This window comes from Streptomyces sp. NPDC056160 (assembly GCF_042268205.1).
In the GTDB taxonomy this organism is placed as follows: Bacteria; Actinomycetota; Actinomycetes; order Streptomycetales; family Streptomycetaceae; genus Streptomyces.
Map to the genome: position 1 here is coordinate 1 of NZ_JBHJUW010000035.1, position 57497 is coordinate 57497.

Sequence of the window (57497 nt, forward strand, 5' to 3'; positions counted from 1 at the left end):
GCCCTGAGTGGCGCCGCTCAGGGCCACCCCGCGATCACTCCGCGTCCTGCTCCCCCTCCGTCGGCTTCGCCGCCGCGTCGATGGCCGCGAGCGACTTCCGCACCTGGTTGCGGTCGGTGGTGTACCAGAAGTCCGGCAGCGATGCCTTCAGGTAGCCGCCGTAGCGTGCCGTCGCCAGTCGCGGATCCAGTACGGCGACCACGCCCCGGTCTGCGGAGGCACGGACGAGACGGCCGGCGCCCTGGGCCATCAGGAGCGCCGCATGGGTCGCGGCGACGGCCATGAAGCCGTTGCCCCCGGCGTCCTCGACCGCCTTCTGGCGGGCGCTCATCAACGGGTCGTCCGGGCGCGGGAACGGGATCTTGTCCATGACGACCAGCTGACAGCTGGCGCCGGGTACGTCGACGCCCTGCCAGAGCGAGAGCGTGCCGAACAGACACGTCTTCGGATCGGCGGCGAAGTTCTTGATCAGCTCGCCCAGCGTCTCCTCGCCCTGGAGCAGGATCGGGAACTCCGGGACGCGCGAGCGCAGCTCCTCCGCCGCCAGCTGGGCGGCCCGCATGGAAGAGAACAGGCCCAGGGTCCGGCCGCCGGCCGCCTGGATCAGCTCCGTCAGCTCGTCGAGCATGTCCCCGCGGTCGCCGTCCCGCGCGGGGCGCGCCAGGTGCTTGGCGACGTAGAGGATCCCCTGCTTGCGGTAGTCGAACGGCGACCCGACGTCCACGCCCTTCCACTGCGGTACGTCCTCGCCCTCCGTGCCCTCCGGAGCGAGGCCGAGTGAGGCGCCGACGCCGTTGAAGTCACCGCCGAGCTTCAGGGTCGCGGAGGTGAGCACGACGGAGCGGTCCGTGAAGAGCTTCTCCCGCAGCAGGCCCGACACGGACATGGGGGCGACGCGCAGGGAGGCGCCGAAGCGGTAGTGGCGCTCGTACCAGACCACGTCCCACTCGGAGCCGTTGGTGATGCGCTCCGCCACGTCGTGCACGTTCTCCACGGAGGCGAGTGCCTGCTTGCGGACCGCGTCCTCGTCCTGGACCGACTTGTCCCGGGTCGCGCCGATCGCCGAGATGACGTTGCGGGAGGCGTCCCGCAACGCCAGCAGTGCGTAGCCGAGGTCCTCCGGGACCTCCTCCAGACGGCCGGGCAGGGCCAGCTCCATCAGCCGCTCGAAGCCTTCGGCCGCGGTCTGCAACTGATCGGCGGCCTTCTCGTTGACGAGCTTCGCGGCGCGGCGCACGGCGCGGTTGACCTGCCCCGGGGTCAGCTCGCCGGTGGCCACGCCGGTCACCCGGGAGACCAGTTCGTGCGCCTCGTCGACGATCAGCACCTCGTGCTGCGGGAGGACCGGCGCGCCCTCGATGGCGTCGATCGCGAGCAGCGCGTGGTTGGTGACGACGACCTCGGCGAGCTTGGCGCGCTCGCGGGCCATCTCGGCGAAGCACTCCGCCCCGTAAGCGCACTTCGAGGCGCCCAGGCATTCCCGGGAAGAGACCGACACCTGCGCCCAGGCCCGGTCCGACACACCCGGCGTGAGGTCGTCGCGGTCCCCGGTCTCGGTCTCGTCCGACCAGTCACGCAGCCGCAGCAGGTCCTGGCCCAGTCTGCTGCTGGGCGCGGCCGCCTCGAACTGGTCGAACAGGCCCTCCTCCTCGTCCTGCGGGACACCCTCGTGCAGACGGTGCAGGCACAGGTAGTTCGACCGGCCCTTGAGCATGGCGAACTCCGGGCGGCGGCGCAGCAGCGGATGCAGGGCGTCGACCGTGCGCGGCAGGTCCCGCTCGACCAGCTGGCGCTGGAGGGCCAGGGTGGCCGTGGCCACCACGACCCGCTCTCCGTGCGCGAGTGCCGGCACCAGGTACCCGAGGGACTTTCCGGTACCGGTGCCGGCCTGGACCAGCAGGTGCGAGCTGTCGTCGATCGCGTCGGCGACGGCTTGGGCCATGGTCACCTGGCCGGGGCGCTCCGTACCGCCGACGGCAGCGACGGCGGCATGCAGGAGTTCGGGGAGTGAGGGCTTCGTCATAGCGCGACCACCCTACGGCGCCGGACTGACAAACGAGTGCCGGAGGCCGGGACCGGCGGCGGAGCACCGATGCGGTGCCGCTGCGGTCCGGCACCGAGTCGGGCCCTACCCGGTCCGGTGCGCCGCGACGGAACCACCTCGGGGCGGAGTGGGCCCCCGACCGACCCGGCCGGTGCGCTGAACGTGGCCAGGACGTGTCCGGCCGTCACCGCGGCCTGCCCGCAGCGCGGTCCCGAAGCATGAGGGCGGCCCGCTTGCCGGGCAGGTCGATCTCGGCGGAGAACCGGAAACCAGCGGTCAGGAAAGCGGAGACGCAGGGCGCGTTCCGGACGTCGGGTTCCGCGACGACGCGGGAACAGCCGGGGCGCTCGGCGAGGACCAGATCGGTCACGGCTCTCAGCAGGGTGCTGCCGATACCGCGGCCACGGTCGGCGGCACTGCCGAGGAGAAGGTGGACGCCGGTGTCGTGCGGCCGTGCGCAGTAGTGCCGTGCCAGGGGATCGAGGTCGGCCCGGTAGATCTCCCAGTAGCTCATCGGCGTGCCGTCCAGCACCCCGAGGCAGGGAACGCTGCGCCCGTCCCCGTCCAGCTGCGCGCGCAGGTGCTCCTCTGTCACGCTCCGTGGCCCGGCCAGGTGCCAGAACTCGGCGACCGCGGGCTCGTTCATCCAGCGGCTGATGACCTGTAGGTCAGGCTCGATCCGTACGGTGACCAGTTGGAAGGTGCCGACGGGTGTGAGGGTGGGTCCCCAGTCTCCGGCGCCGTCGAGGAGGCCGGCCCGTCTGGTGGCGGACGCGCCAACAGCGTCGGTGGCGGGGCGGGCCGGTCCCGGATCCGCGAGGAGCGCTACGAAGTCGTCGGGCAGGCGCAGGTCGAGCGTGTCCTCCCCGTCACCGCCCGCCTCGGCAGGCCGGGTCCCGGCGACGGCACCGGGCGTGCCCACTCCGGTGTCGAAGAGGGTCACCGTGGGGCTCGGCTCCGTACCGGCGGCGGAGGGGGTGGCGGAGGCGCGGCTGGGGGCGGCGCCGGCGGCGGTGGGAATCATGGGCGCTCCTCTCGGAGGGCGGAGGTGAAGGCTCGGAAGTGGTGGCGAGGGCGCGGACGTGGGGGCAAAGGCTCGGAAGTGAGAGCGAAGGCTCTGGAGTGAGGGTGAAGGCTCTGGAGTGAGGGTGAAGGCTCGGGAGTGAGGGTGAAGGCTCGGGAGTGAGGGTGAAGGCTCGGGAGTGGTGGCGAAGGAGGCGAGGGGGCGGGGCCTCGGCGGGGACGGGTACGGGGAGGTGATGACCGGAGCCGGTGGTCGGGGCCGGGGGCGTTCAGGTGTGGAGGGGGTTGGTGACGGTGACGTAGACGGACTGGGTGTCGACCGGGCCGACGAGTTCGTCCAGGCCGTGCAGCCGGGTCAGCAGGTTGGCCTTGCAGCGCAGGACCGGCGAGTCCAGCAGCCGGGCGGGCAGGGAGGAGCGCATGCGCCGCGGACCGGCGGCGGCCTCGGCGAGGAAGTGGCGGAAGGCGGCCAGGAGCAGGCGTTCGTCGGCGATGCGCTGTGAGCCGAAGGCGCCGATGAGGCCGAACACGTTGTTGAGGGCGAGGTAGTAGACGAAGCGGTCGTCCGTGACCTCGTCGGAGACGAAGGTGTCGCTCCGTGCGCCGATGCCGGGCAACCGCGCGTCGAGTTCCGCACGGCGGGAGGCTCGGAAGTAGTAGCCCTGGTTGTCGCGGTAGCGGCCGCCCGCGGGCCAGCCGTCGGGACCGAGCAGGACCAGCGTGTTCTGCTGGTGCGCTTCGAGGGCGATCCCCGCCTCGCCGTCCAGCCACAGCACCGGGCGGATCACCTGTTCGAGATAGCGCAGGAACCACTCGGCGGCTACGGCTCCCCGCGGCCGTCCGGTGCGGGCGGCGAGCCGCGCGATGACCTCGGCGAGGCGGGACCGGGTGGCCTGGCTGTCGGCCGGCTGGGGCCGGCTCCCTGCCGGTGGCGGGCACGGCCCGCTCCAGGGGTACGGCCGGGGGGCGACGAGGCCGGCGACGCAGGACACGTCGTCCGACGGGCCGAACGGGTTGTGACGGATCACCACATCCAGTCCGGGCACGGGAGCCCCGTCCTGGCCGTCGACCGCCAGCCAGGCCGGGTCGCGCACGATGTCGAAGCCGGGGTGGGCGGCCCGCCACTGCTGGGAGAGACCGCTGCGCAGCAGGCGGTGGACCTCGACGCCACGGTGCAGCTCCTTACGCAGGTTCTCCCGACGGGAGTTGGTGATGCGCAGGGCCAGGGACAGTTTGAGCATGGCGGGCGCGCCGCTGCGGTGGACGGTTCGCACGGAAGAGGTGGGATGCCAGGCCGGGCCGTGCGGCCCGAGGTCGCGCAGCAGTCCCGCGTCGAGGAGTGCCACCACTTCGGGACGATGCAGTACCTCGCGCAACTGCCAAGGGTGCAGGGGCAGAAGGGCATGTCCGTCGGGGCCCCGCAGCTCTGGTCCGGCGAGCCGTGCGGTGACGCGGTCGGCGGGCACGGGGCGCCCGGCCTCCGTCCAGGCCGAGTCGGTGGCGAGTACGGAAGGCGCCACCGCCATCCAGTGCAAGGGGAAGGAGCCTCGCGACTCGGGCGAGTAGTGCGGGACTTCGGCTTCCGAGAAGCCCTCCCGGCTCTTGGGCGACGGATGCAACGGATGTCCGAAGAGAAGGGACTGTTCAGCGGAGAGGAACCGATCAGGTCCGTCACAGGGGCGCTCGCGGCGGTCGGTGAGGAAGAGAACGGTACGCCGGACGGAGTCGGCGACGCGGGCTACCAGATCGGTCGCTTCGGCCTGGTGCGCCGTACGGGCGCGAGCCGTCGGCGATTGCGGTGACAGGGGTGCGGCGGCGGGGGGGACGGCTTCCCGGGCGAGGAGCGCGGCGACCGTGACGGCGTCGGCCGGTGCGGCGGTCTCGGGCGCGTGGGCAAGGCGCGGCGGCCCGAAGCGGTGCCAGCCGGTCGGGGACCAGTGGTGGACCGGCACGAGGAGCGCGGTGCCACTTGCGGGGAGAGGGATGCGGAGGACGCCGCCGTTTCGGAGGACGCCGCCATGAGGGTCGGGGACGTCGGTCTCGCGAACCCAGCAGCGCAGCAGGTTCTCGACGCCTGCGGCATGGGCGGCTGTGGACGGGTCGGGGTGCACAAGTGGGTCGGCCTGGAGGGGGCGATCCGAACGGGTTGCCACCTGAGGTGGCTGGTGGGGGGAGGGGCCGCTCGGCTGGGGAGGGATCGTCGCGGACGCCTCGGTGGTTTCGCTTGCCTCGGTCGTTTCGCTGGCATCGGTCGCATCGGTGGCCCGGGTCGCCTCTGCCGCCTCGCTTGTCACGTTGGTCTCGCTGGTCTCATTCGTCCCACGCGTCTCGTAAGTCTCGTAGGTCTCGTCCGTGTCGGGAGGAGGTACGGAGTGACCGCGGTGGGTGGGCGTGGTGTTCAAGGCGGTTCCTCGGGGTCGGGGCCGGGACTCGTCCGCTTCGTCCGCTTCGGCCGCGTCTTCTTGGGTGCACGGGGCTTCTTGGGTGCACGGGGCTTCTTGGGTGCACGGGGCTTCTTGGGTGCACGGGGCTTCTTGGGTGCACGGGGCTTCTGGGCTGCTCGGGGTTTCTGGGCTGCTCGGGCTCCTGGCGTGCCCGCCTCGGCGGCCGAAGCGGGTGCGGGCGTGTGGCCCGCTTCCCTCGATCGGTTCGCCGGCTGCTGCCGGGGGCTGCCGTCGGTCGCTAGCCGGCTCCGTCGGGGCAGCCCGTCGGCGGCAGTTGCCGTCCGGGCAGCCGGGACCGCCCTCCCCCTCGTCCGGTGTCGCTCCGGGCCACCGTTTCGACCGCGTCGGCCAACCTGTCGAGCACGGCCGCCGACTGCTCGTCGGTGAGGGTCAGCGGGGGCAGGAGGCGTACGACACTCGCGTGACGTCCGCCGAGTTCGACGATGAGGCCCCGGCGCAGGCACTCTCTTTGCACGGCCGCGGCGATCTCGGGCGCGGCGGGCGGCGGGCGCCGCCCGTGGTCGGCCGACAGCGCGATGGGCCGTGCGGTGCCGTCGCCCGGCGCGGACGCTTCCCCCGGGCCAGTGGTTTCGGCGCCCATACCGCTGCCCCCTTCTGGCACCGCGCCCGCGCCTGTGTCCGCGTTCGCCTCCGCCCCTGCCCCTGCCGCCGTGCCCGCGCCCGCCCCCGCCTCCGGATCGACCAGTTCGAGGCCGAGCATCAGTCCGCGGCCGCGGACGTCCCCGACACACGGGTGCTGACTGGAAAGTTCGCGGAGGCGGGAGAGCATGCGGGCGCCGAGGGTCGCGGCGCGTTCGGCGAGGCGGTTCTCGCGGACGTACGCCAGGGTGGCTGTGCCCGCGGCCATGGCGAGCTGGTTGCCGCGGAAGGTTCCCGCGTGGGCGCCCGGTGGCCACACGTCGAGGTCGTCGCGGTACACGACGACGGCCAGCGGCAGGCTGCCACCGATGGCCTTCGAGAGCACCATCACATCCGGTGTCACCCCGCTGTGGTCCACCGCCCAGAAGGCGCCGGTGCGGCCGACTCCGGTCTGGACCTCGTCGGCGATCAAGGGGACGGACCTCTCCTCGGTGAGCTGCCGGATGCGGCGCATCCAGGCATCCGGCGCGGGGAGCACGCCGCCCTCGCCCTGCACGGGTTCGAGGATCATCCCGGCGGGCAGTGGCACTCCGGACTTGGGGTCGTCCAGCACGGATTCCGCCCAGCGGGACGCGAGTTCGGCCCCGCGGGGGCCGCCGACGCCGAAGGGGCAGCGGTAGTCCTGCGGGTAGGGCAGCCGGGTGACCCGTACGTCCGGGGCGTGCCCGGACGCGGCGAGCGCGCCGTCGGTCATCCCGTGGTACGCACCGGCGAAGGCCATGATGCCGGTGCGGCCGGTGGCGGCGCGGACCAGCTTGAAGGCGGCCTCCACGGCGTCCGTCCCCGCCGGGCCGCAGAACTGCACGCGGGCCCGCTCGCCCAGCCCGGGCGGCAGGGTGCGGAACAGCTCGGTGACGAAGGCGTCCTTGACGGGAGTGGCCAGGTCGAGGGCGAGCAGGGGCGCGCCGGAGTCGAGGACGCCGCGGACGGCTTCCAGGACGACGGGGTGGTTGTGTCCCAGGGCGAGGGTGCCCGCGCCCGAGAGGCAGTCCAGGTAGCGGCGGCCGTCCGCTCCTTCGATGGTGAGTCCGCGCGCCCTGACCGGCACGATCGGCAGGGCACGCGCATAGGTGCGCGCCGCCGACTCGCGCGCGGACTGGCGCCGCAGGATCCCGTCGTGCAGGAGGCGCGCGTCTCCCGACGCGCACCCCTCGTGCGCGGCCTCAACAGACTCCGTCACCGCTGCGGCTCCCTGTCCTCCGGTGTCCCAAGGCGTCGGCCTCCGTCCCGAGGGCGGGCCGACCTCCAGGCCCCACTGGCGCATGGCATCGCTCGCCTGCGGTCTCCTCGGCCGCGTGGCGTCGATGCCGCGGCGCCGGAGAGGCCCAACACCCGTCGTGCTCCCGAGCGTTGGCGACGGTGTCGTCGGCGGTGCGGCGCGGCGGTCGAGGGCGCGTGGGTCTGGTCATGGACAGCGGGGACCCCACCGCTATAACCGCGGATGATCCGTACGGTTACGGGTGGGCGCGAGCTGGTTCGCGGGGGCCTGACTCGGCAGCGTCATGGGCCCCGGTGGCACTGGAGGCACATGAACCCCAGTGCCACTGGCAGGACACGGGCACCAGTGGCCCTGGAAGGACATGGGCACCGGCAGGAGCGAACCACCTGGCCGGGCCAGTCACTCCCCGTGCCGGGTCAGGGACTTCGCCGCGTCAGCTCAAGGACGCCCCCGACTCGACGACGATCCCGTAGAGGTCCCCGACGGTGGCCAGGGCGGCGTGGTGGATCTGGCGCGCGCCCAGCCGGGTGCCCGCCGCTGCGAGCGGGCGCGTGGCGCACGCGTCGGCGACCACCGTGGCCCGGTTGCCCCGCAGGAACGCGCCTTCCACGGTGAACAGCACGCACATGTGCGTCATGAACCCGATGACGACGACGTCCTTGTGGCCGGCGGCGTCGACGTGCTCGCCCAGTTCGGTGTCGACGAACGCGTTCGGCACCTTCTTCACGACGACGGGCTCACCCTCGGCCGGCGCCACGCTCGGGTGGATCCGGCCGATCTCCGCCCTGATGTCGTACGGGGTGCCTTCGCCGCCGTCGTTGACGACGTGGATGACGTGCGCGCCGGCCTGCCGGGCCCGGGCCAGCAGGGCGGCGGCGGAGTCGAGCGCGGCCTGCCAGCCCTCCAGTTCCATCACGCCGCCGACGTAGGTGTTCTGGTAGTCGACGAGGATCAGGGTGGAGTCGGCGAGCGACGGCGGTGTCTCGTCGAAGCCGTTGAGTTCACGCAGGGTCGTCGTCGTGGTCATGGAAATACCCCTCAGCAGATGCACCGAGCTGTCACTCGGATCCGTCGTGCGGAGCCCGCCCGTGCGGGGGCCGGCCGCCGTACGAACGTACGAGCCACCACCGCGTGTCGGCAATGTCGCCTAACATGCAGATCCAGACATCAGGGCCTGGTCTCGGGTCCGGGCCCCGGGGCGCCACCCCAGGGCCCAGCCTCGTACCGGGCCTCACTCGCAGCGGCTGGGCGGAGATCCCTTGAGCGTCGTGGAACGACTCGTCGTCATCGTTCTCTTCGAAGGCGTCGACCTGCTCGACGTGACCGGCCCGCCCGAGGTCTTCTCGCTTGTGCGGCGGGAGATGCCGGGACCGACGGGCTACCGGGTGGTCCTCGCCGCGGAGACCATGGGCCCCGTCACGACCTCCGCCGGGGTGCGCGTGCTGCCCGACACCACCTTCGACGAGGTTGCGGGCAGCGGTATCGACACCCTGCTGGTGCCCGGCTCGGTCGAGACGGACGGCGACGGCGGGTACGGCGTACGGGCCCGCACCGATCCGGCGGTGGTCGAGCGGGTGAAGACGCTCGCCCGCCGGGCGCGGAGAATCACCTCCGTCTGTGTCGGGGCGCACCTCCTGGCCGCCGCCGGCCTCCTCGACGGCAAGCGCGCCACCACCCACTGGTCGACCGCGCGGCAACTGGCCGACGAGCACCCGGCGGTGGAGGTCGACGCCGATCCGATCTTCATCCGGGAGGGTGACACCTGGACCGGCGCGGGGATCAGCGCCTGCCTCGACCTGTCGCTCGCCCTCGTCGCCGACGACTTCGGCGAGACGATCGCGCTCCGCGTGGCCCGGCAGCTGGTGATGTACCTGAAGCGGCCGAGCGGGCAGAGCCAGTTCAGCGTTCCCCTGGAACCCGTCTCCCGGACGCGGCGCGTCGAGGAGCTCCGCCACCACATCCTGCACCACCTCGACGGCCCCCTCACCGTGGCGGACCTGGCCGAGCACGCCCATCTCAGCGAGCGGCAGCTCACCCGTGTCTTCAAGGCCGAACTGGGCATGACTCCCAGCGCCTACGTGGAAGCGGCCCGTGTGGAAGTGGCGCGTGGCCGGCTGGAGTCCACCGACGCGACCCTCGAACGCATCGTGACGGTGTGCGGGTTCGGGACGACGGACACGCTCGTGCGGGCGTTCCGCCGCAGGCTCGGTACGACGCCCACCGACTACCGGCGGCGTTTCCGCTCCCCGCTGGCTGAAGCGACGCCCAACCGGTAGATCCGCGGATGGTTGGCCAGGTCAGGCGGCTTGTATCCGAACCGTTGCCGTTCCGTGGGCAGTCGCCCACAGCGACCGCATAGTGTGTGGTGCCGTTCCGCCGCCGTGGTCCACGCCCGCATCCCGTCCGGGATCGGGGCGGGGCGCGGCGGTATCAGCAAGTCCGTTCACAGCAGGGGGAGTCGAAACATGCGACCCATACGCCCGTCCGTCACCGCTCGCGGGGGAGGGCGTGCCCGGCGCACGGCCTCCCCGGTGCTGGCCGCCGTCGCTCTGGTCTCGACCCTGGCGCTCACCGCCACCGGCTGCAACTCGGACGACACCGGCGCGGCGGGCATGCCCTCCGCCTCCACGGCCGCCGGCGACTCGGGCGCCACGGGCGACGGCAAGATCAAGATCCCGGACGACATCCGCAAGAAGCTCAAAGAGCACGGGATCGACGTCGACAAGTGGAAGAACGGCGCCTGGAAGAACTGGAACAAGGACGACTGGCTGCGCGAGGCGAACGACTTCGTCAACCCGATCATCCAGGGGCTGTGGAACCCGGACCGGATGCGCCGGGCCAACGACCCGGACAAGGGCGTGGACACCAACGACATCTCCGGTGACCAGGGTGTCACGGACCCGACGCCGGCGCCCGTGAAGGCGCTGAAGGTGGCGCCGCCCTACCACGCCAACGCGGCGACGGCGGGCAAGGTCTTCTTCGACTCCCCCGAGGGCACGATGGTCTGCTCGGCGACGGTCGTCGAGGACCCGGCCCACCCCGGCAAGTCCAACCTGGTGTGGACGGCGGGGCACTGCGTGCACGCCGGCAAGAAGGGCGGCTGGTACCGCAACATCGCCTTCGTCCCGTCGTACAACGACGCGGGCCGGAGCACCGCCCAGTTGCAGGGCGCGGCCCGGGAGCAGGTCGCTCCGTACGGCGTGTGGTGGGGCGACTGGGCGCAGACCTCCGACCAGTGGATCGAGCAGGGCGGTGCGACCGGCGGGCAGGGGGCGAGCTACGACTTCGCCGTCATCCACGTGACGCCGGAGAAGGGCGGGAACGGCAAGTCCCTGGAGGAGACCGTCGGTTCGGCCCTCCCGGTGAACTTCGACGCCCCGGCCGTACCGAAGGTGCAGAACATCACGGCGACCGGCTACCCGGCCGCGCCGCCCTACGACGGGCAGGCGCTGTACCAGTGCCAGGACAAGCCGGGACGGCTGTCGGTCACGGCCTCCGACCCGACGATGTACCGCATCGGCTGCACCATGACCGGCGGCTCCTCCGGCGGCGGCTGGGTCGAGAAGGGCGCGGACGGCAAGCCCGCACTGGTCTCCAACACCTCGATCGGCCCGGTGACGGCCGGTTGGCTGGCCGGTCCGCGGCTGGGCACGGTGGCCAAGGGCGTCTACGCCTCGGTCAGCAAGAAGTTCGCCGGGCGGTGAGCGAGCCCCGAACCAGCCGGTGAACTGGACGGCTGCGGTGGGGTGTCCGACAAGAACCTTCACCACCCCACCGCCGTTCGTACTCGGCGCCCCGGGCATAGTGGGGTGTCGTCCGCCGGTGGTCCCGCACGGAACCGGCCCATGGCAACCCTGACAAGCTCATGACATGCGGCCGGGCGTCTCAGCTCGGGCAAGCACTCCCGCCCGGCCACGCGCTGAAGCACGGAGACAGGACACGCAGACACACCACGCAGACCTGACACGCAGACACACCACGCGGACCTGACACGCAGAGACACAACGCGGACCTGACACACAGGCGCAACACGCGGACCTGACACACAGGCGCCACACGCAGACGTAACGCGCACAACAGAACACGAACCAACGGGGGTTCATCGCACCATGCGTTCCACACCTACGTCCTCCGCGCCCCGGCGCACGCGACGGGGCACCGCCCTCGCCGCCACCGGGCTCGTCGCGGCTCTGACGCTCACCGCCACCGCCTGCAACGACTCGGGCAAGGACGACGCGAGCGGCAAGCCGGGCGTCGGCGCCTCGAAGGCCGCGGACAGCGGCGACGGCAAGGTCCGGGTCCCGGCCGATCTCGCGAACAAGCTCGAGGAACACGGGATCGACGTCGATCAGTGGCGCGACGGCGGCTGGAAGAACTGGGACAAGGACAAGTGGCTCAGCGCGGCCAAGGACTTCGTCAACCCGGTGATCAAGGGGCTCTGGAAACCCGACCGGATGAAATCCGCCAAGGAGGCCAACAAGACGGTCTCCACCAAGGACGCTGCCGCGGACCAGGGGGTCGGCGACCCGGCGCCGCCGCCCGTGCAGGCCCAGGCAGAGCAGACCCCGTACCACCAGCACGCGGCCCCGGTCGGCAAGGTCTTCTTCGACTCGCCCCAGGGTTCGATGGTCTGCTCCGGCACGGTCGTCAAGGACGTCAACCACCCGGGCAGGTCGAACCTGGTGTGGACGGCGGGGCACTGCGTGCACGCCGGACAGGGCGGCGGCTGGTACCGCAACATCGCGTTCGTCCCGGCCTACAACGACCTCGGCCGGTCCGCGTCGGAGCTGGGCGACGCCGGCCCTACGCAGGTCGCTCCCTACGGCGCCTGGTGGGCGGACTGGGCCTCCACCTCGGGCCAGTGGATCCAGGGCGGCTCGGAGACGGGCGGCGCGGGCGCCGCGTACGACTACGCCGTGCTGCACGTGAAGCCGGAGGCCGGTGCGAAGTCGCTGGAGGAGACGGTCGGGGCGGCACTGGACGTGGACTTCTCCGCACCGCAGGCGCCCCAGGTCGCCACGATGGGTGCGTGGGGGTACCCGGCCGCACCGCCGTACAACGGTCTGAAGATGTTCCGGTGTCTGGACCGGCCGGGCCGGCTGTCGCTCAGCCCGTCCCTGCCGACGATGTACCGCATCGGGTGCACCATGACCGGCGGCTCCTCCGGCGGCGGCTGGTTCCGCGTGGCCGGCGGGAAGACCGTGCTGGTCTCCAACACCTCCATCGGCCCGTCCGACAACACCTGGCTGGCCGGCCCGCAGCTGGGCAGGGGCGCCGAGTCCCTGTACGAGAACATGAGCCGGACCTACGGCGGCCGCTGACCTGGGCACCACGCCGAGGTGACACGGGCCCGCCTCCTTCGCGCGAAGGGGGCGGGCCCGTGTGCTCACCCGGTGGCGGACGGCGAGCGGGTCAGAGCGCGGGAACCGGCGTGTACGGTGCCAGATCCGCGGCCAGTTCCTCGTGCACCAGAGCCTTGAGCAGGGTGCCCTCCGCGGTGTGCTCCTCGGAGATCACCTCGCCCTCGGTGTGGGCACGGGCGACCAGCTTGCCGTGCGTGTAGGGCACGAGCGCCTCGATCTCCAGGGCGGGCCGGGGCAGCTCACTGTCGATCAAGGCGAGCAGTTCGGCGATGCCCCGGCCGGTACGGGCCGAGACGGCGATCGAGTGCTTCTCCATGCGCAGGAGCCGCTGCAGCACCAGCGGGTCGGCCGCGTCCGCCTTGTTCACCACGACGATCTCGGGCACGTCGGTGGCGCCGACGTCCCTGATCACCTCGCGCACGGCGGCCAGCTGCTCCTCGGGGTCGGGGTGCGAGCCGTCCACCACGTGCAGGATCAGGTCGGAGTCACCGACCTCCTCCATGGTGGAGCGGAACGCCTCGACCAGGTGGTGCGGCAGGTGCCGGACGAAGCCGACCGTGTCGGCCAGCGTGTACAGCCGCCCGCTCGGCGTCTCGGCCCGGCGGACGGTCGGGTCCAGGGTCGCGAACAGCGCGTTCTCGACCAGGACGCCCGCGCCGGTGAGGCGGTTGAGCAGGGAGGACTTGCCGGCGTTGGTGTAGCCCGCGATGGCGACGGACGGCACCTTGTGGCGGCGCCGCTCCTGGCGCTTGATCTCACGGCCCGTCTTCATGGCCGCGATCTCCCGGCGCATCTTGGCCATCTTCTCGCGGATCCGCCGCCGGTCCGTCTCGATCTTGGTCTCACCGGGACCGCGGGTGGCGAGACCGCCGCCCTTGCCGCCGCCCATCTGCCGGGACAGCGACTGACCCCAGCCGCGCAGCCGTGGCAGCATGTACTGCATCTGCGCGAGCGCGACCTGCGCCTTGCCCTCCCGGGACTTGGCGTGCTGGGCGAAGATGTCCAGGATTAGGGCCGTGCGGTCGATGACCTTGACCTTGACGACGTCCTCGAGGTGGATCAGCTGCCCAGGGCTCAGCTCACCGTCGCAGATGACGGTGTCCGCGCCCGATTCCAGGACGATGTCACGCAGCTCGCCGGCCTTGCCGGAGCCGATGTAGGTGGCCGCGTCGGGCTTGTCGCGGCGCTGGATCACGCCGTCGAGCACGACCGCGCCGGCGGTCTCCGCGAGGGCGGCCAGCTCGGCCAGGGAGTTGTCCGCGTCGTGCACGGTCCCCGACGTCCAGACGCCGACGAGCACCACCCGCTCCAGGCGGAGCTGCCGGTACTCGACCTCGGTGACGTCCTCGAGCTCGGTGGACAGGCCCGCGACACGGCGCAGGGCCGCGCGCTCGGAGCGGTCGAACTGGTCGCCGTCCCGCTCTCCGTCGATCTCGTGGCTCCAGGCGACGTCCTCTTCCATCAGGGCATCGGCCCGAAGACCTTCGGGATAGGTGTGCGCGAGGCGCTTGGTGGCCTGGGAAGAGGAAGAAGAGGAGGTCATTGGGTCCTTACGTCGTTGGGAATCCGTGGTGCGGCCGACGGAGTCGCGGCGAGAACCGACGTACTTCGACAGCCGTTCCGTCACTTCTCACAACGCTCGGGAGCCCCGGGAGATTCCCGTGCGCCGTGCCGTGCCGACTTGATGATGGTCGCACGGCACGGCCCGTCTCGTCACGGCGTTATTCCCGGGCGCCGCCCCCTTTCCGCATGCCCTCACCGCTTCCTCCGACGGGTGCCTCTCACTGCCTCCTCCGTGCCACCGCCTGCCGCACGGTCCCGCCCTGCGCGGCCTTCTCGTCGCCCGCCTTCTTGCCGGCCACCTTCTTCGGCGCGGCCTTCGGGGGCGGCGCCTGCGTCCAGTCCGGGTGGCCGGGCATGGGCGGCGTCTTGACGCCGTAGAGCCAGGCCTTGAAGAAGCCGCTGAGGTCACGTCCGGCGACGGCGGAGGCCAGGCGTTCGAAGTCCGCCGTGTTCGCCGTGGAGTCCCGGTGGACGCGCACCCAGGCGCGCTCCAGGCGCTCGAAGGCCGGCCTGCCGATCTCCTGGCGCAGGGCGTACAGGACGAGGGCGGCGCCGTCGTAGACGTTCGCGCGGAAGATGCCGATCTTCTGACCGGCCTTGGGCGGCTTGGGGAGCGCGGGCGGCCCCCCGGCCTCGCGCCAGCGGTCGGAGGCCCCGTAGGCGGCCTTCATGCGGGTCTCCATCGACTTGTGCGCCTTCTCGTCGGCGTACAGGGCCTCGTACCAGGTCGCGTGTCCCTCGTTGAGCCACAGGTCGGACCAGCTGCGCGGACTGACGCTGTCGCCGAACCACTGGTGCGACAGTTCGTGCACCATGACCGACTCCACGTACCACTTCGGCCAGGCGGGGTCGGTGAACAGCTCTCTCTCGAAGAGCGAGAGGGTCTGTGTCTCCAGTTCGAAGCCGGTGCTGGCCGACGCCATGAGCAGGCCGTACGTCTCGAACGGATAGCGTCCGACCTTGTTCTCCATCCAGGCGATCTGGCCGGGCGTCCTGGCCAGCCACGGTTCCAGCGCCTTGCGGTCCTCGGTGGGGACGACGTCCCGCAGGGGCAGGCCGTGCGGACCGGTGCGGTGCAGCACGGTGGAACGGCCGATGGAGACCTGCGCCAGCTCGGTGGCCATGGGGTGCCGGGTGCGGTACGTCCAGGTGGTCGACCGGCCCGCCCTGGCGACTGTGCCGGGCAGGCCGTTGGCGACGGCCGTGTATCCCTCGGGGACGGTGACGTGGAAGGTGAACATCGCCTTGTCGGAGGGGTGGTCGTTGCACGGGAACACGAGGTGGGCGACGTCGGCCTGGTTGGCCATGGCGAGGCCGTCCGTGGTGCGCACCCAGCCGCCGTCCCGGCCCTTCTCGGACACCGGGTCGCTGGTGTGGTGCACCGTGATGCGCATCCGGCTGTGCTCGGGCAGCGGGACCCGCGGGGTGACCACCAGGTCCTCCCCCGCGGTGGCGAACGTGGCCGGCAGGCCGTCGACCTCCACGGAGTCGACCTTGCCGTGTGCGAAGTCGAGGTTGACGCGTTCCAGGTCGTGGGTCACCCGGGCGTCGATGGTGGTGACGGCCCGCAGCGGCTTGCTGTTGTCCCCGGGGTAGGTGAAGGCGAGGTCGTACGACGTCACGTCGTACCCGGGGTTGCCCAGGTCGGGGAAGAGCCGGTCGCCCAGGCCGAGCGCGGTGGGCGGGGCGCTCGCGGCGAGGAGGCAGACGGAGGCGGCGGACGCGGCGGACGCGAGGAGGGTCGCCTTGAGGGTCCCGGGACGGCGCGGGACGCGGGGACGGGGGGTGCGCGGCATGCACCACGGCTATCAGCGCGCGGTGCCGCCACGGCGGCGACGCGCGCCCGTCCCACCCGAACGGGGCCTTCGGGAGTACGCACGGCGCTGCGCCGTGCGCGGAAGCTTCCCGGAGCGCGCGAGCTTGCCCGGGGCGCGCGAAGGAGTGCGCGCGCGTGGTGTGCGCCGGCTCAGTTGCCCGGCGGCTGCGGCTGGGCGCGGCTCACGTCGTAGACGCCCGGGACATTGCGCATCGCCCGCATGAGGGAGGGCAGACGCGCCGCGTCGGGGAGGTGCAGGGTGTACGTGTGGTGGACGCGCTGCTGGGTCGGCGGGGCCACGGTGGCCGAGACGATCTCGACGCCCTCCAGGGCGATGGCCTCGGTCAGGTCGGCGAGCAGGTGGGGGCGGCCGAACGATTCGGCGAGCAGGGTGACGCGGCACGCGGCGGTGTCTCCCCATCGCACGTCGATCTCCGCACGCCCCGCGCTCTTCATCCGCGCGACCGTCGCGCACTCGACGCGGTGCACGGTCACCGCGCCCCCGCGAACGGCGAAGGCGGTGATCTCGTCGGGCGGTACGGGCGTACAGCAGCCGGCGAGCCGTACGGTGACGCGGGGCCGGTCGGCGACGACCACGGTCGCCGTGCCGGCGCGGCCGTCCGGTGCGGGTGACACGGCCCCGTCGGCGCCGCCGATCCCGTCGGCACCCTCGACCAGGTGGCCCCCATCGGCCCTATCGGCCCTATCGGCCCCATGAGGCTCAACGGATCCGTGCGACCCGTGCGACCCGTCCGACCCGTGCGACCCGTGCGACCCGTGTGGCCCGTGCGACCCGTGTGGCCGGTGCGGCCCGTCCGGACTGTCGGATCCGTTCGACCCGGCGGACCGATCGAAGCCCGCCGCGATGTCCGCCGCGCCGCCGGGGACCTCCTCGCGGGTCTCCGGCGGGTCCTCGGCCGGGGCGGGGTGGGCCGCCAGCCAGCGCTGGATGGCGATGCGGGCGACGGGGGTGTGGGCGTGCTCGAGCCACTCCCTGGACGGCTCGGAGGCGGGGTCCTGGCCCATCAGGAGCTGAACGGTGTCGCCGTCCTGGAGGACGGTGCTCAGCCTGGCCAGGCGTCCGTTGACCCGGGCACCGATGCACGCGTGTGCGTCCTCGCCGTACTGCGCGTAGGCGGCGTCCACGCAACTGGCGCCGGCGGGGAGGCCGAGTGTGCCGCCGTCTGGGCGGAAGACGGTGATCTCGCGGTCCTGGGCGAGATCCTCGCGCAGTGTGGACCAGAAGGTGTCCGGGTCGGGTGCCGCCTGCTGCCAGTCGAGCAGCCGGGAGAGCCAGCCGGGCCGGGTCGGGTCGACGCGCTCGCCGTCGGCCGCCGACGCGTCCTCGGCGGGCTGCGCGTAGGGCGCGTAGGGGTTGCCGAGCGCGACGACGCCGGCCTCGGCGGTCTTGTGCATCTGGTGGGTGCGGATGAGGACTTCGACGACCTGGCCGTCCGTGGCCGTGCCCTCGGGCGTGTCCGTGCGGGACGGCGGGAGGGCCACCGCGGTGTGCAGCGACTGGTACAGGTTGAACTTGGGTACGGCGATGAAGTCCTTGAACTCGGCGACGACCGGCGTCATGCAGGTGTGCAGTTCACCGAGGACGGCATAGCAGTCGGCGTCCTCGTTCACCAGCACGAGCACCCGTCCGAAGTCGCAGCCGCGCAGCCGGCCGCGTTTGCGGGCCACGCGGTGCAGGGAGACGAAATGGCGCGGCCTGACCAGGACTTCGGCGGAGATACCGGCCTCGCGCAGTACGCCGCGGACCTGTTCGGCGACCTCGGTGAGCGGGTCGTGCGGACGGCTCGCGTTCTCCGCGATCAGTTCGCGGGTGTGTTCGTACTCCTCCGGGTGGAGGATGGCGAAGACCAGATCCTCCAGTTCGGTCTTGAGCGCCTGCACGCCGAGCCGTTCGGCCAGCGGGATGAGTACGTCCCTGGTCACCTTGGCGATGCGGGCCTGTTTCTCGGGGCGCATGACGCCGAGAGTGCGCATGTTGTGCAGTCGGTCGGCGAGCTTGATCGACATCACACGGACGTCGTTGCCGGTGGCGACGAGCATCTTGCGGAAGGTCTCGGGTTCGGCGGCGGCGCCGTAGTCGACCTTCTCCAGTTTGGTGACGCCGTCGACGAGGTAGCGGACCTCCGCGCCGAACTCCTCGCCGACCTGGTCCAGCGTGACGTCGGTGTCCTCGACCGTGTCGTGCAGCAGGGACGCCGTCAATGTGGTGGTCTCGGCGCCGAGTTCCGCGAGGATGAGGGTGACGGCGAGCGGATGGGTGATGTAGGGCTCGCCGCTCTTGCGCATCTGGCCGCGGTGTGAGGACTCGGCCAGGAGGTAGGCGCGGCGCAGCGGTTCGAGGTCGGCGTCGGGGAAGTGGGCGCGGTGTGCCTCGACGACGTGCCCGATGGCGTCGGGGAGGCGGTCGCGGGCGGTGGGGCCGAGCAGCGCGGCCCGGCCCAGACGGCGCAGGTCGATCCGCGGGCGGGCCCGCCTCCGGGGCGCCGACGGCGCCACCGGGCCCGGGGCCGCAGGGTTTGTGGCATCCGCACTCATGGGCACCTCCGGCTGCGTGGACCGGCGGACGGGGTGCCCCAGGGCGTACGCGGCTCAGGGGTTGGCGTCGGATCCCCCGTCCGGGCCGGTGCTTGATGCTACCGAGCCCAGCACACTCCGCCGACCGCCTCTCGGAGAGCGTGAAACGGATCACCCATTCGAGCGACGGCCCCGGAGGTTTACGGTTTTCGGTCAGGGGTCAGGCGGGGCTCCGTGGATTCCCGCCACCACCTGGGCCGTCGGCCTGGATCATGACCGGCCACGGGACGTCCGGGCCTGTGATGTCCCGGGCAGGTCCGAGGTCAGACAGCCGCTGTTTCCAGCCACTCCGCGTCGATCTCGCCCTCGGCGACGATCACCGCCGGACCGGTCATCTCGATCTCGCCGTCCGGCCGCTCGGTGATGACCAGGGTGCCGCCGAGCACGTCGACCCGGTACGTCACCGGGGTGCCGTTGGCGGTCGGGTCGGCGCCCTCGCGGCGGGCCGCCGCCACTGCGACGGCACAGGCGCCGGTGCCGCACGACCGGGTCTCGCCGGAACCTCGCTCGTGCACCCGCATCGCCACGTGGCGGGGGGCTCTGTCGACCACGAACTCGACGTTCACACCGTCCGGGTAGGCGGCGGCCGGGCGGAACGGGGGCGGGGAGAGCAGGTCCCCCGCGTCCGCCGGGTCGTCGACGAAGGCGACCGCGTGGGGGTTCCCCATGTTGACGTTGCGGGCGGGCCAGGAGCGCTCGCCGGCGCTCACCGTGACGTCGCTCTCGGGGAGCCGGGCCCTGCCCATGCCCACCGCGATGTCACCGTCCTTGGCGATGTGCACCGTCTTCACGCCCCCCCGCGCGTGGCGATGGCGAGATCGCCCTCCGCCGCGTGCCCGGCGTGCTGGAGGTAGCGCGCGAACACGCGTACGCCGTTGCCGCACATCTCCGCGACCGAGCCGTCGCCGTTGCGGTAGTCCATGAACCACTCCGCCTCGGCCGCCATCTCCCGGGCCTCCGGGTGCGCGGCGGCGCGCACGACGTGCAGCACGCCGTCGCCGCCGATGCCCGCGCGGCGGTCGCACAGGGCGGCGACGGCGGCCGGGGACAGCTCCACGGCGCTCTCCGGGCCGGGGACGATCACGAAGTCGTTCTCCGTGCCGTGCCCCTTGAGGAAGGCGATACGGGTGCTCATGCCTCGATCGTACGGGGTGGGTACGACATCACCCCGCTCACGGCCACGGCCGGGGCCTCGCGCGCAGGACCGGCGCCCGCGTGCGCACGCTGCTCAGGTGCGGGGGGCTGCCAAGGTGCGCGCGCCGCCAGGTGCGGGCATCGTCGGCGTGGGGGCCCGTCGGCGTACGGGCCGCGCTCAGCGGAGCCCGGCGACCCGCCAGACCGCCAGGACGACGACCACGGCGACCAGCAGGACGTAGGCGCCGATCAGGCGCCAGTCGGGCCGCCGGCCGGTCCCTCGCGGCGGCAGTCCCGGCCAGGTGTATCCGACGCGACGGGCGGCCATCGTGCCCCAGCCGGCCGCGCAGGAGCAGATCAGCAGCCCCAGCATGGCGATCATCGCTCCGCTGTCGCCGTCGAAGGCCAGCGGGAAGGCGAACATCAGGGAGCCGACGGCGGCCAGGCCCACGATGGGGGCGAGCTGCCAGATACGCAGCCGCCGCTGCGGACGCAGCTCGACCTCGACCTCGGGCCCGGCGAACATCTCCTCGGGCTCCGGGCCGTCGGCGGTGACGCCGCCCTGGGTCTCGTCGGGGCCGTCGGGACTCAGTGAGTCGTCGTCCGGCTCCGGGGCGGCGCGCTCCACGGTGATGCGCTCGGTGCCTTGTGCGGTGTCGCGAGGGCCGGCCTCCATCGCCACGCGCCCTCCCAACTAGGACTCATTCGTCGATCGAAGCTCGATGATGGCACGGCGCCGGAGGCCTGGATGACGGCCTGGGCTTCCCGATGCCATCACGTGATCAGGCTGTAACCGGTCGTTCGACCAACGCCAGCGCCAGGTCGGGAAGTTCCCGGAGGTCCGTGGCGCCCCCGCTCAGCCAGTGCACGCGCGGGTCGCGCCGGAACCAGGAGTCCTGGCGGCGCGCGAAGCGTTTGGTGGCACGCACCGTCTCCGCGCGCGCCTCCTCCTGTGTGCATTCGCCCGCGAGCGCCGCGAGGACCTGCTGGTAGCCGAGTGCGCGGGAGGCCGTGCGCCCGGCGCGCAAGCCGTGCGCCTCCAGCGCGCGCACCTCCTCCACGAGCCCGGCGTCCCACATCCGGTCGACCCGGCGCGCGATGCGCTCGTCCAGTTCGGGGCGCGCCACGTCGACGCCGATCTGCACGGTGTCGTAGACGGAGTCGTGGCCCGGGAGGTTCGCCGTGAAGGGCTGGCCGGTGATCTCGATGACCTCCAGCGCGCGGACGATACGGCGGCCGTTGCCGGGCAGGATGGCCCGGGCGGCCTCCGGGTCGGCGGCGGCGAGGCGCGCGTGCAGCGCCCCGGAGCCGCGCAGCGTCAGCTCCTCCTCCAGCCGGGCCCGCACCTCGGGGTCGGTACCGGGGAACTGGAGGTTGTCGACGGCGCCGCGGACGTACAGCCCGGAGCCGCCGACCAGGATCGGCCAGCGCCCCTCGGCGAGCAATGCGTCGATGCGTTCCCGGGCGAGCCGCTGGTACTCGGCGACGGAGGCCGTGACGGTCACGTCCCAGACGTCCAGGAGGTGGTGCGGGACACCGCCGCGCTCCTCGGGCGTCAGCTTGGCGGTGCCGATGTCCATCCCGCGGTAGAGCTGCATGGAGTCGGCGTTGACGACCTCACCGCCGAGGCGTTGGGCCAGGAAGACGCCGAGATCGGACTTTCCGGCCGCGGTGGGGCCGACGACGGCGATGACTCGGGGGGCGGGGGGTGCGCTGCTCACCGCACCAGTCTCGCAAACCTCCGGCGGACGCCTCGAAGGAGTTACGTGACGGCGCACGCGCGGGGTCGTTGCCCGTTGCGAGGTTCCCGCGGCCGGACGCCGGCGGGCGGATGCCGACGGGCGGTGGTACGCGCACCGCGTACAGACGCACCGGGCCACGCGGGATGCCGCCCGCACGAGTAACGTATGGAGTTGATATGGGCGTTTTTGCGCGACTTTTTCGGAGGTCGAAGGCCACTGAGGAGGCGTCGGTCGCCGAGGAACCGGCCGACACGGCGAAGGCCGGTTCCGGGACGGACGGCGGTGCCGCGGACGGCGATGACCCCAACGGCAACGGCCCGGAGAGCGACGTCACGGACGGCGGTGTCGCCGACGACGCGGCGGACGCGGCGAAGGACGCGGTGAACGCCGCGGGGCCGGACGCCGGCGGAGACAGTGCCGTGAGTGCCGGCACCGTGGTCGAGGGGGCCGGGAGTGCTGGTGCCGGGGGTGTGGAGATCCCCGAGCAGCAGTCCGCCGACGAGGCGGCCGAGCACGGAGCCGGCGAAGGCGCCCGCACGTGACTCTCCCGTCAGGGAAGGTGAACCATGGGTCTGCTGGACAACGTCAGGGCCAGGCTCGGCCCGGCCAGGGACAAGGTGTCGGACCTCGCGCAGCGGCACGGGGGCTCGATCGAGCACGGGCTCGACAAGGCCGCGAGGGTGGTCGACGAGAAGACCAAGGGCAAGTACAGCAACAAGATCCACGCGGGCACGGGCAAGGCCAAGGAGGCCATGGACCGGCTCGCCCACCCGGGCACGGCCGGCCCCGGCGGCGCCGGCCCGGGCGAGGCCGCCGGGACGCGGGCGGCGCCGGGGCCGGCACCGGGTGGTTCGGGAACGGGCGGTCCGGCCGACTCCGGTCCGGCGCCGGGCGGCACCACCGGGCGGGCGGCACCCCAGGAGCCACCGCAAGGGCCACCGCCCGTGTCCTGAGCAGCTGGAGACGGTGGGTGACCGACGACGTGCGGTCGGTGACCGAGGGCGGGCGGCCCGGAGCGAAGCGCCTCCCGGCCGCCCGTCGTCCGCCGTCCTCTGCCCGCCGGCCACCGCTCGCCGCCTGCCCCTCCGCCCGTCGCGCGCCGCTCGCCGCCGCTCACCCTCGGGGCCGGTGCCGGTCGCTCAGGACCAGGCGGCCACCAGATAGCCCACGCCGTACGGCGCCTCGTCGTAGAGGAGCGCCCCGGAGAGGCCCGTGCCCTCGGCCGCGCCCGCGAGCACCTGCCAGGGGGCACGGCCAGACGCCTTGAGTTCGTAGGCCAGTTCCACGTCGAGCGCGATGAGGGCCGCCACGTCCGCCGCGCCGAGTGCCCGGGCGGCCTCCGCGTCGAAGGGCTCGGCCCGTTCGTCGAGGTACCCCGGCGCCTTCAGCGACCGGCAGGCACTGCCGTCGCCCATCACCAGCATGGCCACCCGCTCCGGGCGCGAGGCGATGTCCCGCCCGGCCGCCACGCACCGTTCCGTAGCCAGCGGCTCGCCGACGCCCAGCCCCTCGACGGGGGTGCCGGACCAGCCGGTCCGCTCCAGCAGCCACGCGGCGACGGCGAGCGAGGTCGGCAGCGCGCGCTCGGGTGCGCTGCCCGTGTCACTGCCCAGCCGTACGTCCAGGTCCACGCCGAAACCGTGGAACGAGCCCCGGGCGCCCTGCGGGTGCGGGCCGCGCCCGGACTGCTCGGCAGGACCCACGACCACCAGCCGGTCCGGCCGTGCGGCGGCGAGCACCCCTAGGGCGTCCGCGCACGCGGCGCGCGCGGCGTCCAGTTCGGGCGCGGCTCCCTCGGCGACCGCGGGCACGAGGAGGGGCGGGCAGGGGCAGACTGCGGCGGCGACAAGCATGATCGGCAGCGTAACGCGGAACGACGACCGCCGGACTGCCCTCCTCCCACCCCGCGTGCACGACCGGCGACCTGCTCCCGCACGAGGGGCGGCCGGCGCCGAGCGGCCGGCAGGAACGGCCGACGCCGCGGCGACCGGCGACCGGCATGCACACCGGACACCCGGCGTCCGACAGCAGGCGGCAAGCGCCAGGCGTCAGGCGTCAGGCGGCCAGGCGAGGGATTGCCCGGCGGAGTGCACGCGAGGGGTCAGTCGCAGCCGCAGCCACTGGTCGCCGCGACCGGAAGCGGCTCCGGTACGCCGATCTTCGGCAGCCCCAGCATCACGCCCGCCGGCTTGGCCGCCGCCTCCGTCGTGCGCTTCTCCCAGGCGTCTCCCGCGCGCGTGCGCCGCACGCCGAGCACCGGACCCTCGGCGAGGAGGTGGTGCGGCGCGGCGTAGGTGACCTCGACCGTGACCACGTCGCCGGGGCGGACGTCCTGGTCCGGCTTGGTGAAGTGGACCAGCCGGTTGTCGGGGGCGCGGCCGGACAGGCGGTGCGTGGCGCCGTCCTTGCGGCCCTCGCCCTCGGCGACCATCAGCTCCAGCGTGCGGCCGACCTGCTTCTTGTTCTCCTCCCAGGAGATCTCCTCCTGGAGGGCGACCAGCCGCTCGTAGCGTGCCTGGACGACCTCCTTGGGGATCTGGTCGTCCATCTCTGCGGCCGGGGTCCCGGGCCGCTTGGAGTACTGGAAGGTGAACGCCTGCGCGAACCGCGCCTCGCGCACGACGTGCAGCGTCTGCTCGAAGTCCTCCTCGGTCTCGCCGGGGAAGCCCACGATGATGTCGGTGGTGATCGCCGCGTGCGGAATGGCGGCGCGCACCTTCTCGATGATGCCGAGGTAGCGCTCCTGGCGGTAGGAGCGGCGCATCGCCTTCAGGACCGTGTCGGAGCCGGACTGGAGCGGCATGTGCAGCTGCGGCATGACGTTCGGCGTCTCGGCCATGGCGGCGATGACGTCGTCGGTGAAGTCACGCGGGTGCGGGGAGGTGAAGCGGACGCGCTCCAGGCCGTCGATCGTCCCGCAGGCCCGCAGCAGCTTGCCGAACGCCTCGCGGTCGCCGATGTCGGAGCCGTAGGCGTTGACGTTCTGGCCGAGCAGCGTGATCTCGGAGACGCCCTCGCCGACCAGCGTCTCGACCTCGGCGAGGATGTCGCCGGGACGGCGGTCCTTCTCCTTGCCGCGCAGCGCCGGGACGATGCAGAAGGTACACGTGTTGTTGCAGCCGACCGAGATGGACACCCAGGCCGCGTACGCGCTCTCGCGCCGCGTCGGCAGCGTGGAGGGGAACGCCTCCAGGGACTCGGCGATCTCGACCTGCGCCTCCTCCTGGACGCGGGCGCGCTCCAGCAGGACGGGCAGCTTGCCGATGTTGTGCGTGCCGAAGACGACGTCCACCCAGGGCGCCTTCTTCACGATGGTGTCGCGGTCCTTCTGCGCCAGGCAGCCGCCGACCGCGATCTGCATCCCGGGCCGCTGGGTCTTCTTCGGCGCGAGGCGGCCGAGGTTGCCGTAGAGCCGGTTGTCGGCGTTCTCCCGGACGGCGCAGGTGTTGAAGACGACGACGTCCGCGTCACCGTCCGCCCCCTCCGGGGCCCGCACGTAACCCGCGTCCTCGAGCAGCCCGGCCAGCCGCTCGGAGTCGTGGACGTTCATCTGGCACCCGTAGGTGCGGATTTCGTAGCTGCGCGTGACGCCCACTTCTCGGCTCCGGTCGATGCTGCTCATGCCCATAAGGGTAGGCGCTCGCGGAAGTGCACCCGGACGGCCGAGTCACCGGGGCGCGCGGCGCGGCCACGGGGGCCGCGACACGACCGGTCGTTGGCTCCGGGCCGGGCGCCGCGGGACCAGAATGGGGCGGATCAGCTCATAGCGGTGCTTCCCGCTCACGGCAGCCCCTCCCGGACAGGTACGTGTGATGCAGCTTCGTGACGTCCTGCGGTCCTCCGCCCCGGACGCGGTCCCGGCCGCCGCGCTGCGGGGGTGGCTGCTGCGTCCGGCCGGGGCGGCCTGGGTCGCCCTCCTCGCCACGGTCCTGGTGGCCCGCGCGGCACACGTGGCGGTCGTGCACGCCCAGGGGGGCATGGACAACGCCTTCGTCGTCCGGGCCGGGCAGGTGTGGCTGCACGGCGGTGCCCCGTACGCCGACCGGCGCTTCCTGTACCTGCCCAGCGCCGTGCTCTTCGCCGCGGGTCAGGCGGCGCTGCCCGCGGGCGTACTGAGGGTCGCCGCGCCCGTGGTCTGCGTCGGGCTGGTCGTGGCCGGCTGGTGGTGTGCCGTGCGGCTGTTCCGGGTTCCGGCGCGGAGCCGGTTCGCGGTGCTGGGGCTGCTCGGCCTGGTGCTGTGCTGGGCTCCGGTCGGTCACCTGGTCGACCTCGGCAACTGGACCGCCGTCAGTGTCCTGGCGCTGCCGCTGGCGCTGCTGCTGGCCGACCGCGGGCGCTGGGGCGTTGCCGGGCTGGTCCTGGGCCTGTCCGTGGCGGTCAAGCCGCTGCTCGTGCCCGTCGCCGTCCTGCTGGTCCTGGCCCGGCAGTGGCGGGCGCTGACCTGGATGGTGACGCTGCCGCTGGCGCTGTCCGTGGGAATGGCGCTGGTCATGCCGGACCCGGGCGGCTTCTTCACCCGCACCCTGCCGTTCCTGCTCAGGGGCGGTGACGCCCTGATGCGACCGTTCGACTGCTCGCTGCCCGCGGTGCTGCCCCGGCTCGGGGTGCCGCCGGCCCTCGCCGAGGTGGTGGCGCTCGCGGCGGCCGCGGCCGGCGTGGTGTGCGCCTGGCGGCGCTGGCGGCGCGCGGACCCCGGTCCGGCGCGGCTCGCGGACACGGCCGCCATGCTCATGCTGGCGTCGTACCTGGTGTCGCGGCCGTCCTACGAGCACTATCTGGTGGTGGTCGTGCCGCTGCTGGTCGCCGGGGCGTTCGAGGCCGGGTCCGTGACGCGCTCGCCGTGGTTGTGGGCCGCGCTGGTTCCGCAGGTGCCGGAGTTCGCGTTCCCGCACCTGGAGGCGTCGACGCGGCGGGCGTTCAGGGACGTGGTCGCCCTGTGCGGGCTCGCACTGGTCCTGGGCGTGCGGTGCGCACGGCGCAGACCGCCCCGGCGTACCGCACGACGGACCGGCGATCCGGTGGCGGAGCTGTCTGGGCCGGTGCGCTGAGCCGGGCCGGTGCGCTGGGGTCGGACCGGTGCGCTGGGGCGGCCGGGCGTGCCGAGTCGGCTCGGTCCGCCGGCGCAGTGCCGGAACAGGTCAGGCGGACTCGGGTTCCCAGCCCTGGCGGCGCAGCACCGCCGCCACGTCCGGGGCCTCGTAGTGGTCCCCCTTGAGCACCTTGCCGTCGGCGCGGCGGGCGATCCGGCCGTCGGGGCCGAGCTTGGTCATGTTCGAGCGGTGGATCTCCGCGATCACCTCGTCGAGGTCGATGCCGTGCACCAGCGCCGTGCCGTAGGCCACGTACACCACGTCGGCCAGTTCGTGCGCCAGCCGGTCGAGCGGGCCGTCGACCGAGACCTCCGCCACCTCGGCCGCCTCCTCGGCGAGCAGTTCGCCCCGGTGTTCCGCCAGTTCGGGCGACACCTGGGCCGGTGTGCTGCGGACGTCGAGCCCGAAGGCCTGGTGGAACTGACGGACGAGGTCGGCGGGCGAGGTACTCATGCGGCGACTTTAACCTTCGCCTCTGACAGCCGGACCGGCCGCGACCGCGACCGCACCCGTCCGAAGGCCGTGCCGCCCGGCTCCCCCCGGAGTTCCACCAGCCGCCCTCCCCGCCCCCGAGTCCCCGCAGCCGTCCTCCCCGCCCCCGGAGGGCCCACCAGCCGTCTTCTCGGGCCCCGGCCCGGCACACGGGCCTGGTCAGCTCCGCACCCGGCTGGCAGGATCGCGCGCATGTCCAAGCTGTTCCCCTCCGTCGGCAGACGCCGTGCTCTGCAGGGCGCGACCGTCGGCGCCGTGGTCCTCGGACTGCTGCTGTGGTGGCTCCTGCCGTGGAGGGAGAGCCCGCCGACGGGGACGATCGCCCTCAGTACGGGGACCACGCGCGGCGTCTACCACGAGTACGGCGTGCGGTTGCGCACCGCGTTCGCCAAGGACATGCCGGACCTGAAGGTGCGGTTGCTGACCAGCGACGGTTCGCAGGAGAACGTCAGCCGTGTGGCGACCCGCAAGGCCGACTTCACGATCGCCGCGGCCGACGCGGTGGAGACGTACGTCCTGGACCACGGCCCGGGCGCGGCCGGGCTGCGCGGCGTCGCCCGCCTCTACGACGACTACGTGCAGCTCGTCGTGGCGCGTGACTCGCCGATCCGCTCGGTGGCCGACCTGCGGGGCAGGCGGGTGGCGGTCGGGCCGCCGGAGTCGGGAGTCCGGCTGATCGCGGAGCGGGTGCTCAAGGCCGCCGGTATCGACCCGCACACGGGCATCCGGCCCATGGCCGACGGTATCGACACCGGGCCGGGCCGGCTGCGTACGCACGCGATCGACGCGTTCTTCTGGTCGGGCGGGCTGCCCACGGACGGGCTCACGCAGCTCGCCTCGAAGTTCGCCTTCCGGTTCGTGCCGATCGACGCCGGCCTGGTGGCCCGGCTGCACGCCGAGGGCGGCGCCACGCGCTACTACCGCGCGACCAACATGCCGGAGTCGGCGTATCCGGCGGTGCAGGACGGCTCGACGGTGCCGACCATCGCCGTGTCCAACCTGCTCATGACCCGCGAGGACGTGGATCCGCGGCTCACCGAGTGGCTGACCCGGGCCGTCATCAAGAGCCGCGACGAGATCGGCGCCCACGTCCACTCCGCCCAGCTGGTCGACCTGCGCACCGCGATCTACACCGACCCGCTGGTCCTGCACGAGGGGGCCCGGCGCTACTACCGGTCCGTCAAACCCTGAGACCGCCGCCCCGGCACACACTCGGACCGCCAGGCCATCACCCCGGCACACACTCGGACCGCAAGGCGTCCGTTCCGGCACGCCCACGAACCGTCGGGCCCTCGCCGTGGCGGGGCCGAGGGTGATGCCCGGGCCCCGTCCTGGTACGCCCGCGGCCCCTCGGGTCCCCGCCCCGGTACGCCCGCGGCCTGACAGACCCCGCTCCGGGCACGCCCGCAGCCCCAACAGACCTTCGCCCCGGCACGCCCACGCGCCCTCGGCCCCCTCCCGGCGCGCCGCGGGACCGCCAGACCCCACCCCCGGTACGCCCACGGCCCCCTCAGTCCCCCGGCAGGCCGATGCGCGGTCGTGGGCGGGGGTCCGTCCTGGGGACGGTCACCGTCACCCTCAGCCCGCGCGGCTCCTCGGCGCGGTGGGCCGCGTACGCGAGGGAGCCGCCGCCCGCCGCGAGCAGCGCGCGCGAGATGGACAGGCCGAGCCCGGAGCCCTTGATGTTCTGGTGGCGGCCGCTGCGCCAGAACCGGTCGCCGACGCGGGCCAGTTCCTCGTCGGTGAGGCCGGGGCCGTGGTCCGCGACCACGACCGTGGAGGTGTCACCGCCCCCGGAGACGGTCACCTCGACGCGCTCGCCCTCCGGCGTGAACTTCACCGCGTTGTCGATCAGCGCGTCCAGCGCGGACGACAGCGCGACCGGGTCGGCCCAGGCCGTGGTGGCCGGGCACTCCCCCACCAGCCGCACCCCCTCGGCCTCGGCGGCCGGCGACCAGGCGGCCACCCGCTCCTCGGTCAGCTCCCCGATGTCGATGAGCTGGAGGTCGGCTTCGGCGTGCTCGGCGAGCGCCAGGTCCAGCAGGTCGTCCAGGACCTGGGCGAGCCGCTTGCCCTCGGTGCGGACCGAGGCGATCTCCTCGTTGCCCTCGGGCAGTTCGAGGGCGAGCAGTTCGATGCGCAGCAGGAGCGCGGCGAGCGGGTTGCGCAGTTGGTGGGAGGCGTCGGCGACGAAGGCGCGCTGCTGTTCCAGGACGTCCTCGACGTTGCCCGCCATCTCGTTGAACGACCGGGCCAGCCTCCTGAGTTCCGGCGGTCCGCCGGCCACCGCCACCCGGGACTTGAGCCGTCCGGTGGCGATGTCGTGCGTGGTGGCGTCGAGCACCCGTACGGGCCGAAGCACCCAGCCGGTCAGCCGCAGGGCCGCGCCCACCGCGACCAGCATGGCGACGGTCTCGCCCGCGCCGAGGATCAGCCAGTCCCGCAGGGTCCGCGCGCGCGTCTGCCCGGTCGGCGAGTCGGTGACGACGACCGCGACGACGTCACCGTCCCGGATGACGGGCGAGGCCACGACGAGCCAGTGCCGCTGCCAGGGCCAGACCTGCTCGGGGTCGTGGCTGCGGCGGCTCAGCTCGGCCTCGTCGAAGGCCGCGCGGACCTCGCCCTCGGCGGGCAGGGCCCAGTCGGCCGGCGCACTGGCCATGGGCGTCCCGGTGCGGTAGAAGACGCCGGCCCGGATGCCGTAGACCTCGTGGTAGCTGGCGAGTTCGCGTCTGAGCGTCTCCAGGCGCTCGTCGGGGACGGTGCGGCGGGAGCCGGTGGGCGGGTCGGTGACGAACTGGGCGAGGGCGGCGAAGCGTGCCGTGTCGTCGATGCGGTCGACGACGGCCTTCTGCTGTTCTCCGGCGGCCAGGCTGACGGCGAGCGGGAAGCCGAGGGCGAGCAGCACCGCTGCCATCAGGACGATCAGCAGCGGCAGCAGTCGTGTGCGCACCCGTGCCCGCTACCCGGCCGGCGCGACGAGGCGGTAGCCGACGCCGCGAACGGTCTCGATGAGGGCCGGCATCCGCAGTTTGGAACGCAGGGAGGCGACGTGGACCTCCAGAGTGCGCCCGGTCCCCTCCCAGCTGGTGCGCCACACCTCGCTGATGATCTGTTCGCGCCGGAAGACCACTCCGGGGCGCTGGGCGAGCAGCGCGAGCAGGTCGAACTCCTTGCGGGTCAGCTGGACGGCCGTCCCGGCCACGCTCACCTGCCGGGTGGGCAGTTCGATGCGGACCTGGCCGAGCCGCAGGGCGCTCTCGCCCGCCCCGCCCGGGTCCTCGTGGACGGTGCGGCGGCTGACGGCGTGGATGCGAGCGAGCAGTTCGCCGGTGTCGTACGGCTTGACGACGTAGTCGTCGGCGCCGAGGTTGAGGCCGTGGATGCGGGAGCGGACGTCGGACCGGGCGGTGACCATGATCACCGGGGTGCCGGTGCGCTTGCGGATCTTGCCGCAGACCTCGAAGCCGTCCTGGTCGGGCAGGCCGAGGTCGAGCAGGACCACGCTGAAGCAGTCCCCCTCGGGGACGAGTGCCTGCAGTGCCTCCTCGCCGCTGCGGGCGTGGGTGACGTCGAAACCGTGCCGGGCCAGGATCGCGGACAGTGCGGCGGCGACGTGGTTGTCGTCCTCGACCAGGAGCAGTCTCAACCCGGGCCCCTCCCGTTCATCGTCATGTCGTCATACGTCGGGCGCAGCGAAGCGGTGTGCACGCGCGCGTGGATGCACGATGGCAGTCACGCCGATGGACGAGGACGTCGTCAAGAGGCTGCCGGTTGCGCGCCCGCTGTCGTTATCCAGCCGGTACGCGCTCCGGGGCGACGTACTACGACGCGTGTCCGATCGCTATCGGATCGTGATGCTCAGATGTACCTCAGATGTAATGACGCTGGTCGCGCGGCATGGCTACTGTCCTCCGAAACCGATGAGGACGGAGCCTGAAAGCGATGACCGAAGTATCGGTGGCCAAGGAAGACGTGGCCTCGACCGGCGATCTGGTCGTCCTGAAGAGCGTCAACAAGCACTTCGGCGCGTTGCACGTGCTCCAGGACATCGAGCTGACGATCTCCCGCGGCGAGGTCGTCGTGGTCATCGGGCCCTCCGGGTCCGGGAAGTCCACCCTGTGCCGCACCATCAACCGTCTGGAGACCATCGACTCCGGCACGATCACGATCGACGGCCGCCCGCTGCCCCCCGAGGGCAAGGAACTGGCCCGGCTGCGTGCCGACGTCGGCATGGTCTTCCAGTCCTTCAACCTCTTCGCGCACAAGACCGTCCTGGAGAACGTGACGCTGGGCCAGGTCAAGGTCCGCCGCACGGACAAGCAGGCGGCCGAGGAGCGGGCCCGGACCCTGCTCGACCGGGTCGGCGTGGGCGCGCAGGCGGACAAGTACCCGGCGCAGCTCTCCGGCGGCCAGCAGCAGCGCGTGGCGATCGCGCGGGCGCTGGCGATGGAGCCGAAGGTCATGCTGTTCGACGAGCCGACCTCCGCGCTGGACCCCGAGATGATCAACGAGGTCCTGGAGGTCATGCAGCAGCTCGCCCGGGACGGCATGACGATGATCGTCGTCACCCATGAGATGGGATTCGCCCGATCGGCTGCCAACCGGGTGGTCTTCATGGCGGACGGCCGGATCATCGAGCAGGCTGCGCCCGACCAGTTCTTCAGCAATCCGCGCAGCGACCGGGCCAAGGACTTCCTGTCGAAGATCCTGCACCACTGACGGCCCGCGCCGCCCGCGGCCCGCACACCGGCGGACCAAGGCGCGTCCTCGGGGGGGGAGGCGCCCGCCGATGGACGCACCGCCCGCGGACCGCACGCACCCCTGACCGCCCCGACCACCGCGCCTGCCGGTCTTGCCCTGCCCGTCCGGCACGCCCGGTCCGCTCACCCCGCCGGTGCCCGTCAGCCGCTCGCTCCGGCACCCGTGCCGGCCTCTCGTTTGTGCCCCCGCGGCGCCGACACCCCCGAGCGGGGGCCCGGCTCCGCACCGGGTCCTTGAGCCTTTCAGCAAAGGAAGTTCAGCATGAAGCTCCGCAAGGTCACCGCCGCCTCGGCCGTCGTGCTCGCCCTCGCCGTCTCGGCGACGGCGTGCGGTTCGGACAAGAAGGACGGCGGATCCTCCGGTGGCGGCAAGAAGATCGCCATCGGCATCAAGTACGACCAGCCCGGTCTCGGCCAGAAGACGCCGCAGGGCTACTCCGGCTTCGACGTGGACGTGGCCAAGTACGTCGCCAAGAAGCTCGGTTACAACGAGGACCAGATCGAGTGGAAGGAGTCGAAGAGCGCCGACCGCGAGACGATGCTGGCCCGCGGTGACGTGGAGTTCATCGCCGCCACCTACTCGATCACCCCGGAGCGCGAGAAGAAGGTCGACTTCGCCGGCCCGTACCTGCTCGCCCACCAGGACGTCCTCGTCCGCGCCGACGACGCCTCGATCAAGTCGGCGGGCGACCTGAACAGCAAGAAGCTCTGTTCGGTCACCGGTTCGACGTCGGCGCAGAACGTCAAGGACAAGCTGGCGCCGAAGGCGAACCTGCTGAAGTACCCGACGTACTCGGCCTGCCTGAACGGTCTCCAGAACAAGGCGATCGACGCGCTGACCACGGACGACTCGATCCTCGCCGGTTACGCCTCCCAGGCCCAGTTCAAGGGCAAGTTCAAGCTGGGCGGCCTCAAGATGACCAACGAGAACTACGGCATCGGCGTCAAGAAGGGCAGCGACCTCAAGGCCAAGATCAACAAGGCGCTGACGGACATGGTCTCGGACGGTTCCTGGGAGAAGGCCGTGAAGGCCAACTTCGGCCCGGCGAACTACCAGTACGAGCAGGCGCCGAAGATCGGCGACGTCAAGAGCTGAGTCAGCGCCCGCCGGGCGTGCCGCTCCCCCAGGGGCGGCACGCCGGGGCCCACCACACGCGGAAGCGCGGGAGATCGTGTTCGACTTTCTTGAAGGCTACGACCTGCTGGGGGCCTTCTGGGTGACGGTGCAGCTCACCCTGCTCTCGGCCGTCGGTTCCCTGGTCTGGGGCACCCTGCTGGCCGCCATGCGCGTCGGTCCGGTGCCGCTCATGCGCGGCTTCGGCACCGCGTACGTCAACATCGTGCGGAACATCCCGCTGACGGTGATCATCCTCTTCACTTCACTGGGCCTGAACCAGACCCTCGGCGTCCGCCTCGGCTCGGAGAACTTCGACACCATCAACTTCCGGCTGGCCGTGCTCGGACTGATCGCCTACACCTCGGCGTTCGTCTGCGAGGCGATCCGCTCCGGCATCAACACGGTGCCGGTCGGCCAGGCGGAGGCGGCCCGCGCCCTCGGGCTGAACTTCACCCAGGTGCTGACGCTGGTGATCCTGCCGCAGGCGTTCCGTTCGGTCGTCGGCCCGCTCACCAACGTCCTGATCGCGCTCACCAAGAACACCACGGTGGCCGCGGCGATCGGTGTGGCCGAGGCGGCCCTGCTGATGAAGGAAATGATCGAGAACGAGGCACAGCTGCTGCTGATCTCCGCGGTGTTCGCGTTCGGCTTCGTGTGCCTGACGCTGCCGACCGGTCTGATCCTCGGCTGGGTGAGCAAGAAGGTGGCGGTGAAGCGATGAGCGGCTCGGTGCTGTACGACGCGCAGGGGCCCAGGGCCAAACGGCGCAACGTCGTCTACTCGATCGTGTTCGTTCTCGCCCTGGCGGCGCTCCTGTGGTGGGTCTACCAGGGCCTGAGCGACAAGGGGCAGCTGGACTGGGAGAAGTGGAAGCCGTTCTTCTCCGGTGGCGAGGCATGGACCACGTACATCCTGCCGGGTCTGAAGAACACGCTGATCGCCGCCGCCCTGTCGATGGTCATCGCGCTGCCGCTGGGCGCTGTCTTCGGTATCGCGCGCCTCTCCGACCACGCCTGGGTCCGGACGCCGGCCGCCGTGATCGTGGAGTTCTTCCGTGCCATCCCGGTGCTGATCCTGATGATCTTCGGGAACGCGCTGTTCGCCCAGTACACGAACGTCAGCTCGGACGACCGGCCGCTCTACGCCGTCGTCACCGGCCTGGTGCTCTACAACGCCTCGGTCCTCGCGGAGATCGTCCGGGCGGGCATCCTGTCCCTGCCCAAGGGGCAGGCGGAGGCCGGTCAGGCCATCGGTCTGCGCAAGACCCAGGTCATGACGTCGATCCTGCTGCCGCAGGCGGTCACCGCGATGCTTCCGGCGATCGTGAGCCAGCTCGTGGTGATCGTGAAGGACACCGCGCTGGGCGGCGCGATCCTCACCTTCCCCGAACTGCTGGCGTCCGTCTCCCCGATGAGTTCCTACTACGGCGCGAACACCATCGCCAGCTTCACCGTCGTCGCCGTCATCTACATCGTGCTCAACTTCAGCCTCACCAGCTTCGCGAGCTGGCTGGAGCGCCGGCTGCGGCGCGCCAAGAAGTCCACCGGGACGGTGCTCCCGCCGGCGGCGGTCTCGAGCGCGGAGTCGACAGGGGTCGCCGCCTGACGGACGGTCATGCGGCGTGCGGCACACGGGGGCAGCGGAGTGATCACCGCTGCCCCCGTCACTTGACGCAAGCAGCGGCAGTGGGTTGCATACGTTCTGTGATCGTGCACCCTGCTCCGACCGTTTGTTCACGTCTGTCCGTCAGGACACCGCCGCGGGCAGGGGGCGCCGCGCCGTGGATCCGGTGATCGTCGTCGGAGCGGGGCCCGTCGGGCTCGCGCTCGCCCTGGCGCTGGCGCGGCAGCAGGTGCCGTCCGTCGTACTCGACGAGACCCCGGGCACTCAGGCGGTACGCGCCGCGCGCACCGTCGTCCTGCGCGAGGACACCGCCGCCTTCGTGGAGCGGCTGGCCGGGGTGCCGCTCGGCCAGGTCGGGGTGCGCTGGTCCGGATGGTGGTCGATGCGGCGCAAGCAGGTGACCGGCGAGATCGCCTTCGGCGAGGCCGATCCCGCGCCGCTGCACATCGCCCAGCACGACCTGACCGGGGCCCTGCGCGCCGCCGTGGCCCATGAGCCGCTGATCGAACTGGCCACCGACAGCAGGCTCGACGCGGTGGAGCAGGAGACGGCGGGCGTGAGCGCCCACACCCGTGGCACGACCGGAACCTGGTGGCGCGGCAGCTACCTCGTCGGCTGCGACGGGCCGCGCTCGACCGTGCGCAAACTCCAGGACATCCGCTTCCCCGGCCGCACCGCCGTCGAGCGCTACGCCGTGGCCGCGCTGCGCACCGCGCTCCCCCGGCCCGAGGAAGCGTTCCTCCACCGGAACCCGCCGTGGCGGACGTCCGGCCCTTCGGCCGGGGAGATCACCGCGCGTCCGCTGCCGGACGGCGTCTGGCGCCTCGACTGGCTGCTGCCGCCCGGCAAGGACCTGGTCACCCCCGAACTGCTGATCGCCCGTATCCGCGAGACCCTCACCGGCTGGACCGGCGAGGCCTCGCCGGCCTACGACCTCGTGGACACCGGTGTCCACACGGTCCACCACCGGGTGGCCCGCCGCTGGCGCGCGGGGCGCGTCTTCCTCGCGGGGGACGCGGCGCACCTGCTGGGCGCGTTCGGCACGCAGGGGCTGGACGAGGGGCTGCGGGACGCCGGCAACCTCGCCTGGAAGCTGGGTCTGGCGTGGCACCACGGCCCGCACGAGGCGCTGCTCGACAGCTACCAGACGGAGCGGCGGGCGATCGTCGCCTCCCGGCTGCGCGCCGCCGACCAGTTGCTGCCGGTGCTGCGCGGGGGCGGCGGGCTGCGGTCCTACGTGCCCGGCGCGGCGCGCGGACACGACGCGTCCCTCATGGACGGCCACCTGGGGCGCGGAGCACTGGGCGCGCCGGGGGCGTACGCCGACTCGCCGCTCGCGCCCCCGCGCTTCGACACGGAGGCCCCGGTCGACACGCCCGTGGGGGCACCGGTCGCGGACGTGGTGGTGACGGCGGAGGACGGCTCGTTCGTGCCGCTGCGGGACCTGCTGGGCCGCGGCGTCCTGCTGGTGGTGCTGGTGGCGCCGGGCACGGTGGTGTGGGAGCGCCGGCACTGGGTGGGCGCCGGGATCATGCCCCGGCTGGCCGCCGCGGTCACCGCGCTGCCGCACCGCGCCGAACTGCTGGTCGCCGAGAGCTACCCGGGCGCGGCCCCGCACACCGTGCTCCTGGTACGCCCGGACGGGCACCTGGTCACCGCGCTGAGCGGGGTGCGCCCCGCCGACCTGTACACCGCGGCCGAGGCCACCGTGGGCGGGACGGCGTCCGCCGGTGCCCGCGCCGAGGCGGGCGCCCGCTGAGGCGCCGGCCGGCCACTCACCGTCACCGCGGTCCGTATGGTGACGGTGAGTTGACCGCTTCCGGCCGCCGTGGTCTACTCCGCATCGTGACCGACACCGATGTGCGCCTGTGGCGGAGGGTCCATATGGACCTCGTCCGCTATGCGGGCTGCGTGTGTCGCCCGGCCTGCTGAATTCGCACCTCTTCCCCTTCCGCACGCGCCGCCACAGCGTCCACTGCGCTGTTCCGTCCCGTTCACCGCGCTGCCTGGCGCGGTGGTTGCGGGGAGCGCTCGCGTGCGTTCCGCGAACCCTCTTCAGGACGGTCCACATGTCTGCTTCCTCCTCCGGGCCGGCTCCCGCCGCCTCCGCCCCTTCCGCTCCGCTTCCCGCCGCTCCCGCCACCACGGCGGCGCCCACGCAGGCGGAACTCCTCGACTTCGTCCGGCGCGCGGCAGCCGACGCGGAGCTGATCGCCTCGCTGCCGCTCGACCCCGAGGGCCGCACCTGGATCCGCCTGGACGGTCCGGGAGGCAGTGAGGCCTGGCTGATCGGCTGGCCGCCCGGCACCGGTACGGGCTGGCACGACCACGCCGACTCGGTGGGCGCGTTCGTGACCGCCGCCGGTGAGCTGACGGAGAACTCGCTCGCCGCACGGCTGCCCACCGACGGGTGGAAGACCCTTGAACTCACCGACGACGTGGACCGCGAGCGGCGGCTGCCGACCGGCCGGGGGCGCGCCTTCGGCCGACACCACGTGCATGAGGTGCTGAACGAGTCGACCGACCGGCACGCTGTCTCTGTGCACGCCTACTACCCGCCGCTGCCCCGGATCCGCCGCTACAGCCGCTCCGGACAGACGCTGCGCCTGGAGCAGGTGGAGCGCCCCGAGGACTGGCAGTGACAGACGCGAAAGGACCGGCAGTGAGCGATGTGAACGAAGAGCCGACCGGGATCGACGAGTTGCTGGAGCGCGTACGCCGTGACTACGTGCGCATCGAGGCGCACGAGGCGTACAGCGCCGCCCAGGACGGCGAGGCCCTGCTGGTGGACATCCGCTACGCCGCTCTGCGGGAGCGGGACGGACTGGTCCCCGGCGCTCTCGTCGTCGAGCGCAACGAACTGGAGTGGCGGCTGGACCCCCGGGGCAGCCACCGCCTCCCCGAGGCCACCGGGCACGACCTGCGGGTGGTCGTCATCTGCAACGAGGGCTACGCGTCGAGTCTCGCGGCCGTCTCCCTGCACCAGCTCGGCCTGCACCGGGCGACCGACCTGGTCGGCGGTTTCCAGGCCTGGCGGTCGGCCGGTCTCCCGGTGATGACCCCGGCCGTCCCCTGAGGCATCGGCGTCACTCCGCCTCACCCCCTTCGTCCCCGAGGAAGTCGGTGTCCTCGCCCTCTTCTTCCAGCGCCTGGCGCACCACCCGCAGGGCCAGGCCCTGGGAGTAGCCCTTGCGGGCGAGCATGCCGGCCAGCCGGCGCAGGCGCTTGTCACGGTCGAGGCCCCGGGTGGAACGCAGCTTGCGGGCGACCAGCTCGCGTGCGGTGACTTCCTCCTGCTCGGCGTCGAGCCGTCCGACGGCCTCGTCGATCAGCGCGCCGTCGACGCCCTTGGTGCGCAGTTCCTGGGCGAGCGCGCGCCTGGCCAGTCCGCGCCCGTGGTGCCGGGACTCCACCCAGGCGTCCGCGAACGCGCTGTCGTCGATCAGCCCGACCTCCTCGAAACGGGAGAGCACCTCCTCGGCCGCGTCGTCCGGGATCTCCCGCTTGCGCAGGGCGTCCGCCAGTTGCTTGCGGGTGCGCGGGGTCCCGGTGAGCAGGCGCAGGCAGATCGCCCGCGCCCGCTCGACCGGGTCCCCCGGAGACTCCCCCTGTTCGGCCCTCGGCGAGGAAGAGATGTCTCCGTCCGTCGCGGACGTCCCGCCGGAGTTCCGCCGACGACGCCCGCGCCCGCCGTACGACCCGCCGTCACGCGAGCCGCCCCGGCGTGCGCCATCCGTACCGGGGCCGGCCGCGCCGCGTGGGCCGCCCCTTGCCCGGCGCCGACCGGCACCGCGCCCGTCGCCGCCGTACGCGTCGCCTCCGTCAGAGCCGCCCCCGTACGCGTCGGCGTCGGAAGGGTCCTGTCCGTAGGTGTCGCCGTCCCCGTAGGCGCCGTCCCCGTAGGCGCCGTCCCCGTAGGCGCCGCTCCGGTGGGTGGCGTCACGTTCCGGCCCGTGCGGTACGTCGTCCCGGTGGACACCCGGACCGGTGGCCGCGCCGGTGCCGAGGCGGTCTCCGGTGCCCCTCCCCCGTGGGGCACCGGAAGCCGGGTACGCGTACCCGTCCTCGTCCTCGGGCCAGTCCGTTCGTCGTGTCACGGTCAGCTCTTGGCGGTGGCGGCCTTGGGCTTGGTGGCCTTGGCGGCCGCCGGGGCGGGCACCGTCTTGGCCGCGTCGCCCGTGGCCGCGGAGGCGGCCGCGTCCGGCTCGGCGGCGGGCTCCTCCGGACGCACGCCGACGCCCAGCTTCTCCTTGATCTTCCGCTCGATCTCGTTGGCCAGGTCGGGGTTGTCCTTCAGGAAGTTGCGCGCGTTCTCCTTGCCCTGGCCGAGCTGGTCGCCCTCGTACGTGTACCAGGCACCGGCCTTGCGCACGAAGCCGTGCTCCACGCCCATGTCGATCAGGCCGCCCTCACGGCTGATGCCCTGGCCGTAGAGGATGTCGAACTCCGCCTGCTTGAAGGGGGGCGCGACCTTGTTCTTGACGACCTTGCAGCGGGTGCGGTTGCCGACCGCCTCCGTGCCGTCCTTCAGGGTCTCGATACGGCGGATGTCGATGCGCACCGAGGCGTAGAACTTCAGCGCGCGGCCACCGGTCGTGGTCTCCGGGGAGCCGAACATCACGCCGATCTTCTCGCGCAGCTGGTTGATGAAGATCGCGGTGGTCTTCGACTGGTTGAGCGCGCTGGTGATCTTGCGCAGGGCCTGGCTCATCAGGCGGGCCTGCAGACCCACGTGCGAGTCGCCCATCTCTCCCTCGATCTCCGCGCGCGGCACGAGCGCGGCGACCGAGTCGATGACGATGAGGTCGAGCGCGCCGGAGCGGACCAGCATGTCCACGATCTCCAGCGCCTGCTCGCCGTTGTCCGGCTGGGAGAGGATCAGGTTGTCGATGTCGACGCCGAGCTTCTTCGCGTACTCGGGGTCGAGGGCGTGCTCCGCGTCCACGAAGGCCACCTGGCCGCCGGCCCGCTGCGCGTTGGCCACGGCGTGCAGGGTCAGGGTCGTCTTGCCGGAGGACTCCGGGCCGTAGATCTCCACGACACGGCCGCGCGGCAGGCCGCCGACGCCGAGGGCCACGTCGAGGGCGGTCGACCCGGTCGGGATGACCTCGATGGGCTCCATCGACCGCTCGCCCATGCGCATGACCGCGCCCTTGCCGAATTGCCGTTCAATCTGTGCGAGCGCGGCGTCGAGCGCCTTCTCGCGGTCGGTTCCTGCCATGGGTTCCACCCGGTTTGCTTGAGTCGATCGCTTCACGTCAAAGACGCTAACGCCTGCCACTGACAATGCGCCTCGACGCACGTCCGGCCTGTGGATAACCACGGGATGAAGTACCCCAAAGTCGGGCGAAATCCCCTCGGTTGAGCCTTGCCGGAGCCTCCACAAGAATAGATGTTCGATTTTTGTGTCAAGCGCGCCACACCCCGCCTCGCCCCGCTGCCCGCCTCCACACCCCGCCCCGGTGTCCGCCGCCGGACACCGTCGCCGGACCGGCCCGCGGTCCGCCCCGTGGTCCGGCCCCTGACTCGGGCCGGCTCCCCGCCTGCTCCGCCCCCTTGGCTGCTCCGCGCGGTGTGCGCGAGGTGGGCGGTGTTCGCGGTCGACGGCGGCCCGCGGAACGGTCCCGTGCCCTGGCGCAAGCCGGTCACCTTCGGCCTGTCCTTCGGGCTGACGCTGATCGCGCTCACCTGGATCACGTCGTACCTGCGTGTGGGGGAACGGCCCCGCGCCGCGCTGCTCGTCCTCCTCGCCGCCGACTGTGTCGTCGAGGTGGGCGGGATCACCCTCCCGGCATGGCGCCGGGTGCCCTCCCGCCTGAACACGGAGACGCCCTTCGACACGGCGGGGTCGATGACGCTCGCCGTGGGCGGCGGGGTCCTCGTGGTGCTCCTGACCGGGTGCGCGCTCGCGTCCTTCCGGCACCTTCCGAAGGGACCCGCGGGGATGGCCCGCGCGCTGCGCTCCGGGTTCGCGATCCTGCTCGTCGCGTCGGCTTCGGGTGCCGCGATGATCGCGCGCGGGGTGGTGCTCACCCGGACCGGTCACCAGCAGGCGGCGTACCACTCGACCGCTCCGCTCAAGCCGCTGCACGGCGTGAGTCTGCCCGCCGTGCTGGTGCTGCCCGCGCCGGCCTGGCTGCTGTCGCGCACGTCCCGGGACGAGCGGGCCCGCGTGCGGATCGTCACCGCAGCGGTCGGCGCCTACGCGGCAGCGGGCCCCGGCGCCGGACTCCGGGCGGTACTGAGCCGCTGAGCCGCGTGCGGAGACGGCGTCCGCCGCTGGGCCCCGGCCGGCATCGGGCGGCCCGCCCGGGCCCCGCACAGTGACGCCGTCCGGCTGCCCGGCCGGGCGGCCCGGCCCGTCCGGGTCAGTCCCCGGTGGAGCCCTCCTCGGCCACCGCGGGCCCCCGGGCGTCCGCCGCCCCGGTCCCGGCCACCCCCGCCGGAGCACCGGGCTCCTCCTGCGCGCCGCCCCGCGCCCGCGCTGCCGCCGGGTCCGCCGCGGGTTGCGCCGCCCACAGCCGCCGTACGCGCGTGCGCAGGCCCGCTGCCGGGGCCCGGGTGCGGTGGCCGTGGACACGGGGGTCGTCGGTGACGGCGTACCGCTTCACGTACGCCCCGAGGAAGGCCTGCAACGTGGCCACCGCCGGAATCGCGATCAGCGCGCCGACGGCGCCGAGCAGGGCGGTGCCCGCGATGACCGAGCCGAAGGCGACCGCCGGGTGGATGTCCACGGTCTTCGCGGTCAGCTTGGGCTGCAGCATGTAGTTCTCGAACTGCTGGTAGACCACGACGAAGATCAGTACCCACAGCGCGTACCAGGGGTTGACCGTGAAGGCGATCAGCATCGGCAGGGCGCCCGCGAGATAGGTGCCGATGGTGGGGATGAACTGCGACACCAGGCCGACCCAGACGCCGAGCACGGGCGCGTAGGGAACGCCGAGGGCCTGCAGCAGGATGTAGTGCGCGACACCGGAGATGAGCGCCATCAGGCTGCGCGAGTACAGGTAGCCGCCGGTCTTGTCGACGGCGATCTCCCACGCGCGCAGCACCTCGGCCTGGCGGGCGGGCGGCAGCACCGAGCACAGGGCACGGCGCAGCCTCGGGCCGTCGGCCGCGAAGTAGAACGAGAACAGCCCGATCGTCAGCATCTGGAACAGGCCGCCGAGCACCTGCGTGGACACGTCGAGCACGCCCGCGGCGCCGTTCTGCGCGTACTTGCGCAGCCAGTCGGAGTGCAGCAGCCCTTCCTGGATGTCGACCCGCCGCAGGTCGGTGTGGAACTTGGCGTTGACCCAGTGGATGACGGAGTCGAGGTACTCCGGGAAGCCCTCGACCATCTTGATGATCTGCCCGGCGAGCATCGACCCGAGCAGGGTGACGAAGCCCGCCGCGGCGATCGTCAGCCCCAGGAAGACCAGGAAGGTGGCGAAGCCCCGGCGCATGCCGCGGGCCGCCATACGGCTCACCGCGGGCTCGATGGCCAGCGCCAGGAAGAACGCGATGAGGATGTTGACCAGCAGGCCGGTCACCTGGTGGAAGGCCCAGCTGCCGAACTGGAAGGCGGCGACGAGCGCGAGGGCGAGCACCATGGCGCGGGGCAGCCAGCGCGGCATGCGCGCGGTCGCCCGGGCAGCGCCCTCGGCGGGGGGCCGGGCAGGCGGTGTCGTACCGGTCGGGGTCGCGTGCGGGGCCGTCTGCCCGGACTCGTCAGTGGGTGCCACCGTGCCAGTGTCGCCCACGCCACCGACAGTCCCGTACGGCCCGTCCGTCTTTGTGGCCGGTGACCGTCTCAGGTCACCGTCTCTCCCCTGGGACGTTCATCACATGGCAGACCACGCGCCAGACGTCCTTGGCCTCCCAGCCCGCCGCCAGTGCCTCGTGCACCGTGCGCCCGCCCAGCTCGGACATCACGTGATCGCGTGCGAAGGTGTCGGCGTACCCGGCGCCGAAGTGCTCCGCCATCCGCTCCCAGAAGACCGTCAACCGCATGCCCCCAGTATCCCGCCCCCGGGGGTAGCCCCGGCCGGGACCGCCTGTTGGGGCGGCCGGGCGCCCTACGGTCGGGTCCATGGCCGAGACAGGTGTGTTCCCCTCTCCCCCGCCGCCCCCGGCGGCCTCCCCGCTGTTCCGCGCCGAACACTTCGTGTGGCTGACCGCGCGCGTGCTGGAGCAGCGGCTCTTCGCGCACCACTTCCTGAACGGCGGCGCGGACCCCGTGGAGACCGCGCTGGACGCCTACGGCAACGAGGACGGCGGGTACGGCCACGCCCTGGAGCCCGACCTGCGCGGTCCGGTCAGCCGGCCGCTGCACACCGCGTACGCGCTGCGGGTGCTCGACTCCATCGGGCGCTGCGGCGGGCGGCGCGTGGAGCGCGTGTGCCGCTACCTGACCTCCGTCTCCACCGCCGACGGCGCGCTGCCCGCGGTCGGGCCCGGCCGGCGAGAGTATCCGGCGGCCCCCTTCGTGCCGATCCGGGACGACCCGCCGGGCGACCTGCTGGCCACCGGGCCGGTCGTCGGCCTGCTGCACCGCAACGAGGTCTGGCACGCCTGGCTGTTCCGGGCGACCGACTTCTGCTGGCAGCGGATCGAGTCCCTCGACACGCCCCACCCGTACGAGGTGGAGGCGGCCGTAGCCTTCCTGGACTCCGCACCCGACCGCCCGCGCGCGCGGGCCGCCGCCGACCGGCTCGGCCGCCTGGTGCGCGCACAGCGGCTGGCGGTGCTGGACCCCGCGCGCCTGGGGGACTGGCCGGTCGCACCCGGTTACGCCCCGGCGGAGCACCACTTCCCGCACGACTTCGCGAGGGGACCGGCGTCCCTCGCGCGCGCGTGGTTCACCGACGAGGAGATGGCCCGCTCGCTCGACTTCCTCGCCGGCCGGCAGCAGGAGGACGGCGGCTGGCCGCTCACGTGGCGTCGGTGGGCGCCCGCTCCCGCGCTGGAGGCGCGGCCCATGGCGACCATCGAGGCCCTGCGCACCTTGCGGGCCCACGGCCGCGTCATTGGCTGAAGGCCCGCTCAGCCGGCCATGGCCCGTACCCCGGCCGTCACCGCCACGGCCACCGCGACGATGAGCAGGAACGGGGCCCGCAGCACCAGCGCCACGGCGGCGGCGGCGAGGCCCGCCGCCCGGGCGTCCAGAACGAGCGCACGCCCGTCGGCGAACGTCTGCTGCGCGGTGAGGGCGGCGAGCAGGGCGACGGGGAGCAGGGCGGCGAGCCGCCGCACCAGCGGCCGTTCCAGCGCGCCCGCCGGGACGAGCAGCCCGGCCAGCTTGACGGCGTAGCAGCCGAGGGCGGTCACGACGACCGCGGTCCAGGTGTTCACCGGTCTTCCTTCCGTGCGTCTGGTGCGCTCTGTGGTGCGTCGTCCGCTACGCCGGCCCCCTCGCCGCCGGCCGCGCCGCCGTGTGCGCCGCTCCTGCGGCGCCCGTCGAGGTACAGCACGGCCGGCGCGGCGAGGGCTGCCGCCAGGACCGGCACCCCGGCGGGCAGGACGGGCAGCAGGCCGAGCCCGAGGAGCACCGCGAGGGCGGCGACCGTCCGTTCGGTGGCGGTCTTCAGCATGGGTGCCAGCAGGGCCAGGAACACGGCGGGCCCGGCGGCGTCCAGACCCCAGGCACCGGTGTCCCCGATGGCCTGGGCCCCCAGGGCACCGAGCAGCGTGGTGAGGTTCCACAGGACGTAGAGGGTGACGCCGGTGACCGTGAAGCCGATCCGCGCGCTGCGCCGCGTGGGCTGCGCGAGGGCCACCGCGGTGGTCTCGTCGATGACCCACTGTGCGGCGAACGGCCGGGCCCAGCGTGGGAGGGCCAGCAACTGGGAGAGCCGGAGCCCGTAGAAGGCGTTGCGGATCCCCAGGAAGAAGGCGCCCGCCGCAGCGGTGAGCGGATTGCCACCGGCCGCCAGCGCCCCGACGAGGGCGAACTGGGAGGCTCCGGTGAACACCAGGAGGCTGAGCGCGCAGGTCTGGAGCAGGGTGAGCCCGCTGCCCGCCGAGGTCACCCCGAAGGCGAACCCGGACAGTCCTACGGCGATCCCGACCCCGAGGGCGTCCCGGGCGACGGCGGCGTCCGGTTCTCCTCCGTGGGCGGCTCCTGCGCCGCCGGCGCGTATGTCTGCGAGAGCTGTCTCTTCTGCCACCTCCCGGACGGTAGGAGCAGCCGCGACCGCGCGTCTTGTACGTTCTTGCGCTCCCGCTGGTAGGCGCCCGGCGGCACGCCGACGATCCGGGAGAAGTGCCTGCTGAGGTGCGACTGGTCGGTGAAGCCGACGGCCGCGGCGACGGCGGCCGGTGCGGTGCCCGCGTCCAGCAGCCGCAGGGCCCGGCGCACCCGGGCGTCGGTCAGCCAGGTGTGCGGCGGCATCCCGTAGGCGTCCCGGAAGGCGCGCAGCAGGGCGAACGGGCCCGTCCCCAGCTCCTTCGCCAGGCCTTCCAGGGTCGGCGGCCGGGCCATCCGTTCCTCCAGGACGGCACGCGCGCGTGCCGCGATGGCGTGCCCCGCCGTGCGGACCTCCCGCTGGGGCCGGGTGCCCCCGTTCAGCCTCAGGAGCCGGGTCACCGTGACCCTCAGGAGGGTGTCGGCGGCGAGTGCGTTCCCCTCGTCGGCCGCGCGCAGCACCCGGTGGACCAGTGCGGCGGCGCGGGGGTCGTCGAGCACCGGGCTCACGAAGCCCGGTGTCCCGCGGAGCGTCGTCGTCTCGGCAGCGATCTCGGCCACCAGTTCGGGCGCCGGGTACACCGCGCCGTACCGCCATCCCTCGGGCACGCCCGCTCGGCCGGTGTGCGGTGTGTCCGGATCGACCAGCGCGAGGGCCCCCGGCCCCGCGTACTGGTCGGTGCCGCGGTGGCGGAACACCTCGACGCCCTCGGCGATGGCGGCGATCACGAAGTGCTCGTGGGTGTGGCGGACGAACTCCTTGCGGACGTAGCGGGCACGGAGCAGGTCGACACCGGGCAGTTCCTCGTACTGCCAGTGCCGTGCCCGTTCGCCGCCCGGTGCCGCCATGCGTCGATTCTCCGTCGCCGCCGGGCCGACGCGCTCCCTTCGCGCCGCAGGCTGCGGCAAATGCCCAGGTCAGCCCGCATTGTCAGTGGCCGGGTGCAGGATGGACGCATGGTCAGCGACGCACACCGGGCCCTCGGCGGCTTCTCCCCCGCGACCCGCGGCTGGTTCGCGGGGGCGTTCTCCGCGCCCACCGCGGCCCAGGCCGGCGCGTGGCAGGCCATCGGCGCGGGCTCGGACGTCCTGGTGGTCGCCCCGACCGGTTCCGGCAAGACCCTGGCCGCCTTCCTCGCCGCCCTGGACCAGTTGGCCTCCACCCCTCCCCCTGCCGACCCGAAGAAGCGCTGCCGGGTGCTCTACGTCTCCCCGCTCAAGGCCCTCGCCGTCGACGTGGAGCGCAACCTGCGCAGTCCGCTCACCGGCATCCGGCAGGAATCCGTCCGCCTGGGCCTGCCCGAGCCCGAGGTGAAGGTCGGCATCCGCTCCGGGGACACCCCGGCCGCCGAGCGCCGCGCCCTGTCCACCCGCCCGCCGGACATCCTGATCACCACCCCCGAGTCGCTGTTCCTGATGCTCACCTCGGCCACGCGCGACGCGCTGACCGGCGTCGAGACGGTGATCCTGGACGAGGTGCACGCGGTGGCGGGCACCAAGCGGGGCGCCCACCTGGCGCTGTCCCTGGAGCGCCTGGACGAGCTGCTGCCGAAACCGGCCCGCCGCATCGGGCTGTCCGCGACCGTCCGCCCGGTCGACGAGATCGCCCGCTACCTGTCGCCGCGCCGCAAGGTGGAGATCGTCCAGCCCGAGTCCGGCAAGGAGTTCGACCTGTCGGTCGTCGTGCCGGTGGAGGACCTGGGCGAGCTGGGAGGCGCCCCGGCCGCCGACGGCGACGACGGCGCGGAGCGGCCCTCCATCTGGCCGCACGTGGAGGAGCGGATCACCGACCTGGTCCAGGCGCACCGCTCGACGATCGTCTTCGCCAACTCCCGACGGCTCGCCGAGCGCCTGTGCAACCGGCTCAACGAGATCGCCTACGAGCGGGCCACCGGGGAGCCCCTGGACGAGCACCACTCCCCGGCCGAGCTGATGGGCGGCTCCGGGGCGGCGCACGGCGCGCCGCCCGTCATCGCCCGCGCCCACCACGGCTCGGTCTCCAAGGAGCAGCGGGCCCTGGTCGAGGAGGACCTCAAGGCGGGCCGTCTCCCGGCGGTGGTCGCCACCTCCAGCCTGGAGCTGGGCATCGACATGGGCGCCGTGGACCTGGTCGTCCAGGTCGAGTCACCGCCGTCCGTGGCCTCCGGGCTGCAGCGCGTGGGCCGCGCGGGACACCAGGTCGGTGCCGTCTCCACCGGTGTGGTCTTCCCGAAGTACCGCGGCGACCTGGTCCAGGCCGCCGTCGTCACCGAGCGGATGCGCTCCGGTGCCATCGAGTCCCTGCGGGTGCCCGCCAACCCGCTGGACGTCCTCGCCCAGCAGCTCGTCGCGATGACGGCCCTGGACACCTGGCAGGTCGACGACCTGCTGGCACTGGTCCGCCGGGCGGCGCCGTTCGCCTCCCTGCCGGACTCGGCGTTCACGGCCGTCCTCGACATGCTCGCCGGCCGCTACCCCTCGGACGCGTTCGCGGAACTGCGCCCGCGCGTGGTGTGGGACCGCGTGGCGGGCACGGTCACCGGCCGGCCCGGGGCGCAGCGCCTCGCCGTCACCTCCGGGGGCACGATCCCCGACCGCGGCCTGTTCGGGGTCTTCCTCGCCGGTTCCGACCCCAAGAAGGGCGGCGGCCGGGTCGGCGAACTGGACGAGGAGATGGTCTACGAGTCCCGGGTGGGCGACGTGTTCACCCTGGGCACGAGTTCCTGGCGCATCGAGGACATCACCCGCGACCGGGTCCTGGTCTCCCCCGCGCCGGGCGTACCCGGCCGGCTGCCTTTCTGGAAGGGTGACCAGCTGGGCCGTCCGCTGGAGCTGGGCCGCGCGGTGGGCGCGTTCCTGCGTGAGGTCGGCTCCCTGTCCGACGAGGACGCCCGGCTCCGGCTCCTCGCGGCCGGCCTGGACGCCTGGGCCGCGGACAACGTCCTGTCCTACCTGGCCGAACAGCGGGAGTCCTGCGGCCACGTCCCCGACGACCGGACGATCGTCGTGGAGCGCTTCCGTGACGAACTGGGCGACTGGCGGGTCGTCGTGCACTCGCCCTTCGGCGCCCAGGTGCACGCCCCCTGGGCGCTGGCCCTCGGCGCCCGCCTGTCCGAGCGCTACGGCATGGACGCGCAGGTCATGCACGCCGACGACGGCATCGTGCTGCGCCTGCCCGACGCCGACCTCATGGGCCTGGACCTGCTCGACGCACAGCCCCTGAAGACCGGCGCGGAGTACGACGCCGGGCAGGCGCCGATCGGGGCGGCGGACGTCGCCTTCGACAAGGGGGAGGTCGACCAGACCGTCACCGACCAGGTCGGCGGCTCCGCTCTGTTCGCCTCCCGCTTCCGCGAGTGCGCCGCCCGCGCGCTGCTGCTGCCCCGCCGCAACCCCGGCAAGCGCACCCCACTGTGGCAGCAGCGCCAGCGCGCCGCCCAGTTGCTGCAGGTGGCGAGCGAGTTCGGCTCGTTCCCGATCGTCCTGGAAGCGGTCCGCGAGTGCCTCCAGGACGTCTTCGACGTCCCCGGCCTGGTCGAGCTGATGGGGGACATCGAGTCCCGCAGGGTCCGCCTGGTCGAGGTGACCACCCCCGAACCCTCCCCCTTCGCGCGCTCGCTGCTCTTCGGCTACGTCGCCCAGTTCCTGTACGAGGGCGACTCACCGCTGGCCGAGCGCCGCGCCGCCGCGCTCTCCCTGGACTCGCGGCTGCTGGCCGAGCTGCTCGGGCAGGCGGAGCTGCGTGAGCTGCTGGACGCCGAGGTGCTCGCCGAGCTGGAGCGCGAGCTGCAGTGGCTGACCGAGGACCGCCGCGTCAAGGACGTCGAAGGCGTCGCGGACGTCCTGCGGCTGCTCGGGCCGCTCACCGACGCGGAGCTGAGCGCGCGCGGGGCGGAGCCGGGCTGGGCCGAGGAGCTGGCCGCCCGGCGCCGGGCCATCCGAGTCAGAATCGCGGGCGCCGACCACTGGGCGGCCGTCGAGGACGCCGGCCGCCTGCGCGACGCGCTCGGCACGGCGCTGCCGGTGGGGGTCCCGGAGGCGTTCACCGAGCCGGTCAAGGACCCCCTGGGTGATCTCCTCGCGCGCCACGCCCGTACCCACGGCCCGTTCACGTCGGCGACCGCCGCGACCCGGTTCGGCCTGGGTGCGGCGGTCACCGAGGGGGCGTTGCAGCGGCTGGCCGCCGCGGGCCGGGTGGTCCAGGGCGAGTTCCACCCGGCGGGCATCGGCCAGGAGTGGTGCGACGCCGCCGTACTGCGCAGGCTGCGCCGCCGCTCGCTGGCCGCGCTGCGACACGAACTGGAGCCGGTCCCGCCGGCTGCTCTCGCCCAGTTCCTGCCGCAGTGGCAGCACATCGGCAAGGGGCACGGCCTGCGGGGCGTCGACGGACTGGTGCGCGCGGTCGAACAGGTACAGGGTGCTTCCGTGCCGGCGTCGGCGCTGGAGAAGCTCGTGCTGCCCTCCCGGGTGACCGGCTACACCCCGGCGATGCTCGACGAGCTCACCGCCGCCGGCGAGGTGGTGTGGGCGGGCGCGGGCGCGCTGCCCGGCAAGGACGGCTGGGTCTCGCTGTACCTGGCGGACGCGGCCCCCCTGCTCCTGCCGCCGCCGCACCCCCTGGAGCTGACCGCGCTGCACCGTTCGGTGCTCGACGCCCTCTCCGGCGGGTACGGCCTGTTCTTCCGCCAGATCGCCGACCAGGTCCGGGCGACCACCCACCCCGAGGCCACCGATCCCGAACTGGCGGACACGCTCTGGGACCTCGCCTGGTCCGGACGGCTCACCAACGACACCCTGGCCCCGATGCGTGCCCTGCTCGGTTCCGGCCGCACCGCCGGATCCACGGCCCACCGCGCCAAGCGCGCCGTCCCGCGCGGACGCTACGGCTCCCTGACGGCAGCGGCCCGGCCCGCCTCGCGCAGCGGCCCGCCGACCGTCGCCGGCCGCTGGTCCCTGCTGCCCGTCCGCGAAGCCGACCCGACCGTGCACGCCCACGCCCTGGCCCGCACCCTGCTCGACCGGCACGGCGTGGTCACCCGGGGCGCGGTGTCCGCGGAGGGCGTCGAGGGCGGTTTCTCCGCCGTGTACCGGATCCTGTCCGCCTTCGAGGAGAGCGGCCAGGCCCGCCGCGGGTACGTGGTCGAGGGGCTGGGCGCCGCCCAGTTCGCGATGGACGGCGCCGTGGACCGGCTGCGGGCGGTGGCCAATGCCCGGGAGCGGCGCGAGGGCCTGCCCGGAACGGGGTTCGGCGGGGGCCCCGACGGCTTCGGGACGCCCTCCGCCGACCGCCCCGACCGCGGCACGCTGCACGACGGAGAGCCTCTGTCCCACGACGGCTTCGGCGCGGCGGGTCCGGCCGGGGACCTGGACCTGCCGGGCCGGAATCATGAGCCGGACCGGTCGGCATCCGGCCGGCTCTCTCCGGGGGACTACGTCTCGCCCGCGGACCTCGCCGCTCCGGGCCGGGGCGGGCCGAGAGGCGGCGGGCACTCCTTCACGTACGGCACGGGCGCCGGCAGTCGAGGGGGCGCTGGGCGTGACGTCCCCGCCGGTTCCCGGGCGGTCGTGCTGGCGGCGGCCGACCCCGCGAACGCCTATGGCGCCGCCCTGCCCTGGCCCGAGCCGCCGACGGGCGCCGGGCACAAACCGGGGCGCAAGGCCGGTTCGCTCGTGGTGCTCGTGGACGGCGAGCTGACGCTCTACATGGAACGCGGCGGAAAGACCCTGCTGGCCTGGCCCGCCGACACGGACGCCGCGGCCACCGACGATCCCCGTCTGCGGGAGGCTGCCGAAGGGCTGGCCGCCGCGGCCCGCGCGGGCTCCCTCGGCACCGTCACGGTGGAGCGGGTCAACGGCGCCTCCGCCCTGACCTCTCCCTTGGGCGCCCTGCTGGAAGGAGCGGGCTTCATCGCGACACCCCGCGGGCTGCGCCTGCGCGCATGACCCGGCCGTGCGGCCCGCCCCACCGGAACCGAGGGCCTGGCCTCCATGACCGGAACCGCACGGCCGAGACCCTGTGACCGGACCGGAAGGCCCGGTCCCGTGTCACCCTTGACGCATGCCCGAGGGTGACACGGTCTGGCAGGCCGCGAGGCGGTTGCACGACGCGCTCGCGGGCAAGGTGCTGACCCGCAGCGACTTCCGGGTGCCGAAGTACGCCACTGCCGATCTGGCCGGCCGGACGGTGCTGAACACCGTCTCGCGCGGCAAACACCTGCTCACCCGCTTCGAGGGCGGCCTCACCCTGCACTCGCACCTGCGGATGGAGGGCGCCTGGAGGGTGTACGGCAGCGGGGAACGCTGGAAGGGCGGCCCCGCCCACCAGATCCGGGCCGTCCTCGCCACCGCCGACCGTGCCGCCGTCGGCTACCGCCTCCCCGTTCTGGAGCTGCTGCGCAGCACCGAGGAGGAGCGTGCCGTCGGTCACCTCGGCCCGGACCTCCTCGGTCCCGACTGGAGCCCGGACCTGGCCCTGACCAACCTCCTCGCCGACCCGTCCCGCGAACTCGGCGAGGCCCTGCTCGACCAGCGCAACCTCGCCGGCATCGGCAATGTCTACAAGAGCGAGCTGTGCTTCCTGCTCCGCGTCACACCGTGGCTGCCCGTGGGCGCCCTGCCCGCCGACCGCGCCGCGAAGCTGCCCGCCCTCGCCCAGCGGCTCCTGGAAGCCAACCGCGACCGTGTGGTCCGCCGGACCACGGGCCTGCGGGGTCAGGACCTGTTCGTCTACGGCCGTGCGCCCCGCCCCTGCCTGCGCTGCGGAACGTCCGTCCGGGTGGCCGACCAGGGCGACGGCTCCCAGGAGCGTCCCACGTACTGGTGCCCGGCCTGCCAGGCGGGCCCCGCCCCGCCACCGGGTTCCCCGCAGAAGTGGCGGGAGCGCTACCCGCACCCCCGCGCGCACCGCTGACGCCACGTCAGCTTCTTCCTGCTTCTTCCCCTTCCCCCGTTCCTCCTCCCCCGGCTCCCCCTCCATCCCACTCGTCCCGGAACGGGTCCTCCGCGGCCCCGAACGGCCAGCCACCGCCCTCGGCGGACGGCGTGCGCCCACCGTGCCCGTAGGGCCACCCCCCGGACTCGCCGAGCACCGCCCCGCCGATCACCCCGGAGGCGGAAGCCGGGGCACCGCTCTTTGCGGACGCGGGGGACAGCCCAAGAGCGGGCCCCGGTTCGCCCGGTTTCGGTTCGCTCGCCACCGCTTCGCTGACCGAGCACCGACGACCGACGGGGCTGCGGTCGTCAAGGCCGTCGAGTTCGCCGGGGTCGTCAGGGCCGTCGACGTGGTCAGGTTCGTCCAGGTCCCCGGAACGGCGCGGCGCCCGCACACAGTGCAGGGGCAGCACGCTCAGACCCCAACCGCCCGCCGCGACCGTCGCCTCCCACAGCCCCCCGCCGCCTGTCAGCACCAGGCGCACCACCGCCCACCACCACACCGCACCGAGCGCCAGGGCGGCGCCCCCGCGCACTATCGGTCCCGCATCCGCACCCACGCACCCACCTCCAGCCCGATGCCGGCCGCCGAGGAGCCGACGCGCCGCACGCCACCAGAACGCCGCCCTCGCGTGCAGGAGGGGGCACCGGGGCTCGTACGCGCTGCTGCTGAGGTGCCACTCCTCCCGGCACCCTTCGACCGAGACCCGGCCCGCCCTCCACCATCACCGGACCGCCGCACACCGGCAACGCGACGGACCCTCGAGGTGACCGTGGGCGTCCCCGCAGCACGAAGGCCCCGGCCGTACTCCTCCGGTCTCCCGGAGAAGCCCCGGCCGGGGCCTCACGACGTATGCGTCAGCTCACGCGCACGTGACCGTCACGCGGCGACCACGTCCACCGCCTCGGCGGCGGGCGCCTTGATCGTCACCCGTTCCGGTGGCACACCGGTCACCGACACGGAACCCAGCATCGGGCGAACCGGCCCCGGCACGTGATCGGTGGCCGCAGCAGACTGGGCCAGCTCGGCGAGGGCGAGCTCGTCGCTCACTTCCCGCATGAGCTCGGACATCCGTACGTCCAGCGCGTCGCAGATGGCGGAGAGCAGCTCGGAGGAAGCCTCCTTCTGCCCCCGCTCCACCTCGGAGAGATAGCCGAGCGAGACTCGGGCGGACGAGGAGACTTCGCGCAGAGTACGGCCCTGGCGTTGGCGCTGCCGACGCAGCACGTCACCCAGCAGGCGACGGAGCAGAATCATCGGTGGCTCCCTCCTCGGACCGCGTAGCCGCATCCTTCACGCCCCACCGTACCGCCTCGTGACGCGGCCGTGCGGGGAGCGATGTCGTGTTCACTCAGGGCTGCAAACATCAAAACCCCCCGTTCCGTTCCGTATCCTGTGCCCGCTCATTTCCGCTCTGTTCGCCCGCGATCCGCTCAATCAGCAGTGCGAGTACGCTCCGTACACTCTCCATACGAATGTCCGCCCGGCCGCCGTTCAACCGCAGTGCCGCCGTTTTCCCGCCACCCTCCGCTCCGTTCCGCGCTCCGGGCGGCCCGTCCACGGCGACGAAGACGGTCCCGACGGGCTGTCCGTCCTGGGGGTCGGGGCCGGCGACCCCGGTGGTCGCAATGCCCCAGTCCGCGCCGAGAGCCCGGCGGACCCCGGCCGCCATCTCGGCCGCGACCTGCGGATCCACCGCTCCCCGCTCGGCCAGCAGAGTGGCGTCGACACCCAGCAGCCGGTGCTTCAGTTCTGTGGCGTAGGCGGTGACCGAGCCCCGGAAGACCCTGGAGGCCCCAGGTACCGAGGTGATCTCCGCCGCGACGAGACCGCCGGTCAGCGACTCCGCGACGGCGAGCGTCTCACCCCTCACCGTCAGTAGTTCCACGACCTCGGCGGCGTCAGAACTCACGCTTCCGATTCCTTCAACGCGGCCCGGCGCTCGGCGATTCCCCGCCTGCGCAGCACAATGGCCTGTTTCACGTAGTCGAGTCCGGTCACCACGGTCAGCACCACGGCCGCGGCCATCACCCAGAACCTCAGGGTGGCCAGCCAGCCCGTCAGCGCCAGGACGTACATCCCGACCGCCACGCCCTGCGTGAGCGTCTTGAGCTTGCCGCCGCGGCTCGCGGGGATGACTCCGTAGCGGATGACGAGGAACCGCAGGAGGGTGATCCCGACTTCCCGGCCGAGGATCACTCCTGTCACCCACCAGGGCAGGTCGCCGAGCCCGGAGAGACAGATCAGCGCCGCTCCCATGATCGCCTTGTCGGCGATGGGGTCGGCGATCTTCCCGAAGTCGGTGACGAGGTTGTACGTGCGGGCCAGGTGTCCGTCGAACAGGTCCGTGATCATGGCGATGGCGAAGGCGGCCCATGCGTACGAGCGCCACGCCGGGTCGTACCCGCCGTCCGCCAGCATCAGGGCCACGAAGCCGGGCACCAGGAGCAGCCGGAGCATGGTCAGCAGATTGGCGACGTTCCACACGCTGGCCTGGTTGACGGCGGCGGCCGTGATCTTGCCGCCGCGCGCGGGCCTCGCGTCGTCCTCTTCCCGCACCGCGCCCTCGGTTCCCTCGGTCCCGCCGCCGGAGGTCACGGCACCGGACGCCGTCGCGCCGGCCTTCGCGGCACCGGGCTTTCCGGCCGCGCCGGAGGGCCCGGCCGCGCCGGAACGGCGTGCCGCCGCTCCCTTGGCCACCGGCCGCGCGCCGGAGGGGCCGCCCGCCGCGGATGCCGGGACTCCGGTCATCTGCCCGCCTCCTCACTCCACCCGGGCGCATCCGCCGGCACATCCGCCAGCGGCTCCGCCACCAGGTCCACGCCCTGCGTGCCGATCACCTTCGCCTCGACCATACGGCCCGCGACCAGGCCCTCGCCGTCGGTGAGAAGCACCTGGCCGTCTGTCTCAGGGGCCTGGTGCGCGGCCCGGCCGGACACGCCGTCCTCGGGGTCCACGGACTCGACGAGTACCCGCACCGTCTCGCCGACGCGCTCCTCGGCGCGCTGGGAGACGAGTTCCTCGGCCAGCCGGGAGACACGTGCCAGCCGCTCGGCGACGACGTCCTCGTCCAGCTTGTTCTCGTACGTCGCCGCTTCGGTGCCCTCCTCGTCGGAGTAGCCGAAGACACCGATGGCGTCGAGCCGGGCGCCGTTCAGGAAGCGCTCCAGCTCGCCGAGGTCGGCCTCCGACTCGCCGGGGAAACCGACGATGAAGTTGGAGCGGACACCGGCCTGGGGCGCCTTGGAGCGGATGGTGTCCAGCAGTTCCAGGAAGCGGTCGGTGTCGCCGAAGCGGCGCATCGCGCGCAGCACGCCGGGCGCGGAGTGCTGGAAGGAGAGGTCGAAGTAGGGGGCGACCTTCGGGGTGGAGGTGAGGACGTCGATGAGACCGGGGCGCATCTCGGCGGGCTGCAGGTAGCTGACCCGCACCCGCTCGATGCCGTCGACCTCCGCCAGCTCGGGCAGCAGGGACTCCAGCAGGCGGATGTCGCCGAGGTCCTTGCCGTAGGACGTGTTGTTCTCGGAGACCAGCATGATCTCCTTGACGCCCTGCTCGGCCAGCCACCGCGTCTCGTTCAGCACGTCGCTGGGACGGCGGGAGATGAAGGAGCCGCGGAAGGAGGGGATCGCGCAGAAGGAGCAGCGCCGGTCGCAGCCGGAGGCGAGCTTGACGGAGGCGACCGGGGCGCCGTCGAGACGGCGGCGCAGGGGGGCGCGCGGCCCCGAGGCCGGGGCGACGCCCTCGGGCAGGTCGGCCGGGCTCTCGGGCAGGTCGGCCGGCCCGTGCCCGGGCAGGGCCACGGCGGCGCCCGCCTCCTGCCGCTGGGCCGGGCTGATCGGCAGGAGCTTGCGGCGGTCGCGCGGGGTGTGCGCGGCGTGGATGCCGCCGCTCAGGATGGTCTGCAGACGGTCGGAGATGTCCGCGTAGTCGTCGAAGCCGAGCACGCCGTCGGCCTCCGGGAGGGCTTCGGCGAGTTCCTTGCCGTACCGCTCGGCCATGCAGCCGACCGCGACGACGGCCTGCGTTCTGCCGTGGTCCTTGAGGTCGTTGGCCTCCAGGAGGGCGTCGACGGAGTCCTTCTTGGCGGCTTCCACGAAGCCACAGGTGTTGACGACGGCGACGTCGGCGTCCGCGGCGTCCTCGACGAGCTGCCAGCCGTCCGCCTCCAAACGGCCTGCGAGCTCCTCCGAGTCCACCTCGTTACGGGCGCAGCCGAGGGTGACGAGTGCGACGGTACGGCGTTCAGGCATGGGCTCAAGACTACTTTGTCCCGCCGACACCCCACGTCGAAGGGGTTGGCCGATCTCGGCCAACCCCTCCACAGTCCGTCCGCCCGCGCCCCTGCGCCCGGGCTGCCCACCGGTTCGCCCCCGGTCCGCGGGCTCGGGCTCACCCGACCTGCGGGTCGCCCTTGGTGTAGGTGAGGCGCTCCACGGCGCCCGGCTGGAACTGGTCCTCGATCTTCTTGCCGTTGACGTAGAGCTGGACCGCGCCGGCGTCGCCGAGGATCAGGTTGATCTTCGTGCTGTCCTGGAAGGTCTTGGACTCGCCCTTGCTCAGCAGCCCGTCGAAGAGCATGCGGCCGTTGTGGTCCTTGGCGGAGATCCAGCTGCGCCCGTTCGGCGCGCTGACCTGCACGGTCACCTTGTCCTGGGGCGCGGCGGCGATGGCGCTGTCGGAGGGGGCGGGCTTCGGGTCGGCGGGCCGGGTGTGCTTCGGACCGGGCGAGGCCGAGTTGGTGCTGGGGGTGGAGCCCTCGGCGACCTGGGCCTTGGCGCTGCTGTCACCGCTGCCGCCGCCCTTGAAGGCGGTGAAGCCGACGAAACCGATGACGACGACGATCGCGGCGACCATGGCGGCGGTCCAGTTGGGGCCGCGCCGCTCCGGGCGGATACGTTCCGCCTCGAAGAGCGGGGCGGCGGGGGTCGGCGCGGGGCGCCCGCCGTGCTCGGCGTCGTACTGGGCGAGCAGCGGGGCGGGATCCAGATGCACCTCACGCGCCAGGGTCCGGATGTGCCCGCGGGCGTAGACGTCCCCTCCGCAGGGGGCGAAGTCGTCGGCCTCGATGGCGTGCACGATGGCGATGCGGACCCGGGTGGCGGCGCTGACCTCGTCGACGGTCAACCCGGCGGCGAGCCGGGCGTCCTTCAGAACTCGGCCGACGGAGGGACGGGCAGAGGGGCGGGCTTCCTCGGAAACGTCTTCGAACGGACGCTCGTCTTCAGGGGAGTTGCCGATGGACACGGGGGCGCCTTTCGAGCGTGTAGCCGCCTGTGCTGGAGGTTCAGTCTAGGGGTGTGCCAAAGGATGGAGCGACCCGGCGGCGGTACTTTGTACGCCATCGGAATGGCCGGACAATCCGATGGTGGAACGGGCGCGGAGTCGCTGGCGGTGCCCGCGCCGGGACCTCTCGCTCAACTTGACGTGCGGCCAGGCGAAAGGGTTGCCCACCGTGGGCTAACGGGTGGATCACGGTCCGTCCGCCCGCCCTCGGCGTACCCGCCCGCCGGGCGGCCGTCGGCCCCGGCGGACGTCCTTGCGCCTACCCCCCGCTCCCGCCTCGAATCCGCCCGGGCTCCCGGTCCCGCCCGTCTCTGTGGCGCGGCTCCCGCCTCCCCCGTGCTCGCCGGTCGACCGCCGGCCCCAGGCCTCGCCCGCCCGTCCTTCTGCCTCGACCGCCGGCTCCAAGCCTCGCCCGCCCGTCTCTGTGGCGCGCTCCCGCCTCCCCCGT

46 protein-coding genes and 1 pseudogene are annotated in these 57497 nt (G+C 73.0%); 19 read left to right on the forward strand and 28 right to left on the reverse strand.

All coding sequences use genetic code 11. The features are described 5' to 3' along the window. Positions 1 to 34 precede the first annotated feature (34 nt). The 5 genes from ACFC02_RS15565 to ACFC02_RS15585 form a co-directional block, all read right to left on the reverse strand. The gene (locus ACFC02_RS15565) at positions 35 to 2023 is read right to left on the reverse strand and encodes an ATP-dependent DNA helicase (protein ID WP_376356769.1); all 1989 of its coding nucleotides are present in this window, start codon (positions 2021 to 2023) and stop codon (positions 35 to 37) included. A 205-nt stretch (positions 2024 to 2228) separates the two neighbouring features. After that, the gene (locus tag ACFC02_RS15570) at positions 2229 to 3068 is read right to left on the reverse strand and encodes a GNAT family N-acetyltransferase (RefSeq protein WP_376356771.1); all 840 of its coding nucleotides are present in this window, start codon (positions 3066 to 3068) and stop codon (positions 2229 to 2231) included. A gap of 268 nt (positions 3069 to 3336) precedes the next feature. Then, positions 3337 to 5220: an IucA/IucC family protein gene (locus ACFC02_RS15575; RefSeq protein ID WP_376356773.1), complete on the reverse strand. Its 1884-nt coding sequence runs from the start codon at positions 5218 to 5220 to the stop codon at positions 3337 to 3339. Between the two features lie 529 nt (positions 5221 to 5749). Then, a complete protein-coding gene (locus ACFC02_RS15580) occupies positions 5750 to 7351 on the reverse strand; it encodes a diaminobutyrate--2-oxoglutarate transaminase family protein (protein ID WP_376356775.1) in 1602 nt (533 codons plus the stop codon). Between the two features lie 472 nt (positions 7352 to 7823). Continuing rightward, positions 7824 to 8417 carry an isochorismatase family protein gene (locus ACFC02_RS15585; protein ID WP_376356777.1) on the reverse strand — a complete coding sequence of 198 codons (594 nt, stop codon included), beginning with the start codon at positions 8415 to 8417 and terminating at the stop codon, positions 7824 to 7826. 232 nt (positions 8418 to 8649) lie between these two features. On the opposite strand from ACFC02_RS15585, the gene ACFC02_RS15590 reads away from it, so the two are divergent. The 3 genes from ACFC02_RS15590 to ACFC02_RS15600 all read left to right on the forward strand — a co-directional run bounded on the left by ACFC02_RS15590 (position 8650) and on the right by ACFC02_RS15600 (position 12711). Then, positions 8650 to 9666, forward strand: a complete 1017-nt coding sequence (locus tag ACFC02_RS15590; protein ID WP_376356779.1) for a GlxA family transcriptional regulator — start codon at positions 8650 to 8652, stop codon at positions 9664 to 9666. Positions 9667 to 9855: 189 nt separating this feature from the next. Continuing rightward, positions 9856 to 11094, forward strand: a complete 1239-nt coding sequence (locus ACFC02_RS15595; RefSeq protein ID WP_376356781.1) for a trypsin-like serine peptidase — start codon at positions 9856 to 9858, stop codon at positions 11092 to 11094. 405 nt (positions 11095 to 11499) lie between these two features. Beyond that, the gene (locus tag ACFC02_RS15600) at positions 11500 to 12711 is read left to right on the forward strand and encodes a trypsin-like serine peptidase (RefSeq protein WP_376356783.1); all 1212 of its coding nucleotides are present in this window, start codon (positions 11500 to 11502) and stop codon (positions 12709 to 12711) included. Positions 12712 to 12802: 91 nt separating this feature from the next. On the opposite strand, the gene hflX is transcribed toward ACFC02_RS15600, so the two are convergent. The 6 genes and pseudogenes from hflX to miaA all read right to left on the reverse strand — a co-directional run bounded on the left by hflX (position 12803) and on the right by miaA (position 21582). Beyond that, a complete protein-coding gene (hflX, locus tag ACFC02_RS15605; protein ID WP_376356785.1) occupies positions 12803 to 14296 on the reverse strand; it encodes a GTPase HflX in 1494 nt (497 codons plus the stop codon). A gap of 238 nt (positions 14297 to 14534) precedes the next feature. Continuing rightward, positions 14535 to 16112, reverse strand: coding sequence for a M1 family metallopeptidase (locus ACFC02_RS15610; RefSeq protein WP_376356787.1), 1578 nt, complete (start codon positions 16110 to 16112; stop codon positions 14535 to 14537). 170 nt (positions 16113 to 16282) lie between these two features. Continuing rightward, positions 16283 to 18688 carry a RelA/SpoT family protein gene (locus tag ACFC02_RS15615; protein WP_376356789.1) on the reverse strand — a complete coding sequence of 802 codons (2406 nt, stop codon included), beginning with the start codon at positions 18686 to 18688 and terminating at the stop codon, positions 16283 to 16285. 302 nt (positions 18689 to 18990) lie between these two features. Continuing rightward, positions 18991 to 19862: pseudogene (gene dapF, locus ACFC02_RS15620) on the reverse strand (diaminopimelate epimerase). Between the two features lie 177 nt (positions 19863 to 20039). Continuing rightward, the gene (locus tag ACFC02_RS15625; RefSeq protein WP_376356864.1) at positions 20040 to 20537 is read right to left on the reverse strand and encodes a hypothetical protein; all 498 of its coding nucleotides are present in this window, start codon (positions 20535 to 20537) and stop codon (positions 20040 to 20042) included. A gap of 106 nt (positions 20538 to 20643) precedes the next feature. After that, the gene (gene miaA / locus ACFC02_RS15630; RefSeq protein ID WP_376356791.1) at positions 20644 to 21582 is read right to left on the reverse strand and encodes a tRNA (adenosine(37)-N6)-dimethylallyltransferase MiaA; all 939 of its coding nucleotides are present in this window, start codon (positions 21580 to 21582) and stop codon (positions 20644 to 20646) included. Positions 21583 to 21779: 197 nt separating this feature from the next. Here miaA and ACFC02_RS15635 point away from each other — a divergent pair, with 197 nt between their 5' ends. Together ACFC02_RS15635 and ACFC02_RS15640 are read left to right on the forward strand one after the other, a co-directional pair. After that, positions 21780 to 22145 carry a hypothetical protein gene (locus tag ACFC02_RS15635; RefSeq protein WP_376356793.1) on the forward strand — a complete coding sequence of 122 codons (366 nt, stop codon included), beginning with the start codon at positions 21780 to 21782 and terminating at the stop codon, positions 22143 to 22145. A gap of 24 nt (positions 22146 to 22169) precedes the next feature. Continuing rightward, positions 22170 to 22556: an antitoxin gene (locus tag ACFC02_RS15640; RefSeq protein WP_376356795.1), complete on the forward strand. Its 387-nt coding sequence runs from the start codon at positions 22170 to 22172 to the stop codon at positions 22554 to 22556. A 186-nt stretch (positions 22557 to 22742) separates the two neighbouring features. On the opposite strand, the gene ACFC02_RS15645 is transcribed toward ACFC02_RS15640, so the two are convergent. Further along, entirely contained in the window at positions 22743 to 23456 is a 714-nt protein-coding gene (locus ACFC02_RS15645) for a class III extradiol dioxygenase subunit B-like domain-containing protein (RefSeq protein WP_376356797.1), read from the reverse strand. A gap of 248 nt (positions 23457 to 23704) precedes the next feature. After that, on the reverse strand, positions 23705 to 25225 hold the full coding sequence (miaB, locus tag ACFC02_RS15650; protein WP_376356799.1) for a tRNA (N6-isopentenyl adenosine(37)-C2)-methylthiotransferase MiaB: 1521 nt from the start codon (positions 25223 to 25225) through the stop codon (positions 23705 to 23707). A gap of 190 nt (positions 25226 to 25415) precedes the next feature. Between miaB and ACFC02_RS15655 the strand changes: the two genes are divergently transcribed. Then, a complete protein-coding gene (locus tag ACFC02_RS15655; protein WP_376356801.1) occupies positions 25416 to 26651 on the forward strand; it encodes a glycosyltransferase family 87 protein in 1236 nt (411 codons plus the stop codon). 90 nt (positions 26652 to 26741) lie between these two features. Here ACFC02_RS15655 and ACFC02_RS15660 read toward each other — a convergent pair whose 3' ends face one another. Further along, a complete protein-coding gene (locus ACFC02_RS15660; RefSeq protein WP_376356803.1) occupies positions 26742 to 27146 on the reverse strand; it encodes a MazG nucleotide pyrophosphohydrolase domain-containing protein in 405 nt (134 codons plus the stop codon). Positions 27147 to 27377: 231 nt separating this feature from the next. Between ACFC02_RS15660 and ACFC02_RS15665 the strand changes: the two genes are divergently transcribed. Then, complete coding sequence (locus ACFC02_RS15665) at positions 27378 to 28376, forward strand: TAXI family TRAP transporter solute-binding subunit (protein ID WP_376356805.1); 999 nt, start codon at positions 27378 to 27380, stop codon at positions 28374 to 28376. A 319-nt stretch (positions 28377 to 28695) separates the two neighbouring features. On the opposite strand, the gene ACFC02_RS15670 is transcribed toward ACFC02_RS15665, so the two are convergent. Both ACFC02_RS15670 and ACFC02_RS15675 read right to left on the reverse strand, forming a co-directional pair. Next, positions 28696 to 30138 (reverse strand): ATP-binding protein, encoded by a 1443-nt coding sequence (locus ACFC02_RS15670; RefSeq protein ID WP_376356807.1) that lies wholly within the window; start codon positions 30136 to 30138, stop codon positions 28696 to 28698. A 9-nt stretch (positions 30139 to 30147) separates the two neighbouring features. Beyond that, the gene (locus ACFC02_RS15675) at positions 30148 to 30834 is read right to left on the reverse strand and encodes a response regulator transcription factor (RefSeq protein ID WP_376356809.1); all 687 of its coding nucleotides are present in this window, start codon (positions 30832 to 30834) and stop codon (positions 30148 to 30150) included. A 296-nt stretch (positions 30835 to 31130) separates the two neighbouring features. On the opposite strand from ACFC02_RS15675, the gene ACFC02_RS15680 reads away from it, so the two are divergent. The 8 genes from ACFC02_RS15680 (at position 31131) to ACFC02_RS15715 (ending at position 37764) form a co-directional block, all read left to right on the forward strand. Beyond that, positions 31131 to 31907, forward strand: coding sequence for an amino acid ABC transporter ATP-binding protein (locus ACFC02_RS15680; protein ID WP_376356811.1), 777 nt, complete (start codon positions 31131 to 31133; stop codon positions 31905 to 31907). 303 nt (positions 31908 to 32210) lie between these two features. Then, positions 32211 to 33044, forward strand: a complete 834-nt coding sequence (locus tag ACFC02_RS15685; protein ID WP_376356813.1) for a glutamate ABC transporter substrate-binding protein — start codon at positions 32211 to 32213, stop codon at positions 33042 to 33044. A 76-nt stretch (positions 33045 to 33120) separates the two neighbouring features. After that, positions 33121 to 33786, forward strand: a complete 666-nt coding sequence (locus tag ACFC02_RS15690) for an amino acid ABC transporter permease (RefSeq protein ID WP_360963403.1) — start codon at positions 33121 to 33123, stop codon at positions 33784 to 33786. After that, the gene (locus tag ACFC02_RS15695; protein WP_376356816.1) at positions 33783 to 34670 is read left to right on the forward strand and encodes an amino acid ABC transporter permease; all 888 of its coding nucleotides are present in this window, start codon (positions 33783 to 33785) and stop codon (positions 34668 to 34670) included. Before ACFC02_RS15690 ends, ACFC02_RS15695 begins: the two co-directional genes overlap by 4 nt. 175 nt (positions 34671 to 34845) lie before the next feature. Continuing rightward, the gene (locus tag ACFC02_RS15700; RefSeq protein WP_376356818.1) at positions 34846 to 36447 is read left to right on the forward strand and encodes an FAD-dependent monooxygenase; all 1602 of its coding nucleotides are present in this window, start codon (positions 34846 to 34848) and stop codon (positions 36445 to 36447) included. A 101-nt stretch (positions 36448 to 36548) separates the two neighbouring features. After that, positions 36549 to 36620, forward strand: a complete 72-nt coding sequence (locus ACFC02_RS15705) for a putative leader peptide (protein WP_324838480.1) — start codon at positions 36549 to 36551, stop codon at positions 36618 to 36620. Between the two features lie 137 nt (positions 36621 to 36757). After that, the gene (locus ACFC02_RS15710) at positions 36758 to 37330 is read left to right on the forward strand and encodes a cysteine dioxygenase (RefSeq protein ID WP_376356820.1); all 573 of its coding nucleotides are present in this window, start codon (positions 36758 to 36760) and stop codon (positions 37328 to 37330) included. Positions 37331 to 37350: 20 nt separating this feature from the next. Then, on the forward strand, positions 37351 to 37764 hold the full coding sequence (locus ACFC02_RS15715) for a rhodanese-like domain-containing protein (RefSeq protein WP_376356822.1): 414 nt from the start codon (positions 37351 to 37353) through the stop codon (positions 37762 to 37764). A gap of 10 nt (positions 37765 to 37774) precedes the next feature. On the opposite strand, the gene recX is transcribed toward ACFC02_RS15715, so the two are convergent. Together recX and recA are read right to left on the reverse strand one after the other, a co-directional pair. After that, a complete protein-coding gene (gene recX / locus ACFC02_RS15720; protein ID WP_376356824.1) occupies positions 37775 to 38785 on the reverse strand; it encodes a recombination regulator RecX in 1011 nt (336 codons plus the stop codon). 2 nt (positions 38786 to 38787) lie between these two features. Then, positions 38788 to 39909, reverse strand: a complete 1122-nt coding sequence (gene recA, locus ACFC02_RS15725) for a recombinase RecA (protein ID WP_376356826.1) — start codon at positions 39907 to 39909, stop codon at positions 38788 to 38790. Between the two features lie 339 nt (positions 39910 to 40248). On the opposite strand from recA, the gene ACFC02_RS15730 reads away from it, so the two are divergent. Continuing rightward, complete coding sequence (locus ACFC02_RS15730) at positions 40249 to 40941, forward strand: hypothetical protein (RefSeq protein ID WP_376356866.1); 693 nt, start codon at positions 40249 to 40251, stop codon at positions 40939 to 40941. Positions 40942 to 41056: 115 nt separating this feature from the next. On the opposite strand, the gene ACFC02_RS15735 is transcribed toward ACFC02_RS15730, so the two are convergent. Both ACFC02_RS15735 and ACFC02_RS15740 read right to left on the reverse strand, forming a co-directional pair. Next, positions 41057 to 42412: an AI-2E family transporter gene (locus ACFC02_RS15735; protein WP_376356828.1), complete on the reverse strand. Its 1356-nt coding sequence runs from the start codon at positions 42410 to 42412 to the stop codon at positions 41057 to 41059. Positions 42413 to 42485: 73 nt separating this feature from the next. Continuing rightward, a complete protein-coding gene (locus tag ACFC02_RS15740; RefSeq protein WP_376356830.1) occupies positions 42486 to 42680 on the reverse strand; it encodes a DUF3046 domain-containing protein in 195 nt (64 codons plus the stop codon). Between the two features lie 79 nt (positions 42681 to 42759). On the opposite strand from ACFC02_RS15740, the gene ACFC02_RS15745 reads away from it, so the two are divergent. Then, positions 42760 to 43704, forward strand: coding sequence for a hypothetical protein (locus ACFC02_RS15745; RefSeq protein WP_376356832.1), 945 nt, complete (start codon positions 42760 to 42762; stop codon positions 43702 to 43704). An 8-nt stretch (positions 43705 to 43712) separates the two neighbouring features. Here the strand turns inward: ACFC02_RS15745 and ACFC02_RS15750 are convergent, their stop codons facing one another. From ACFC02_RS15750 to ACFC02_RS15760, 3 genes are read right to left on the reverse strand one after another with little or no spacing between them, the layout of a single operon-like run. Next, positions 43713 to 44021 (reverse strand): AzlD domain-containing protein, encoded by a 309-nt coding sequence (locus tag ACFC02_RS15750; protein WP_376356834.1) that lies wholly within the window; start codon positions 44019 to 44021, stop codon positions 43713 to 43715. Then, positions 44018 to 44836, reverse strand: coding sequence for an AzlC family ABC transporter permease (locus tag ACFC02_RS15755; protein WP_376356836.1), 819 nt, complete (start codon positions 44834 to 44836; stop codon positions 44018 to 44020). The genes ACFC02_RS15750 and ACFC02_RS15755 overlap by 4 nt, the downstream gene beginning before the upstream one ends. Continuing rightward, positions 44722 to 45702, reverse strand: coding sequence for an AraC family transcriptional regulator (locus ACFC02_RS15760; RefSeq protein ID WP_376356838.1), 981 nt, complete (start codon positions 45700 to 45702; stop codon positions 44722 to 44724). Before ACFC02_RS15760 ends, ACFC02_RS15755 begins: the two co-directional genes overlap by 115 nt. A gap of 108 nt (positions 45703 to 45810) precedes the next feature. On the opposite strand from ACFC02_RS15760, the gene ACFC02_RS15765 reads away from it, so the two are divergent. Together ACFC02_RS15765 and ACFC02_RS15770 are read left to right on the forward strand one after the other, a co-directional pair. Continuing rightward, entirely contained in the window at positions 45811 to 50775 is a 4965-nt protein-coding gene (locus tag ACFC02_RS15765) for an ATP-dependent helicase (protein WP_376356840.1), read from the forward strand. 115 nt (positions 50776 to 50890) lie between these two features. After that, the gene (locus ACFC02_RS15770) at positions 50891 to 51742 is read left to right on the forward strand and encodes an Fpg/Nei family DNA glycosylase (RefSeq protein ID WP_376356842.1); all 852 of its coding nucleotides are present in this window, start codon (positions 50891 to 50893) and stop codon (positions 51740 to 51742) included. Positions 51743 to 52642: 900 nt separating this feature from the next. Here ACFC02_RS15770 and ACFC02_RS15775 read toward each other — a convergent pair. From ACFC02_RS15775 to ACFC02_RS15795, 5 genes are all read right to left on the reverse strand, one after another. Next, on the reverse strand, positions 52643 to 53020 hold the full coding sequence (locus tag ACFC02_RS15775) for a helix-turn-helix domain-containing protein (RefSeq protein WP_376356844.1): 378 nt from the start codon (positions 53018 to 53020) through the stop codon (positions 52643 to 52645). Between the two features lie 109 nt (positions 53021 to 53129). Beyond that, complete coding sequence (locus tag ACFC02_RS15780; protein WP_376356846.1) at positions 53130 to 53675, reverse strand: CinA family protein; 546 nt, start codon at positions 53673 to 53675, stop codon at positions 53130 to 53132. Next, positions 53672 to 54514 carry a CDP-diacylglycerol--glycerol-3-phosphate 3-phosphatidyltransferase gene (pgsA, locus tag ACFC02_RS15785; RefSeq protein WP_376356848.1) on the reverse strand — a complete coding sequence of 281 codons (843 nt, stop codon included), beginning with the start codon at positions 54512 to 54514 and terminating at the stop codon, positions 53672 to 53674. The genes ACFC02_RS15780 and pgsA overlap by 4 nt, the downstream gene beginning before the upstream one ends. Beyond that, positions 54511 to 56016, reverse strand: coding sequence for a 30S ribosomal protein S12 methylthiotransferase RimO (rimO, locus tag ACFC02_RS15790; RefSeq protein WP_376356850.1), 1506 nt, complete (start codon positions 56014 to 56016; stop codon positions 54511 to 54513). Before rimO ends, pgsA begins: the two co-directional genes overlap by 4 nt. Before the next feature lie 139 nt (positions 56017 to 56155). Further along, on the reverse strand, positions 56156 to 57010 hold the full coding sequence (locus tag ACFC02_RS15795; RefSeq protein ID WP_376356852.1) for a helix-turn-helix domain-containing protein: 855 nt from the start codon (positions 57008 to 57010) through the stop codon (positions 56156 to 56158). Positions 57011 to 57497: the final 487 nt, after the last annotated feature.

What these genes read in the sequence shown, in the direction of transcription:
- ACFC02_RS15775 (WP_376356844.1), bottom strand. Translation starts at nt 53,020, where the DNA reads ATGATTCTGCTCCGTCGCCTGCTGGGTGACGTGCTGCGTCGGCAGCGC.
- ACFC02_RS15645 (WP_376356797.1), bottom strand. Translation starts at nt 23,456, where the DNA reads ATGCTTGTCGCCGCCGCAGTCTGCCCCTGCCCGCCCCTCCTCGTGCCC.
- ACFC02_RS15710 (WP_376356820.1), top strand. Translation starts at nt 36,758, where the DNA reads ATGTCTGCTTCCTCCTCCGGGCCGGCTCCCGCCGCCTCCGCCCCTTCC.
- ACFC02_RS15565 (WP_376356769.1), bottom strand. Translation starts at nt 2,023, where the DNA reads ATGACGAAGCCCTCACTCCCCGAACTCCTGCATGCCGCCGTCGCTGCC.
- ACFC02_RS15570 (WP_376356771.1), bottom strand. Translation starts at nt 3,068, where the DNA reads ATGATTCCCACCGCCGCCGGCGCCGCCCCCAGCCGCGCCTCCGCCACC.
- hflX (WP_376356785.1), bottom strand. Translation starts at nt 14,296, where the DNA reads ATGACCTCCTCTTCTTCCTCTTCCCAGGCCACCAAGCGCCTCGCGCAC.
- miaB (WP_376356799.1), bottom strand. Translation starts at nt 25,225, where the DNA reads ATGAGCAGCATCGACCGGAGCCGAGAAGTGGGCGTCACGCGCAGCTAC.
- ACFC02_RS15585 (WP_376356777.1), bottom strand. Translation starts at nt 8,417, where the DNA reads ATGACCACGACGACGACCCTGCGTGAACTCAACGGCTTCGACGAGACA.
- ACFC02_RS15760 (WP_376356838.1), bottom strand. Translation starts at nt 45,702, where the DNA reads ATGGCGGCACCGGGCGGCGAACGGGCACGGCACTGGCAGTACGAGGAA.
- ACFC02_RS15635 (WP_376356793.1), top strand. Translation starts at nt 21,780, where the DNA reads ATGGGCGTTTTTGCGCGACTTTTTCGGAGGTCGAAGGCCACTGAGGAG.
- ACFC02_RS15595 (WP_376356781.1), top strand. Translation starts at nt 9,856, where the DNA reads ATGCGACCCATACGCCCGTCCGTCACCGCTCGCGGGGGAGGGCGTGCC.
- ACFC02_RS15655 (WP_376356801.1), top strand. Translation starts at nt 25,416, where the DNA reads ATGCAGCTTCGTGACGTCCTGCGGTCCTCCGCCCCGGACGCGGTCCCG.
- rimO (WP_376356850.1), bottom strand. Translation starts at nt 56,016, where the DNA reads ATGCCTGAACGCCGTACCGTCGCACTCGTCACCCTCGGCTGCGCCCGT.
- ACFC02_RS15615 (WP_376356789.1), bottom strand. Translation starts at nt 18,688, where the DNA reads ATGAGTGCGGATGCCACAAACCCTGCGGCCCCGGGCCCGGTGGCGCCG.
- recA (WP_376356826.1), bottom strand. Translation starts at nt 39,909, where the DNA reads ATGGCAGGAACCGACCGCGAGAAGGCGCTCGACGCCGCGCTCGCACAG.
- ACFC02_RS15610 (WP_376356787.1), bottom strand. Translation starts at nt 16,112, where the DNA reads ATGCCGCGCACCCCCCGTCCCCGCGTCCCGCGCCGTCCCGGGACCCTC.
- ACFC02_RS15680 (WP_376356811.1), top strand. Translation starts at nt 31,131, where the DNA reads ATGACCGAAGTATCGGTGGCCAAGGAAGACGTGGCCTCGACCGGCGAT.
- ACFC02_RS15665 (WP_376356805.1), top strand. Translation starts at nt 27,378, where the DNA reads ATGTCCAAGCTGTTCCCCTCCGTCGGCAGACGCCGTGCTCTGCAGGGC.
- ACFC02_RS15625 (WP_376356864.1), bottom strand. Translation starts at nt 20,537, where the DNA reads ATGGAGGCCGGCCCTCGCGACACCGCACAAGGCACCGAGCGCATCACC.
- ACFC02_RS15765 (WP_376356840.1), top strand. Translation starts at nt 45,811, where the DNA reads ATGGTCAGCGACGCACACCGGGCCCTCGGCGGCTTCTCCCCCGCGACC.
- ACFC02_RS15660 (WP_376356803.1), bottom strand. Translation starts at nt 27,146, where the DNA reads ATGAGTACCTCGCCCGCCGACCTCGTCCGTCAGTTCCACCAGGCCTTC.
- ACFC02_RS15695 (WP_376356816.1), top strand. Translation starts at nt 33,783, where the DNA reads ATGAGCGGCTCGGTGCTGTACGACGCGCAGGGGCCCAGGGCCAAACGG.
- ACFC02_RS15745 (WP_376356832.1), top strand. Translation starts at nt 42,760, where the DNA reads ATGGCCGAGACAGGTGTGTTCCCCTCTCCCCCGCCGCCCCCGGCGGCC.
- ACFC02_RS15600 (WP_376356783.1), top strand. Translation starts at nt 11,500, where the DNA reads ATGCGTTCCACACCTACGTCCTCCGCGCCCCGGCGCACGCGACGGGGC.
- ACFC02_RS15640 (WP_376356795.1), top strand. Translation starts at nt 22,170, where the DNA reads ATGGGTCTGCTGGACAACGTCAGGGCCAGGCTCGGCCCGGCCAGGGAC.
- pgsA (WP_376356848.1), bottom strand. Translation starts at nt 54,514, where the DNA reads ATGACCGGAGTCCCGGCATCCGCGGCGGGCGGCCCCTCCGGCGCGCGG.
- ACFC02_RS15770 (WP_376356842.1), top strand. Translation starts at nt 50,891, where the DNA reads ATGCCCGAGGGTGACACGGTCTGGCAGGCCGCGAGGCGGTTGCACGAC.
- ACFC02_RS15685 (WP_376356813.1), top strand. Translation starts at nt 32,211, where the DNA reads ATGAAGCTCCGCAAGGTCACCGCCGCCTCGGCCGTCGTGCTCGCCCTC.
- ACFC02_RS15740 (WP_376356830.1), bottom strand. Translation starts at nt 42,680, where the DNA reads ATGCGGTTGACGGTCTTCTGGGAGCGGATGGCGGAGCACTTCGGCGCC.